General features: G+C 73.4%; 48 protein-coding genes. 29 read left to right on the top strand and 19 right to left on the bottom strand.

Annotated features, from left to right (window positions below; all coding sequences use genetic code 11):
* Window positions 1-359, bottom strand: a 359-nt coding sequence (locus tag KME80_RS33570; protein WP_219510584.1) for a hypothetical protein, incomplete at its 3' end; no start/stop codon positions are given.
* Between the two features lie 204 nt (window positions 360-563).
* Between KME80_RS33570 and KME80_RS33575 the strand changes: the two genes are divergently transcribed.
* Entirely contained in the window at window positions 564-917 is a 354-nt protein-coding gene (locus tag KME80_RS33575) for a hypothetical protein (RefSeq protein WP_219510585.1), read from the top strand.
* 60 nt (window positions 918-977) lie between these two features.
* On the opposite strand, the gene KME80_RS33580 is transcribed toward KME80_RS33575, so the two are convergent.
* Window positions 978-1,136 (bottom strand): hypothetical protein, encoded by a 159-nt coding sequence (locus KME80_RS33580; RefSeq protein WP_219510587.1) that lies wholly within the window; start codon window positions 1,134-1,136, stop codon window positions 978-980.
* 12 nt (window positions 1,137-1,148) lie between these two features.
* Complete coding sequence (locus KME80_RS33585; RefSeq protein WP_219510589.1) at window positions 1,149-1,721, bottom strand: dihydrofolate reductase family protein; 573 nt, start codon at window positions 1,719-1,721, stop codon at window positions 1,149-1,151.
* Window positions 1,722-1,793: 72 nt separating this feature from the next.
* On the opposite strand from KME80_RS33585, the gene KME80_RS33590 reads away from it, so the two are divergent.
* Entirely contained in the window at window positions 1,794-2,366 is a 573-nt protein-coding gene (locus KME80_RS33590) for a TetR/AcrR family transcriptional regulator (protein ID WP_219510591.1), read from the top strand.
* Window positions 2,367-2,416: 50 nt separating this feature from the next.
* Window positions 2,417-3,145 carry a DUF8817 family protein gene (locus KME80_RS33595; RefSeq protein WP_219510593.1) on the top strand — a complete coding sequence of 243 codons (729 nt, stop codon included), beginning with the start codon at window positions 2,417-2,419 and terminating at the stop codon, window positions 3,143-3,145.
* 13 nt (window positions 3,146-3,158) lie between these two features.
* Here the strand turns inward: KME80_RS33595 and KME80_RS33600 are convergent, their stop codons facing one another.
* The gene (locus tag KME80_RS33600; protein ID WP_372455407.1) at window positions 3,159-3,401 is read right to left on the bottom strand and encodes an iron chelate uptake ABC transporter family permease subunit; all 243 of its coding nucleotides are present in this window, start codon (window positions 3,399-3,401) and stop codon (window positions 3,159-3,161) included.
* 72 nt (window positions 3,402-3,473) lie between these two features.
* Between KME80_RS33600 and KME80_RS53375 the strand changes: the two genes are divergently transcribed.
* From KME80_RS53375 to KME80_RS33615, 3 genes are all read left to right on the top strand, one after another.
* Window positions 3,474-3,647 carry a helix-turn-helix domain-containing protein gene (locus KME80_RS53375; RefSeq protein ID WP_246646207.1) on the top strand — a complete coding sequence of 58 codons (174 nt, stop codon included), beginning with the start codon at window positions 3,474-3,476 and terminating at the stop codon, window positions 3,645-3,647.
* Window positions 3,648-3,700: 53 nt separating this feature from the next.
* On the top strand, window positions 3,701-4,510 hold the full coding sequence (locus tag KME80_RS33610) for a glutamate ABC transporter substrate-binding protein (protein WP_246646203.1): 810 nt from the start codon (window positions 3,701-3,703) through the stop codon (window positions 4,508-4,510).
* 67 nt (window positions 4,511-4,577) lie between these two features.
* Window positions 4,578-6,308, top strand: a complete 1,731-nt coding sequence (locus tag KME80_RS33615) for an L-aspartate oxidase (protein WP_219510594.1) — start codon at window positions 4,578-4,580, stop codon at window positions 6,306-6,308.
* Window positions 6,309-6,366: 58 nt separating this feature from the next.
* Here the strand turns inward: KME80_RS33615 and KME80_RS52930 are convergent, their stop codons facing one another.
* The 4 genes from KME80_RS52930 to KME80_RS33635 form a co-directional block, all read right to left on the bottom strand.
* Window positions 6,367-6,846 (bottom strand): (2Fe-2S)-binding protein, encoded by a 480-nt coding sequence (locus tag KME80_RS52930; RefSeq protein ID WP_219510595.1) that lies wholly within the window; start codon window positions 6,844-6,846, stop codon window positions 6,367-6,369.
* A gap of 12 nt (window positions 6,847-6,858) precedes the next feature.
* On the bottom strand, window positions 6,859-9,108 hold the full coding sequence (locus KME80_RS33625; protein ID WP_219510596.1) for a molybdopterin cofactor-binding domain-containing protein: 2,250 nt from the start codon (window positions 9,106-9,108) through the stop codon (window positions 6,859-6,861).
* Window positions 9,105-10,319, bottom strand: a complete 1,215-nt coding sequence (locus KME80_RS33630) for an oxygenase MpaB family protein (protein WP_219510597.1) — start codon at window positions 10,317-10,319, stop codon at window positions 9,105-9,107. Before KME80_RS33630 ends, KME80_RS33625 begins: the two co-directional genes overlap by 4 nt.
* A 61-nt stretch (window positions 10,320-10,380) precedes the next feature.
* Window positions 10,381-11,604 carry an oxygenase MpaB family protein gene (locus KME80_RS33635; RefSeq protein ID WP_219510598.1) on the bottom strand — a complete coding sequence of 408 codons (1,224 nt, stop codon included), beginning with the start codon at window positions 11,602-11,604 and terminating at the stop codon, window positions 10,381-10,383.
* Between the two features lie 169 nt (window positions 11,605-11,773).
* Between KME80_RS33635 and KME80_RS33640 the strand changes: the two genes are divergently transcribed.
* The 5 genes from KME80_RS33640 (at window position 11,774) to KME80_RS33660 (ending at window position 17,024) form a co-directional block, all read left to right on the top strand.
* The gene (locus KME80_RS33640; protein WP_219510637.1) at window positions 11,774-12,418 is read left to right on the top strand and encodes a TetR/AcrR family transcriptional regulator; all 645 of its coding nucleotides are present in this window, start codon (window positions 11,774-11,776) and stop codon (window positions 12,416-12,418) included.
* A gap of 103 nt (window positions 12,419-12,521) precedes the next feature.
* Window positions 12,522-13,547, top strand: coding sequence for a sigma-70 family RNA polymerase sigma factor (locus tag KME80_RS33645; RefSeq protein WP_219510599.1), 1,026 nt, complete (start codon window positions 12,522-12,524; stop codon window positions 13,545-13,547).
* 52 nt (window positions 13,548-13,599) lie between these two features.
* Window positions 13,600-14,997, top strand: a complete 1,398-nt coding sequence (locus KME80_RS33650; protein WP_219510600.1) for a DHA2 family efflux MFS transporter permease subunit — start codon at window positions 13,600-13,602, stop codon at window positions 14,995-14,997.
* An 18-nt stretch (window positions 14,998-15,015) separates the two neighbouring features.
* Window positions 15,016-15,783, top strand: a complete 768-nt coding sequence (locus tag KME80_RS33655) for an isocitrate lyase/PEP mutase family protein (protein ID WP_219510602.1) — start codon at window positions 15,016-15,018, stop codon at window positions 15,781-15,783.
* Window positions 15,784-15,836: 53 nt separating this feature from the next.
* The gene (locus KME80_RS33660) at window positions 15,837-17,024 is read left to right on the top strand and encodes an MFS transporter (RefSeq protein WP_219510604.1); all 1,188 of its coding nucleotides are present in this window, start codon (window positions 15,837-15,839) and stop codon (window positions 17,022-17,024) included.
* On the opposite strand, the gene KME80_RS33665 is transcribed toward KME80_RS33660, so the two are convergent.
* From KME80_RS33665 to KME80_RS33675, 3 genes are all read right to left on the bottom strand, one after another.
* Entirely contained in the window at window positions 16,990-17,436 is a 447-nt protein-coding gene (locus KME80_RS33665) for a DUF6463 family protein (protein ID WP_219510605.1), read from the bottom strand. The two genes, KME80_RS33660 and KME80_RS33665, sit on opposite strands and share 35 nt — an antisense overlap.
* A gap of 82 nt (window positions 17,437-17,518) precedes the next feature.
* Window positions 17,519-17,680: a hypothetical protein gene (locus tag KME80_RS53380; RefSeq protein ID WP_219510606.1), complete on the bottom strand. Its 162-nt coding sequence runs from the start codon at window positions 17,678-17,680 to the stop codon at window positions 17,519-17,521.
* 27 nt (window positions 17,681-17,707) lie between these two features.
* Window positions 17,708-18,103, bottom strand: coding sequence for a hypothetical protein (locus tag KME80_RS33675; RefSeq protein ID WP_219510607.1), 396 nt, complete (start codon window positions 18,101-18,103; stop codon window positions 17,708-17,710).
* Between the two features lie 82 nt (window positions 18,104-18,185).
* Between KME80_RS33675 and KME80_RS33680 the strand changes: the two genes are divergently transcribed.
* Entirely contained in the window at window positions 18,186-18,614 is a 429-nt protein-coding gene (locus KME80_RS33680; RefSeq protein WP_246646204.1) for a helix-turn-helix domain-containing protein, read from the top strand.
* A gap of 7 nt (window positions 18,615-18,621) precedes the next feature.
* Here KME80_RS33680 and KME80_RS33685 read toward each other — a convergent pair whose 3' ends face one another.
* The gene (locus tag KME80_RS33685) at window positions 18,622-19,542 is read right to left on the bottom strand and encodes a VOC family protein (RefSeq protein WP_219510608.1); all 921 of its coding nucleotides are present in this window, start codon (window positions 19,540-19,542) and stop codon (window positions 18,622-18,624) included.
* A gap of 77 nt (window positions 19,543-19,619) precedes the next feature.
* Between KME80_RS33685 and KME80_RS33690 the strand changes: the two genes are divergently transcribed.
* A complete protein-coding gene (locus KME80_RS33690; RefSeq protein WP_219510609.1) occupies window positions 19,620-20,198 on the top strand; it encodes a TetR family transcriptional regulator in 579 nt (192 codons plus the stop codon).
* A gap of 28 nt (window positions 20,199-20,226) precedes the next feature.
* Here the strand turns inward: KME80_RS33690 and KME80_RS33695 are convergent, their stop codons facing one another.
* Window positions 20,227-20,748 carry a GNAT family N-acetyltransferase gene (locus KME80_RS33695; protein ID WP_219510610.1) on the bottom strand — a complete coding sequence of 174 codons (522 nt, stop codon included), beginning with the start codon at window positions 20,746-20,748 and terminating at the stop codon, window positions 20,227-20,229.
* A gap of 117 nt (window positions 20,749-20,865) precedes the next feature.
* On the opposite strand from KME80_RS33695, the gene KME80_RS33700 reads away from it, so the two are divergent.
* Window positions 20,866-21,705: an alpha/beta fold hydrolase gene (locus KME80_RS33700; RefSeq protein ID WP_219510611.1), complete on the top strand. Its 840-nt coding sequence runs from the start codon at window positions 20,866-20,868 to the stop codon at window positions 21,703-21,705.
* A gap of 9 nt (window positions 21,706-21,714) precedes the next feature.
* Here KME80_RS33700 and KME80_RS33705 read toward each other — a convergent pair whose 3' ends face one another.
* Both KME80_RS33705 and KME80_RS52940 read right to left on the bottom strand, forming a co-directional pair.
* Window positions 21,715-22,425, bottom strand: coding sequence for a DJ-1/PfpI family protein (locus KME80_RS33705; RefSeq protein ID WP_219510612.1), 711 nt, complete (start codon window positions 22,423-22,425; stop codon window positions 21,715-21,717).
* A gap of 69 nt (window positions 22,426-22,494) precedes the next feature.
* Window positions 22,495-23,451 (bottom strand): GlxA family transcriptional regulator, encoded by a 957-nt coding sequence (locus KME80_RS52940; protein WP_219510613.1) that lies wholly within the window; start codon window positions 23,449-23,451, stop codon window positions 22,495-22,497.
* A gap of 98 nt (window positions 23,452-23,549) precedes the next feature.
* On the opposite strand from KME80_RS52940, the gene KME80_RS33715 reads away from it, so the two are divergent.
* The 3 genes from KME80_RS33715 (at window position 23,550) to KME80_RS33725 (ending at window position 26,769) form a co-directional block, all read left to right on the top strand.
* A complete protein-coding gene (locus tag KME80_RS33715; protein WP_219510614.1) occupies window positions 23,550-24,761 on the top strand; it encodes an MFS transporter in 1,212 nt (403 codons plus the stop codon).
* Between the two features lie 45 nt (window positions 24,762-24,806).
* Complete coding sequence (locus KME80_RS33720) at window positions 24,807-25,094, top strand: antibiotic biosynthesis monooxygenase (protein WP_219510615.1); 288 nt, start codon at window positions 24,807-24,809, stop codon at window positions 25,092-25,094.
* A gap of 109 nt (window positions 25,095-25,203) precedes the next feature.
* Window positions 25,204-26,769 carry a phosphodiester glycosidase family protein gene (locus KME80_RS33725; protein WP_219510616.1) on the top strand — a complete coding sequence of 522 codons (1,566 nt, stop codon included), beginning with the start codon at window positions 25,204-25,206 and terminating at the stop codon, window positions 26,767-26,769.
* Here KME80_RS33725 and KME80_RS33730 read toward each other — a convergent pair.
* The gene (locus tag KME80_RS33730) at window positions 26,752-27,597 is read right to left on the bottom strand and encodes an acyl-CoA thioester hydrolase/BAAT C-terminal domain-containing protein (RefSeq protein WP_219510617.1); all 846 of its coding nucleotides are present in this window, start codon (window positions 27,595-27,597) and stop codon (window positions 26,752-26,754) included. The genes KME80_RS33725 and KME80_RS33730 overlap by 18 nt on opposite strands.
* 88 nt (window positions 27,598-27,685) lie before the next feature.
* On the opposite strand from KME80_RS33730, the gene KME80_RS33735 reads away from it, so the two are divergent.
* From KME80_RS33735 to KME80_RS33780, 10 genes are all read left to right on the top strand, one after another.
* Window positions 27,686-28,966 (top strand): outer membrane protein assembly factor BamB family protein, encoded by a 1,281-nt coding sequence (locus tag KME80_RS33735; RefSeq protein WP_219510618.1) that lies wholly within the window; start codon window positions 27,686-27,688, stop codon window positions 28,964-28,966.
* Between the two features lie 89 nt (window positions 28,967-29,055).
* Entirely contained in the window at window positions 29,056-30,138 is a 1,083-nt protein-coding gene (locus tag KME80_RS33740; protein ID WP_219510619.1) for a sensor histidine kinase, read from the top strand.
* Complete coding sequence (locus KME80_RS33745; protein WP_219510621.1) at window positions 30,135-30,728, top strand: response regulator transcription factor; 594 nt, start codon at window positions 30,135-30,137, stop codon at window positions 30,726-30,728. Before KME80_RS33740 ends, KME80_RS33745 begins: the two co-directional genes overlap by 4 nt.
* A gap of 46 nt (window positions 30,729-30,774) precedes the next feature.
* Window positions 30,775-31,746: an AF_0692 family protein gene (locus tag KME80_RS33750; protein WP_219510623.1), complete on the top strand. Its 972-nt coding sequence runs from the start codon at window positions 30,775-30,777 to the stop codon at window positions 31,744-31,746.
* A 212-nt stretch (window positions 31,747-31,958) separates the two neighbouring features.
* Window positions 31,959-32,990 (top strand): ABC transporter substrate-binding protein, encoded by a 1,032-nt coding sequence (locus KME80_RS33755; RefSeq protein WP_219510625.1) that lies wholly within the window; start codon window positions 31,959-31,961, stop codon window positions 32,988-32,990.
* Window positions 32,991-32,999: 9 nt separating this feature from the next.
* Window positions 33,000-34,028, top strand: a complete 1,029-nt coding sequence (locus KME80_RS33760; RefSeq protein WP_219510627.1) for a FecCD family ABC transporter permease — start codon at window positions 33,000-33,002, stop codon at window positions 34,026-34,028.
* 2 nt (window positions 34,029-34,030) lie between these two features.
* Window positions 34,031-35,080 (top strand): FecCD family ABC transporter permease, encoded by a 1,050-nt coding sequence (locus KME80_RS33765; RefSeq protein ID WP_219510628.1) that lies wholly within the window; start codon window positions 34,031-34,033, stop codon window positions 35,078-35,080.
* Complete coding sequence (locus KME80_RS33770; RefSeq protein WP_219510630.1) at window positions 35,077-35,850, top strand: ABC transporter ATP-binding protein; 774 nt, start codon at window positions 35,077-35,079, stop codon at window positions 35,848-35,850. Before KME80_RS33765 ends, KME80_RS33770 begins: the two co-directional genes overlap by 4 nt.
* Window positions 35,851-35,975: 125 nt before the next feature.
* The gene (locus KME80_RS33775) at window positions 35,976-37,646 is read left to right on the top strand and encodes an ABC transporter ATP-binding protein (RefSeq protein ID WP_308126030.1); all 1,671 of its coding nucleotides are present in this window, start codon (window positions 35,976-35,978) and stop codon (window positions 37,644-37,646) included.
* Between the two features lie 10 nt (window positions 37,647-37,656).
* Entirely contained in the window at window positions 37,657-39,339 is a 1,683-nt protein-coding gene (locus KME80_RS33780; RefSeq protein ID WP_219510631.1) for an ABC transporter ATP-binding protein, read from the top strand.
* A 54-nt stretch (window positions 39,340-39,393) separates the two neighbouring features.
* Here KME80_RS33780 and KME80_RS33785 read toward each other — a convergent pair whose 3' ends face one another.
* Together KME80_RS33785 and KME80_RS33790 are read right to left on the bottom strand one after the other, a co-directional pair.
* Window positions 39,394-40,164, bottom strand: a complete 771-nt coding sequence (locus tag KME80_RS33785) for an SAM-dependent methyltransferase (RefSeq protein ID WP_308126031.1) — start codon at window positions 40,162-40,164, stop codon at window positions 39,394-39,396.
* A gap of 154 nt (window positions 40,165-40,318) precedes the next feature.
* Window positions 40,319-41,446, bottom strand: a complete 1,128-nt coding sequence (locus tag KME80_RS33790) for an alpha/beta hydrolase family protein (protein WP_219510633.1) — start codon at window positions 41,444-41,446, stop codon at window positions 40,319-40,321.
* A 165-nt stretch (window positions 41,447-41,611) separates the two neighbouring features.
* Here KME80_RS33790 and KME80_RS33795 point away from each other — a divergent pair, with 165 nt between their 5' ends.
* Window positions 41,612-43,225, top strand: a complete 1,614-nt coding sequence (locus KME80_RS33795; RefSeq protein ID WP_219510634.1) for a bifunctional aspartate transaminase/aspartate 4-decarboxylase — start codon at window positions 41,612-41,614, stop codon at window positions 43,223-43,225.
* Window positions 43,222-44,916 carry an aspartate-alanine antiporter gene (aspT, locus tag KME80_RS33800; RefSeq protein WP_219510635.1) on the top strand — a complete coding sequence of 565 codons (1,695 nt, stop codon included), beginning with the start codon at window positions 43,222-43,224 and terminating at the stop codon, window positions 44,914-44,916. The genes KME80_RS33795 and aspT overlap by 4 nt, the downstream gene beginning before the upstream one ends.
* Here aspT and KME80_RS33805 read toward each other — a convergent pair.
* Entirely contained in the window at window positions 44,906-47,152 is a 2,247-nt protein-coding gene (locus KME80_RS33805; protein WP_246646205.1) for an Orn/Lys/Arg family decarboxylase, read from the bottom strand. The two genes, aspT and KME80_RS33805, sit on opposite strands and share 11 nt — an antisense overlap.
* Window positions 47,153-47,198 lie beyond the last annotated feature (46 nt).

Consider the following 47,198-nt stretch of genomic DNA (forward strand, 5'->3'; position numbering starts at 1 on the left):
GGGCCGGGTGGGAGCTGGCCGGTAGGGGACTGGGGGGTCGGGGGGTGGGTGAGGGGGAGGCGGTTGAGGCGGACGCGTTCCCAGGCGCGTTCCCAGGCGGGGATGTGCGGTTCGGGCACCCGGCAGGCTCGCAGGAACGCCACCATCACCGCCTTCTTGGGGAAGCGCCGGCCCGCGAGCATGTCGGCGCAGGTGGCGCGCGGCAGCCGCGCCCCGCCCGCCCGGTCGGCCCGCGCCTGCAGCTCCCGCAGCGACACGTCGGCCCGGGCGAACTGCTCGGCCAGCGCCTTCACCAGGCTCTCGTGGCAGTTCACCCGCTCCAGCGCGGGCCCGGGAGCCTGCGTGAGGTCTTCGCTCATCGCATCCCCTCCTCCTCTTGACGGTCCGTGTGACGTCCAGTGTATGAACCGTGACCGAGAGTGTCCGACGAATGGTCGCCGGCCGTCCGGGTCCGGACGGCTTCGTCCGACGCCCTGTTGGACACCCCGGCGGCCCGGCTTGTCTGGGTGGCGGGGCGCGAACCGGCAGGCGGTGCGCGCATCGGCACGAAGGAGGGACGTCGCATGACGCTCATGAGCGACGAGGACAGGAAGACGGCGCTGCGGGAGCACCCGGCGGTGGCCGAGGTGCTGGCGCAGTTCGGGGACGGCGCGGACGCCGTGCTGGACGAGCTGGCGGCGGGGCTGAACGCCGAGCAGATCCAGGCGATCCCGCAGTCGCCGGCGATGCCGCCGGACGCCTCGGCGGTGGACGGCTTCAGGTGCTGGCGGGCCGGCGCCGTCTATGCCGTCTATCAGCTGTTCGGCATGGCGGTGTGCACGATCGTCGGAGGTTACACGGGCGGGCTGGCCGCCATCGCATGCCGGATGATCAAGGCCGCTGCGGGCAAGGCGATCGACTGGAACAGCCTCTGCTAGATCCTCGTCGGGCCTGCCTCCGGGAGTCTCCGGAGGCCGGCCCGACGGGCGTGGGCGCGGTCAGTAGCCGGTACGGCGTGGGGCGGCGGACTGGCGGCGGGGGAGCGGAGGGCGAGGGGCGGGCTTGAGGTCGCGCGCCGGGTGCCCGTGCCGGTACGGCGTGCGGGCCCGGTCGCCGGTCCGGTCGCCGGTGATGGAGTCGGGAAGGCGGATGTGCATGCGTGCTCCTGTCTAGGCTCGGGTGAGCCAGGTGACCTGGGTGCCGTTGTCGAAGGACTTGCGCTGCGCGGGCGTGAACAGGGTGGGCCGGAACGCGCCGGAGAACATCGGGACGCCCGCGCCCGCCACCACGGGATAGCTCTTGAGGATGATCTCGTCGATCTCCGGGAGCAGGGTGGCGGCGAGCTTGCCGCCTCCGCACAGGTAGACGTCCATGCCGGTGTCCTCGGCCTTGAGCCGCTTGACGAGCTCGACGGGGTCGCCGGTCTCCACCGTCACCGTCGGGTCGTCGATCTTCAGCGTGCTGGAGACCACGTACTGGCGCAGGTGGGAGTAGGGGCTGGTGGTGGGGACCTCCAGCGCGGGCTCGTACGTGCCGCGGCCCATCACGAGCGTGTCGAACACCTGGTTGGGCGCGTTCTCCAGGCCGACGAGCTTGCGGATGTGGGTGGGCAGCGTCTCCGGGTAGCGCTCGTTGATCCAGGCGATCATCTGGTCGGACACGGGATAGAAGTCGAACTCGGCGTTGGGGCCGGCGATGTAGCCGTCAAGGGAGACGCCGATGTAGTAGACAAGCTTTCGCATACCGCTCAACTCCGGATGTAGTACTATGTTTGAAGTGGTTTCACCGTAGTACTACAAGTGGAGTGGTGTCAAGTGCGTACGAATCCCGAACGCCGGCTGGCGCTGATCGACGCGGCCATCGAGGTGCTGGCCAGGGAGGGCGCAAGAGGGCTGACGTTCCGGGCCGTCGACGCCGAGGCCGGGGTGCCCGTCGGCACCGCCTCCAACTACTTCCCCACCCGCGATGATCTGTTCACCCAGGTCGGCGGCCGGATCTACGAGCGCCTGCTGCCCGACGCGGCGACCGTCGCCCGCGCCCAGGAGGGCGTCCAGGACCAGGCCCGCTACGCCGCGCTCATGCACGAGCTGGTGGACCGGATCTCCGCCTTCAACACCGGCTACCTGGCCCTGCTGGAGCTGCGGCTGGAGTCGACCCGGCGTCCCGAGCTGCGCGCCGTGCTGACCGAGCGCATCCGCCAGGACATCGACGCCAACGTCGCCTACCACGCCGCCTCCGGGCTGCCCGGCGACCCGACCTCGGTGCTGCTGCTCTACCTGGCGCTCAACTGGCTCATCGTGGAGAAGCTGACGCTGCCGGACATCTTCACCGACGAGCAGGTCCACGACCTGATCGACGCCGCCGTGCGCAGATCGCTGCACCCCTGAGCCGGAACGGTCCATGTGCGAGCCCCGCCGAACGGTGTGAGCATCGGAGGATGAGCGAGCCCGAGGTCAGGCCGAACGAGACGACCGTGCCGCTGATGCCGTGCGCGTCGATGGAGGACACCCTGGCGTTCTACGAGACGCTGGGGTTCAGGGCGGTCTACAGGCAGAGCAAGCCGTACGTGTACCTGGCGCTGGAGTGGAGCGGGTTCCAGCTGCGCTTCGGACCGGCGCCCCGGGGGCTGGACCCGGCCAGGGAGGAGTCCGCCCACTGCCTGGTCCTGGTCGACGAGGTGGCGCCCTACCACGCGGCGTTCGCGGCGGCGATGCGCCGGGCGTACGGGAAGGTGCTGGACAGCGGACTGCCCAGGATCACCCGCTACCGGCCGGGCGCGTCCCGGTTCACGCTGGTCGACCCGTCCGGCAATGTGATCACCTTCGTCCGGCGTGACGAGCCGGACGAGCTGGAGTACGGCGGCTCGAAGAAGCTGACCGGCCTGGCCAAGGTGATCGACAACGCGCGGATCCTGCGCGAGTTCAAGAACGACGACCTTCAGGCGTACCGGGCGCTCAAGTCCGGGATGCGCAGGCACGGCGCGGTCGCCGGCGCGGCCGAGCGGGCCGTCGCCCTCGGGAACCTCGCCGACCTGGCCACGGCGCTCGGGGAGCCCGCCGAGCCGTGGATCGCCGAGCTGCGCGGCCTGACGCTCACCGAGGACGACCGGCGGCGCGTCGAGGCGGAGCTCGGGCATCTGGCCGCGCTCCCCGCCTGGCTGCCGTGAGCCGCGCGGCTCGTCAGCGGGCCCGCCGGACGAGCAGGCCGATCAGGTAGCAGCCGCCGATCACCGTCGTCACCACGCCCACGGGCAGCGCGACCGGCGCCAGCAGGAGTTGCGCGGCCAGGTCGGCGGCCAGCAGGAGCACCGCCCCGGCCAGCGCCGCCGGGGCGAGCGCCACCCCGGCGGCGCCCGTCAGCAGCCGCCCGATCTGCGGCGCGGCCAGCGCGACGAACACGATCGGCCCCGCCACCGCCGTCACCGTGGCCGTGCAGCCGACGCCCGCCAGGACGAGCAGCAGCCGCAGCAGCGCGACTTCGAGCGCGAGTTCGGCATGCCGTACTCGCGGGTGCGCACCAAGCTGCGGCTCAGCACGTCGCGGGTGCTGCTGGAGACGCAGCCGGTGGCCGAGGTGGCGCGGCGGGTCGGCTACTCCAGCCCGTCGGCGTTCATCAGCGCCTTCACCAAGGAGTACGGCTGCACCCCGGGCCGCTACGCCGCGACGTGACGGCCATCCGGCGTTCACCGGCACGTCACGGGCGCTGCCTACGCTGAGCCCTCATGCGGAAGATGGCCCCGGCCCTGGCCGCGGCAGCGCTGCTGTGCGGATGCGCCACCGGCCTCGACGGCGCTCCGTCGATCCTGGACAAGGACGAGCTGGTCGTCGCCGTGAAGTCGGACCAGCCCGGCCTGGCCGTGCGCACCCCGGGCGGCGCGTTCGAGGGCTTCGACGTCGACGTGGCCGCCTACGTGGCCGCCCGGCTGGGCAAGAAGGTCTCCTTCGTCGAGACCACCTCGGAGGGCCGCGAGGCCAAGCTGCGCGACGGCGTGGCCGACATGGTGGTGGCCACCTACTCCATCAGCTCCGAACGCAAGGCCCAGGTGACGTTCGCCGGGCCGTACTACGTCTCCCACCAGGACATCCTGGTCCGGGCCGGCTACCGGCGGATCCGCGGCGTCCGCGACCTCGAAGGGCGCAGGCTGTGCGAGGCGCAGGGCTCGATCTCCACCTCGCGCATCGTGGACGGCCGCCGGATCGCCGCCGAGCTGGTCCCGGCCAGGACCTACGGCGAGTGCGTCGACCTGCTCAGGGCGGGGGCCGTGGAGGCGGTCTCCACCGGCGACCTGATCCTCGCCGGGTTCGCCGCCCGCGAGCGCGGCGCGTTCGCCATCGTGAACGCGCCCTTCACCGACGAGAGGTACGGCATCGCGCTGCCGCTCGGGGACGTGGCGGCGTGCGAGCAGGTCAACCGCGCGATCACGGACATGTACCAGGACGGCACGGCGGCCCGGCTGCTGGAGAAGTGGTTCGGCGGCAGCGGGCTGCGGCTGACGCCGTACGTGCCGGAGTTCGAGGGCTGCGTGGACTGACCCTGTCACAAAACGCCCCGCTATTCAGTCGTATGTCTGGAACGGTGTCGGGCGGAAGGGAACAGCCATGTACGCGCCAGAGAAGCGGATCGCCACGTCGGTCCTGGTCATCGGCACGGGCGGGGCCGGCCTGCGGGCCGCCATCGAGCTCGCCGAACGCGGGGTCGGCGTCCTGGCCGTCGGCAAGCGGCCCAAGGCGGACGCGCACACCTCGCTCGCGGCCGGCGGCATCAACGCGGCGCTCGCCACGATGGACCCCGACGACACCTGGGAGCAGCACGCCGCCGACACCCTCAAGGAGAGCTACCTGCTCGCCAACCCCGAGACCGTGCGCATCGTCACGGAAGGCGCCGCCCGGGGCATCGAGGACCTGCAGCGTTACGGCATGCCGTTCGCCCGCGAGGCCGACGGCCGCATCTCCCAGCGCTTCTTCGGCGCCCACACCTACCGCCGCACCGCCTACGCCGGCGACTACACCGGCCTGGAGATCCAGCGCACGCTGATCGACCGCGCGGCCCGCCTCGACGTGCCCGTCCTCGACACCGTGTACGTGACCCGCATCCTGGTCCGCGACAACGCGGTCTTCGGCGCGTACGGGTTCGACCTGACCGACGGCAGCCGCTACGTCATCCACGCCGACGCGGTGATCCTGGCGGCCGGCGGCCACACCCGGATCTGGCGGCGCACCTCCTCCAGGCGCGACGAGAACACCGGCGACTCCTTCCGCCTCGCCGTGCTCGCCGGGGGCCGCATCCGCGATCCCGAGCTGGTGCAGTTCCACCCGTCCGGGCTCCTCCACCCGGAGAACGCGGCCGGCACGCTGGTGTCGGAGGCGGCGCGCGGCGAGGGCGGGATGCTGCGCAACGGGCTCGGCGAGCGGTTCATGGCCCGCTACGACGCCGAGCGGATGGAGCTGTCGACCCGCGACCGCGTCGCCCTCGCCGCCTACACCGAGATCAAGCAGGGGCGCGGCACGCCGGACGGCGGCGTCTGGCTCGACGTGTCGCACCTGCCCCGGCAGACGATCATGACGAAGCTGCCGCGCGTCTACCAGACGCTGATGGAGCTGCAGATGCTCGACATCACCAAGCAGCCGATCGAGGTCGCGCCGACCGCGCACTACTCCATGGGCGGCGTCTGGGTACGGCCCGAGGACCACGGCACCGGCGTGGACGGCCTGTACGCGATCGGCGAGGCGGCCAGCGGCCTGCACGGGGCCAACCGCCTCGGCGGCAACTCCCTCATCGAGCTGCTCGTCTTCGGCCGCATCGTCGGGCAGGCGGCGGCCGAGTACTCCGCCGGCCTCGACGCCCAGCGCCGCTCGGCCGACGCGGTCGGCGAGGCGCGGGCCGAGGCCGACGGGCTGCTCTCCGCCGACGGCCCGGAGAACGTCCGCGCGCTGCAACGCGAGCTGCGCGACATCATGACCGAGCACGCCGGCGTCGTGCGTGACGAGGCCGGGCTGCTCAAGGGGCTCGACGCGCTCGCCGCCGTCGAGGCGCGCATCGAGGACGTCGGCGTGCACCCGGACATCGCCGGGTTCCAGGACCTGGCGCACGCCTTCGACCTGAAGTCCGCGGCGCTCGCCGCCCGCGCCACGATGGAGGCCGCGCTGGAGCGGCGCGAGACCCGGGGCTGCCACAACCGCTCCGACCACCCCGGGCTGGACCCCGCCCTCCAGGTCAACCTCGTGTGGTCCGGGCCCGGCTCGATCGAGCGGGAGCCGATCCCGCCGATCCCCGCCGGGATCGCGGCGCTCATGCGCGAGGTCTCCACCGACGGCAAGCTCGTCGAGTAGCCGCCCGGCTTCCGGATGGACGCGTTCTTCCTCGACGCGCCGGCCTCCTGGGACGACCTCAGCGCATCGCCTCGGCGCCCGCCCTGATGGCGTCGCGGATGCGCGGGTAGGTGCCGCACCGGCAGATGTTGCGCAACCCGTCCAGGTCGGCGTCGGTGACGGCACGCCCCTCCTCGGCGACGCGCCGGACCAGCGCGACGGCGGCCATGATCTGGCCCGGCTGGCAGTAGCCGCACTGGGACACGTCGTGGTCGAGCCAGGCGCGCTGCATGGGATGCAGCTCCTGGCCGGACGTGGCCGCCAGCCCCTCGATGGTGGTGACCTCGTCGTCGGGCCGCAGCTCCCCCACGGGGATCGCGCACGGGCTGACGGCCTTGCCGTTGAGGTGGCTGGTGCACGCCTTGCACACGTCGATGCCGCAGCCGTACTTGGGGCCGGTGATGCCGAGCAGGTCGCGCAGCACCCACAGCAGGCGCACGTCCGGCGCCACCTCCACGGTGACCTGCTCGCCGTTGACGCGGAAAGTGTGCTCGGGCACTCGGGTCCTCCTTCAGCGGGCGTGGTCCAGGCCGTCGGCCGGGGACGGCGGGATCGGGGGCACGGTCGGCTTGGGGGTGAAGGACAGCGTCCCGTGGTTGATCGGGAACGTGGTCGGCATGGTGCCGGTCGCGCGCCCGTACGCGCAGGCGACGGCGGCCATCGAGGCGGCGACGCCCAGCTCGCCCGCGCCGCCGGGCCGGTCGGAGGTGCTGGGCATGACGATGATCCGCAGGTCGGGCGGGGTGTTCCACTGCCGGGTGTAGAAGTAGTCGTCCCAGCTCGCCTCCAGGAAGTGGCCGTCGCGCAGGTGCAGGCTGGAGGTGAGGGCCAGCGCGATCCCGTCCATGACGCCGCCCATCATCTGCGCCTCCAGGCCGCGCGGGTTGACGGCGAGCCCGGCGTCCACGGCGAAGACCGCCTTGGTGACGCGGGGACCGGTCACGCCGTCGCGGATCGGCCGCTCGACGGTCTCCGGGCGGCAGTCGATCTCGACGAGGGCGGCGCTGACGGACTTGTACTCGCTGTGGAAGGCGATGCCCTGCGCGGTGCCGGCGGGCATCGGCCTGCCCCATTCGCCCGCTTCGGCGACCGCGGCCAGCACCGCGCGGGAGCGCTCGTCGTGCAGGAAGTCGTGCCGGAACCGGCGCGGGTCCCGGCCCATGCGGGCGGCGAGCCGGTCGACGACGAGCTCGCGGGCGCAGGTGACGTCGGGCGAGTAGACGTTGCGCATGCTGCCGGTGTTGAAGCCCCGGTCCGTCTCGTTGAGCAGCCGGCCGCTGACGCCGAACTGGTAGGGCATCGTCTGACTGAGCTGGAAGAACGTCTGGGCGAAGCTGAGGTCGCCCCCGGGGAGCCGGGCGGCCAGGGCGGTGATGATCTCGCCGAGGCCGTGCCCGAGATCGGTGGAGACGCTGGTGTGCCGCTGCTGGTAGCCGAGCACGGTGCCGCCGAGGTAGGAGACGCGTACCCGTGAGATGGCCATCGGGTGGGTGCGGCCCTGGCGGGAGTCGTCGGCGCGGTGCCACAGGAGCTTGACCGGCTTGCCGACGCGCTGTGACAGCTCGGCGGCCTCCAGGGCGGCGTCGAAGAACAGCTTGCGCCCGAAGGAGCCGCCGCCTTCGGTGACGTGCACGGTGACCCGGCTCTGCGGCAGCCCGAGCCTGGCGGCGATGGCCTGCTGGGCGACGATGGGCGACTTCAGCGACGACCAGATCTCGGCGCGGTCGGCGCGTACGTCGGCAATCGCGCAGTTGGGTTCGAGCGCGCTGTTGCTGCGGAAGTGGAAGGTGAACGAGCCCTCGACGACGGGGGTGGGCGGCCGGAGGCCGAGCGGCGGTTCGGCGGCGCGCAGCTCGCGGAGCACGGACTCGTCGGACTTGCCTTCGGCGGTGCCGGGCTTCCAGGTGACGCGCAGGGCGCGTACGGCGTCGACGCACTGGCCGAACGTGGCGGCGCGGACCGCCACCCCGGTGGAGATCACGACCGCGTCGGTGACGCCCGGCATGGCGCGGACCTCGGCGAGGTTGGCGACCGAGCCGACCTTGCCGTTGATGGTGGGCGGGCGGCACACCATCGCCGGTTTCGCGTCCGGGACGTCCAGGTCCAGGGTGAACTTCTTGCGCCCGGTCACCGCGTCCAGCGCGTCGATCCGGTTGTGCGGGCGGCCGATGACGGTGAAGCTCTCGCGCGCGGCGAGCTCGACCGGCACCCGCAGCGTCCGCGTGGTGGCGGCCCTGCCGGAGAGCTCCCCGATGCCGACGCTGCGGCCCGCGCGGTTGCTGATCACGCCGTCCTTCAGCGTCAGGTCGGCGGGGGCGACGCCGAGCTCGGCGGCGGCGGCCTGCATCAGCCGGCTCCGGGCGACGGCGGCCGCCACCCGGATCGGGACGTACGTCGCGAACGTCGTGTTCGATCCGCCGGTGAGCTGGTTGAACACCAGCTCCGGGCGGGCGTCGGCGAGCGTGACCCGTACCCGCCCGACCGGTACGGACAGCTCCTCGGCGATCAGCATGGCGGTGGAGGTGGTGATGCCCTGGCCCACCTCGGCCCGGGGCAGCGCGAACGACACCGTGCCGTCGGGGCCGACCTCGACCGTGATCAGGTTCGCGGTCGGCAGCGCCGCCGCGGTCATCAGGTCGTTGAGGTCGAGCAGGTCGGTGATCTCCGGCGACGGGAGGCCGGCGTCCAGCCCGGCGGCGGTGACCAGCGTCGGGGCCGCCAGCACGTACCCGAGGAAGCGCCGCCGCCCGATGGCCGTCATGTGCCGGGACGGTTCGTCGTCGGGATTGCGATCCTGGTTTCCCGGCCCTTGGTGAGGAAGAACATGATGTACCGCCGGGCGGCCTCGTCGATCACCCAGGCGATCTCGGGCACCAGCGGCAGCGGCACGAGGCCCTCGCGGAACCGCACCAGCTTCGGCCAGGCGGACCTGACCAGCGGGTCCCACACCGGCTCGCGTTCGATGCCGTCCCAGTCGGCCACCTGGTCGCCGACCAGGTAGCGGGCCAGCGCGTTGCACAGGGGCCGGCTGACGCTGCCGGGGCTGGTCTGCTCGGCGAGCTGGTCCAGCAGGATGTCGGTCAGCGCCACGCCCTCCGGCGTCGGCCCCATGTTGCGCGGCAGCACCTGGTCCGACTGGGCCTCGGCGTCGGCCCAGGTGGCGGGGATGTACTCGTCCCTGATGCCGAGCAGGTGCGCGGTCACCTGCCACACGTGCAGGTACGCCTCCGACTCGGCGGCGCTGATCGGCACCTTCCACTCGCGCATCCTGCGCATCGCGAACGTCGGCAGCGTGTGCCAGGTGACCAGCATGTCCTCCTGGCTGATCGGGATGCCGTAGGGCCAGTGCGGCACCTGCTTGAGCAGATGCCGGACCGCCGCGTGCACCAGCCGGGTCTTGACCGACTCGACCACGCAGGAGCCGTCGGGCCGGTAGGCGTTCAGCGAGCCGACGGCGAACCCGAGGATGCTGGTCTTGGCGACGCGGTCCTCCATGTCGGCGCCGCCCTTGGAGTAGTAGACGGCCCGCGCCTCCTTGGGGATGGCGGTGCTCAGCATGCCGCCGCCGACGCCGTTGAGCAGGTTCAGGTACAGGCCCCTGGCCTTGTTGAACTCGGCGGCGGTGCCGAGCTTGCCGTGGTCGGCCCACGGCGGGAGGCGGCGGGCGCGCTCCATGAAGTCGCGCAGGTCGGCCGGCAGCCCGGCGGGCAGCGGCTGGTCGTTGCGGGTCCAGTCCCATAGCAGGCGGTTGACCTCGGGGACGGCGCCGCGGTCGAGGAGCGAGGCGACCAGCGGGTCGGCCTCCTCGTCCCACACCCAGCGCGGGTCGGCGCCCGCTCCGGAGCCGGCGACCGATCCGGCCGCCGCCCACGTCCACGGGCGGGCCTCGGCGGGGGTGGCCATCCCGAGCGCGCCGAGCGCGCCCAGGGCCCCGCCCGAGATCAACATCCTGCGCCTGCTCAGCTCCGCCATGCCGGGAACTCCTCTCCGAGCCGTGCCCCGGCCGCTCGGGCCGGGGCACGGCGTCTTCTGATCAGGACGGGCGGTTGGTGTCGGGGATCTCGATGCTGATCGGCCGCGCCTCCGACAGGAAGAGCAGGGCGGCCTTGCGGAGGAACTCGTCGAACAGCCAGTACGCCTCGGGCGCGGCAGGGAAGGGCAGCAGGCCCTCCCGTACGGCGATGAACGGCTTCCAGCTCACCCGCAGCAGCGGGTCCCAGACCAGCTCGCGGCGGATCCTGAGCCAGGAGGCGATCTCGTCGCCGAGCATGAAGCGGGTGAACGCGCCGAGGATCGGCTTGCCGAGGATGCCGCCGTCGACGCCGGAGCCGAGGTTGAGCAGGATGTCGGCCAGCTTGACGCCCTCGGGCGTCGGCGCGAGCACCGGGTCGAGGACCTGCGCGGCCTGGGAGTTCGCCTCGGCCCACGAGGCGGGGATGTACTCGTCCCTGATGCCGAGCAGGTGCGCGCACAGCTGCCACGAGTGCAGGAAGGCGTCGGACTCGGCGGCGGGGATCGGCACCTCCCACGCGGTGAGCTTCTGCATGACGGTCGTGGGCAGGCTGTGCCAGGTGACCATCATGTCCCGCTGGCTGATCGGGATCTCCTCGTCGGCGACCTGCGCCCAGTAGGGCGACTGCGGCAGCAGGTGGCGCACCGCGGCGTGCACCAGCCGGGTCTTGACGCAGGTGACGATCATCTCGCCGCGGGGGTCGTAGGCGTCGGCGGACATGATGTCGTAGCCGAGCTTGGCGGTCTTGGAGATGCGGTCCTTCATGTCCGCGCCGCCCTGGGAGTAGTAGACGGCGCGGGCCTCCTTGGGGATGACCGTGCTCATCATGCCGCTGGCCAGCCCGTACAGCAGGCCGAGGTAGAGCCCGCGCTTCTTGTTGAACTCGACGACGGGGGCGAGCCTGCCCCGGTCGGCCCAGGCGGGGAGGCGCCGGGCCCGTTCCATGAAGTCGCGCAGGTCGGCCGGGAGCCCGGCGGGCAGCGGCTGGCCGTTCTTGGTCCAGGTCCGTAACAGCTCGTTGACGCGGGGCACGTCGCCCCGGTCGAGGAGGGAGGCGACCAGCGGGCCGGCCTCCTCGTCCCACACCCAGCGGGGGTCGGCGCCCGCGCCGGCGCCTCCGACGGAGCCCGTGGGCGACCACGTCCACGGCGCCTGCGCCCGCGCGGGGGTGGCGATGCCGAGCGCGCCGAGCGCGCCCAGCGCCCCGCCGGCCTTGAGCACGTAGCGTCTGCTGACCTTGTCCACGCTTGCGTTCTCCTCCCTCGATCGAGGTCGAGAGCACCTCCTGATACGATGAAACAAAATCTGGTTCTGCGTATCATCACAGCACAGTGTCCTGGCCCTCACAAGACCCAGGTGATGGAGGCAGAATCACTCACGGGAGGTGATCGTGGAATCCGCGCTGTCCGTGCTCATGACGCCGACGGACTCCGAGTCGCTGCTGGACCGCGCCTACAGCGACGCCGTCGAACGGGTCGACGCCGTCGACGAGACCCGCGCGCGCATCCTCGACGCGGCCTACGAGCAGTTCTGCCGCATGGGGATCCGCCGCTCGACCATGGAGGACGTGGCCCGCCGCGCCGGGGTCTCGCGCATCACCGTCTACCGCCGCTTCGCCACCAAGGACGCCCTCGTCGAGCACGTCGTACGGCGCGAGTTCCGCCGCTACTTCGACCAGTTCCTCGTCGACATCGAGCACGCCCGCACCGCCGCCGACCGGGTCGTCCTCGGCTTCGTGAGCTCGCTGCGCGCCATCCGCCGCAACCCGCTCATCGGCGGCCTCATCGCCGCCGAGCCCGACCTGGTGGTCCCCTCCATGATCAGCGACGGCGGGCAGACCCTCGCCACCGTCCGGCAGTTCGTCGCGGGCCAGCTCCGCCGCGAGCAGCGCGCCGGCCACGTCTCCGCCGACCTCGACGCCGAGCTCGTGGCCGAGCTGATGGTACGGGTCTCCGCCTCCTTCCTGGCGACGCCGAGCCGGATCGTCGACCTCGACGACGACGACCAGCTCGCGGCCGTGGCCAGGCGTTTCCTCGTGCCCATGCTCACCCCGCGCTGACGTTCGCCCGGCGGCCGACCACTTTCCGGCTCCGGCGGTGTCCATCCCTTCGTCAGGCGTCACCGGGCAGTTCGGCGGGCGCCACCGGAGAGAAGGAGCCACCATGCGAGGGAGTCCGTCGGCGGCCGAGCTGCTGGCGCTGGCGCGCGGCGGCGACGGCGAGGCGTTCCGCGAGCTCGTCGAGCCGTACCGGCGCGAGCTCCAGGTGCACTGCTACCGCATCCTGGGCTCGGTGCAGGACGCCGAGGACCTGGTCCAGGAGACGCTGCTGGCGGCCTGGCGCGGGATGGACGGCTACGAGCAGCGCGCCTCGGTGCGCACCTGGCTCTACCGCATCGCGACCAACCGCTGCCTCAACGCCCTGCGGGCCGGATCGCGGCGTCCGCAGGACCGGCGGGCCTACCGCGTGGAGGTCACGTTGCCCGAGCCGTCGCACCGCCGGGACGAGCCGAGCTGGCTGGAGCCCTATCCTGACGCGCTGCTCGACGAGCTCGCCGACCGGATGCCCGGCCCGGAGGCCCGCTACGAGCTGCGCGAGTCGGTGTCGCTGGCGTTCCTGGCGGCGCTGCAACGGCTGCCGCCCAGGCAGCGGGCCGTGCTCGTGCTGCGCGACGTGCTGGGCTTCCGGGCCGGCGAGGTGGCGGGCATGATCGGCGCCACCGAGAACGCCGTCGCGATGGCGCTGAAGCGGGCCAGGGCCACCCTCGCGGGTGAGCTGCCCGGGCGGGAGAGCGCCCCGCTGCCCGGCTCGGCGCGCGAGCGGCGGCTGGTCGACGCGTTCGCGCGGGCGTTCCAGGCCGGCGACGTGGACGCCGTCGTGGCGCTGCTGACCGACGACGCGTGGCTGACCATGCCGCCGCTGCCGCTGGAGTATCAGGGCCCGGAGGTCATCCGTCATTTCCTGGCCACCGTCGCGATGTGCGGAGGCCGCGAGTACGTGTTGATCCCGACGCGGGCCAACGGGCAGCCGGCGTTCGGCTGCTACCAGCGCGACCCGCGCACGCCGATCCTGCACGCGCACGGCGTGCTCGTGCTGACGCTGACCGGCGACCGGATCGCCGTGGTGACGCGCTTCCTGGACAACGCGCTGCTGGCGTCCTTCGGGCTGCCCCGGTCGCTGCGCGACTGACGGCCACACTTTTACCGACATAGGGGGATACGTGCGTGTCGACGGAGGGCGGATGACGCCCGGACAGGCATGGGTGCTGGGCCTGGCCTCGCTGGCGTCGTTCATGATGGCCCTGGACAGCCTGGTCGTGACCACCGCGCTGGGCACGATCCGGCAGGATCTGGCGGCCTCGATCGAGTCGCTCGAATGGACCGTCAACGCCTACAGCCTGACGTTCGCCGTCCTGCTGCTGACGGGGGCGGCGCTGGGGGACCGGTTCGGGCGGCGGCGGGTGTTCGTCACCGGGCTGGCCGTGTTCACGGCGGCGTCGGCGGCGTGCGCGCTGTCGCCGGACATCGGCACGCTGATCGCGGCGCGGGCGCTCCAGGGGGCGGGCGGCGCGATGGTGCTGCCGCTGTCGCTCACGCTGATCACCGTGGCGTTCCCGCCGGAGCGGCGGGGCCGGGCGATGGGGCTGTACCTCGGCCTCACCGGCCTGGCCACGTTCAGCGGGCCGTTCGTCGGCGGGGTCGTCGCCGAAGGGCTCGCCTGGCAGTGGATCTTCTGGCTGAACCTGCCGATCGGGCTGGCCGCGATCGCGCTCACCGTCCGCCGCGTCGAGGAGAGCGCGGGCCCGCGCAACCGGCTCGACCTGGGCGGCGTCGCGCTGGTGACGCTCGGCGCGCTCGGCGTCGTGTGGGGGCTGGTGCGCGGGAACGCGGCGGGCTGGGGGAGCACCGAGGTGCTGGGCACGCTGCTGCTCGGCGTCGCGCTGCTGATCGCCTTCGTGGCCTGGGAACGGCGTGCGGAGGCGCCGATGCTGCCCATGCGGTTCTTCCGGCTGCGCGCGTTCGCCACCGCCGCCTCGGCCAACTTCCTGGTCTTCGCCTCGCTCTACGGCACGATGTTCTTCCTCGCCCAGTACTTCCAGATCGTGCACGGCGACGGGCCGCTCGGCGCGGGGCTGCGGCTCATGCCGTGGACGGCGACGCTCATGGTGTGCGCGCCGATCGCCGGGCGGCTGGCCGACAGGGTGGGCGAGCGGACGTTCGTGGCCGGCGGGCTGCTGCTGCAGAGCGTGAGCATGGGCTGGATCGCCCTCGCCGCCGGGCCCGGCGCAGGCTATCTCGAACTGCTGCCCGCGCTGATCACCAGCGGGGCCGGGCTGACCATGGCCATGCCCGCCGCGCAGAAGGCGGCGGTCGGCGCGGTCCTGCCGCACGAGATCGGCCAGGCGTCCGGCGCGTTCATGACATTGCGGATCTTTGGCGGGGTGCTCGGCGTCGCCGTCTCGGTCGCGGTCTTCGCCGCGACCGGCGGCTACGCCTCGCCCGCGGAGTTCGGCGCCGGGTTCGCGGCGGCGATGGGCGCGGTCACCGCGCTCGCCCTCGCCGGGCTGCTCACCGCCCTCGGCATGCCGCGCGGGCGGACCGTCCTGACCTCCGTGTCCAGGCCGGAGACCGTTCGATGACGACCCCGGAGGAACCCCGTGAACCGTGACGCTTCGACACTCCGCGCGCTGCACGTGCCCGGCGCGCCGCTGGTGCTGCCCAATGCCTGGGACGCGGCCTCGGCCCGGCTGGCGGTGGCGGCCGGGTTCCCGGCCGTGGCCACCAGCAGCGCCGCCACCGCCGCGGTGCTCGGCTACGACGACGGCGAGGCGGCCCCCGTCGGCGAGGTGCTGGCCGCCGCCGCGCGGATCGTCCGGGCGGTGGACGCGCCGGTGACCGTCGACTTCGAGCGCGGCTACGGGCTCGACCCCGCCGAGCTGGCCGAGCGGTTCGCCGCAACCGGCGCGGCCGGGCTGAACCTGGAGGACTCCGACCCCGCCACCGGCGAGCTCGCCGACGCCGCCGAGCAGGCCCGCTTCCTGGCCGCGGTCCGCCAGGCGGCGGCGTCGATCGGCGCGGACCTGGTCGTCAACGCGCGCATCGACGTGTTCCTGCGCCGGTCCGGGCCGCCGGAGGCGCAGCTCGCCGCCGCGCTCGACCGGGCCGCCCGCTACCTGGAGGCCGGGGCCGACTGCGTCTACCCGATCGGCGCCGGCGACCCCGAGGTGATCCGGGCGCTGACGAAGGGCATCCCCGGGCCGGTGAACGTCGCCTACGGGGGCGGCGCGCTTTCACCGGCGGAGCTGGCCGGGCTCGGCGTCGCGCGGGTGACGTTCGGCCCGGCCCTGCAACGGCACCTGTACGACACGTACGGGAGCGCGCTGTTCGCGGCTGTCGCGTCGGGCGGGAACCCGTTCGCCCGCTGACCGGGGGCCCCGGCGGCGGGCGCGGGGCGGTGATCCGGCAGGATCGGCAGCCGATGAACCTCTTCCGCAACCGCAACTTCAACATCTTCCTGGCGGTCCAGGCGCTGTCGGTGGCCGGCGACTCGTTCTCGACGGTGGCCATCCCGCTGCTGGTCCTGCACGCGACCGGCTCCGTCGTGCAGATGGGCCTGCTGACCGGGCTGTCCGGCGCGGCCTCACTGGTGACGGGGGTGTTCGCCGGCCACCTGGTCGACCGGGTGGACCGCCGCCGCCTGCTGATCGGCTGCGACCTGGCCCGCGCCGCCCTCTACGCCGCCATCCCGCTCGTGTGGATGGCCGGCCCGCAGATCTGGCTCCTGTACGTGATCGTCCCGCTCGGGGCGGCGCTGGGCATGGTCTTCCAGGTCGCCTACGTGGCCGTGGTGCCCAGCCTGGTCGAACCCGACCAGATCACCCAGGCCAACGGCCGCCTGTACGCCATCTACGCGGTGGGTGGCATCGGCGGCCCGGCGCTGGTCGGGGTGATCTCCCAGGCGTTCGGGCCGGTGGTCGCGATCGGCATGGACGCCGTGACGTTCGTGGTGTCCGCGCTCGGCCTCATGCTGATCCGGCTGCGCCCGGCGGCGGCGGCGCCGGCGGACCGGGGCGGCCTGCTCGAAGGCGCCAGGTTCCTGTGGCGGCACCCGGTGATGCGCTCGCTGACGATCCTGCTGACGTTCTTCATCTTCCTGACGGCGGGCGTGGACGACGTGCTCATCTACCACCTCAAGCACGACCTCGGCCAGAACGACGACGCCGTCGGCCTGGTCCTGGCCTGCGCGGCCGTCGGCGCCATCGTGGGCGCGCCGCTCATCGGCCGCATCCGCAAGGCGATCGGGTTCGGCAACACCTGGGTGAGCGCCACCACGCTGTCCGGGCTGGCGATGGGCGGCGTCGGGCTGGCCACGGGCGTGCCCGCGGTGGCGGTGCTGATGGCGCTGTTCGTGCTCGGCACGGCCGTGGCCGGGATCTGCTCGCAGTCGTTCCGCCAGGAGGTGACGCCCAGCCACCTGCTGGGCCGGGTCACCGCAGCCTTCTGGACGGTCCACTACGTGCTGGGCCCGGCCGGCGCCGCGCTCCTCACGCTCGGCGCGGCGGAGTACGGCGTCGCCACCGTGACCGTGGTCGCCGGCGCGGGCTGCGTGCTGGTGTCGCTGTCGGGCCTGCTCACGCCGATGCGCCGCCCGCTCCCGCCCTCCTGAGCCCGGGGCGGGCGGCCCGCCTGGCGATCACGTCGGCCGCTATCAGCAGCCCGGCGGGAACGACCGCCGTCAGGAAGCCGCTCGGCCCGAGCAGCGCGACGGCGAACGCCCCCCAGGCCAGGACGGCCCAGCCGACGTACGCGGGCACAGTGTGCCCCTGCCGCCCGGCCCGCGCCACCAGGAGCCCCAGCAGCACGAGCACCACGACGAAGCCGCCGGGCAGCGCCCAGAACGTGACCAGGGACTCGCTCCCGGCGGAACGGTCGCGCAGCTCCCCGGCGAACCAGCTCGACCAGGGGGCGAGCGGGGCGAACATCAGAGTGTGCGCGGCGGCGATCAGGATCATCGCCCGGCCGGCCCACACGGTGAGCCGGGCGGGCGCGGACGGGCGGGACGCGGATGTGAGGCTCATGGCAGCCATCGTGTCCGCGCCGCCCCCGGCCCGCCTCCCCCCGTGAGAGGAGGCGGCTCCCCCGTGGAGGTGAGGGTGGCCTTCAGCGCCGCCATCCGCTCCGCACCCACCAGCCCGGGAGCGGCGCGGACGTCCAGATGGACGCGGTTCTTGAGGTCGACAGCGCCTTCGGGTCGTGGGCGTCGAAGGTGACCTGGAAGTGGCGGCTCATCGTGGCGCTCCGTTCGTCTCGCTCACCGCTCACTGTGCCACCCCGGGTTCGGGGCGCGGCTCACTCGGTCATCACCCGCCACAGGGCAGCCCGATCGAGGGTGTCGACCTGCCAGGTGCGGGAGTCCAGCGTGCCCCGGTGGCGGTAGTCGCGCATGATCCGCACGTGCTCCGGGACCCGGACGAATGCCCGGAGATCCTCCTCGCTGCGCCACACCGACAGGGAGCCGACACGGCGGCTGGGCACGTCGGCCCAGAGCCACATGCCGACCGCGCCCGTCAGGCCCGGCCACAGGCGGCTCAGCGACCGGGCGCGGCGGGCGATGCCGGGCAGGTCGAGCAGCCGCTGCGCCCGGTAGTCGGTCAGGGCCGCCACCAGCGGCCCGGTGCTGCCGCTCGCCGGGCCGGTGATCCAGCGGGACCTGAAGTGCGGCGCCCGCCTGTCGTCGTTCGTCATGCGGCTCAAACTATATTAACGACCGATCGGTTGCGTAGTTGGCCACTTGACTCCGGGCATGGCTCTGCAAGTTAATGTGAACATGAAGTCGAGTGAGTGGATGCAGATCGGGGAGCTGGCCGAGCGGTTCGACCTCGCTCCCCACGTCCTGCGGCACTGGGAGGCGATGGGGCTGATCGCGCCCGCCGCCCGGGTCAACGGGCGGCGCCGCTACACCCAGGACCACCTGATCCACGTGATGACGATCATCCGGGCGAAGGCGGCGGGCATGAGCCTGGAGCAGATCCGGGAAATCCTCGGCGTCACCGGCCAGGCGGAACGCCACGCCCTCCTCCAGCGGCACCACGCCGAGCTCGAACGGCGGCTCCAGGAGATCTCGGCGTCCAAGGCGCTGATCGAGCACCTGATGCGGTGCACGGCCGACGACTTCACCCAGTGCCCGACTTATCGGCGGATAGCGGAGAGTGCGGTCGTGCTTCCGGATCCGCACCACGACGGCTGCGTGGTCTGAGGGCGCGTCAGCCGGCCTCCTGCCGGAAGACGATCGTCGTGCCCAGGACGGGCACGGCCGCCTGCCTGCCGGTCCGGGTGAACGCGACGCCGTTGCCGCCCAGGTGCCGCACGGTGGCGTCGAGGTCGCGTACGGACACCGTGAAGCCGGCGAACCCCGGCAGGGCGGGCGGCGCCCCGCCGGACTCCGGCGCCGACGTGACGGTGACGCCCGCGCGGTCCGGCGCGGCGGCCTGAGCGCTGTCCGGCGCGGTGGCCTGTGTGGCGGGGCCGAAGTAGGTGGCGTAGCGGCGGCGGACCTCGGCCAGGTCCGGGGCGGCGACGTGCAGGAGACACCCGGTCAGGGCGGTCGCGCCGTTGGCGTGCTCGGGGTGCCGCTCGTCGTCGACCGGCGCGTTCTGGGCGAAGCCGACCCGGCCTTCCGGCACGCGGCCCGCGGGCAGGCCGGGGTGGCACAGCTCCAGGTAGCGGGCGGGCTCCATCCGGGTCCCCGTGGCGGTCTCGACGGGCCGCTGGACGGCGTGCACGCCGCCGTGGCCGACCCCGGCCGCCGTCAGCCGCGCGGCGACGGCGTCGATGTCCGGCGTGTCGGCGATCACGATGTGCAGGCCCTGGAAGCGCCGGAGGAAGGCGGCGATGTTCGCGGCCGTCGCGCGGACGGCGGCCGTCAGGCCCGGCAGCTTGTCGTCGGGCACCCGCAGCGGGATCGGTCGCGCCCCGGCGGGCACGCGACCGGCGGACACCAGCTCGACGAAGCCGCCCGGGAAGTACACGTGGGTGTTGACCACGCCGACCGGCTCGGCCATGCCCGGCAGTTCGGGGTAGGCGGGCTCGGCCACCGTGAAGCCCAGCCGCCGGTAGCGCTCCATCGCCTCGTCCATGTCACGCACGATGTGCCCCACGTGGTGCAGGCCGTTGACGTCGCCCATGTCGGGCCTCCAGATTCCGATAGTTCACTCTTGTTTGAGAGGATGCTATCATTTGGGGGCGCGGTAAAGTCGGACGCATGACTGACGGCGGGCTCCGCGAGCGCAAGAAGGCCAAGACCAGGGAGGCGATCCTGCGCGAGGCGTTCCGGCTGTTCCGCGAGCGCGGCTACGGCGCCACCACCGTCGAGCAGATCGCAGACGCCGCCGAGATCTCGCCCGCGACCTTCTTCCGCTACTTCCCGACGAAGGAGCACCTGGTCACGCTCGACCGGTTCCCGCCGCTCGTCGAGGCCCTGGCCGCGCAGCCGCCTGGCCCGCCGCTCACCGTGCTGCGCGGCGCGTTCCGCGAGGCGTTCGCCGAGCTGACCGCCGAGGAGCTCGCCGCCGGGCACGCGCGGGAGGTGTTCGCCGCCACCGTGCCCGAGCTGCTGGTGGCCAACCTGCGCAGGAGCCCCGGCCTGGTCGGCGAGGTCCGCGACCTGGTGGCCGCCAAGGCCGGCTGCGACGCCGGCGACCCGCGCGTCCGCGACGCCGTCGGCGCGGTGTTCGGCGTCGTGGCGCTGATCTGGCTGGAGTGGGCCCACGACGCCGGCATGGACGCCCCCGCCGAGGTCGACCGCGCCCTGGCCCGCCTGGAGTCCGGCCTCACCGCGTAGACGTACGCCCCGCTCGGCGGCGTCGTGCTCACGTGCGCAGCGCGAGCGCGTAGCGGACCTCGGTGAGCGGGAAGCCCCGCAGGTCGTCGGGCTTGACCGTCCCGTCGCCGCGCCAGCCGAGCGCCTCGTAGAAGCGCCTGGCACGCGCGTTGGTGTCGAGCACCCAGAGGGTGGCCAGCCCGTAGCCGGCCCCGGTCAGCGCGTCCACGGCCGTGCCCAGGAGCGCGCCGCCGATCCCGCGTCCCCACGCCTCGGGCGCCAGATAGAGGGTGGTGATCTCGGCCACGGACGCCGGGTCCTGATCCGGGTCGCGGGCCGGCCCGAAGCCGGTGAAGCCCGTGACGCCGCCGTCGTCCTCGGCCACCAGGATCCCGCTCCTCGGCCAGGCGGTCTCGCCCAGCAGGCGCCGCCACCTCGGGAGGCGGGCGGCGGGGTCCAGGCCGTCCAGGTGGTCCTGCGGCATCAGGCCCCGGTAGGCCGCCTGCCAGGAGCGTACGTGGATGCCGGCGATCGCCTCGGCGTCGGCGGGGGTGGCCTGTCGTACGGTCATGTGATCGTCATAGCATCACCGCCCGGTGTGAGCCAGGACACGCCTGGCCTGAGTCACAGACGCAGACGGGCGGTCGTCTCCCCTAACGGCACACATTCCTGACGCCGAGGAGCATCGATGCGCACTCCGCTGCTGTTCGTTCACGGTTTCTGGCACGGCACCTGGTGCTGGAGCGAGGTCCTGGCCCGCGTGGCCGAGACGGGCCGCCCGGCCCTGGCGGTCGACCTGCCGGGGCACGGGCTGCGCGCCCGGCGGCCCCGGTCGGTGACCGGCCGCCCGTTCGACCCCGCCCATCTGGCGACGGAGCCGTCGCCGGTGGCGGGGGTGACCCTGGACGAGGCGGGCGACCACCTGGTCGCGCAGCTCAAGCGGCTGGGGCGCGGCGGCCCGGTGACGGTCGTGGCGCACAGCATGGGCGGCACGGTGCTCACCAGGGCCGCCGAGCAGGCCCCCGAGCTGGTGGCGCACGCGGTGTACCTGGCCGCGTTCATGCCCGCCTCCGGGGTGCCCGCGTTCGACTACGCCCTGATGCCGGAGAACGAGGGCGAGCTCATCGGGCCGTCGGTGCGGGCCGACCCGGCGGCGGTCGGGGCGCTGCGGCTGGACGTGGCCTCCTCCGACGACGCCTACCGGCAGCAGCTCCGCGAGACGTTCTACGGCGACATCGACCCGGAGGCCGCCGACGCGGCGATCGCGCTGATGACGCCCGACGCCCCGGCCGGGATCGCGCTCGGCACCACGACGCTGACCCGGCAGGGCTGGGGCTCGGTGCCGCGCACGTACGTCGGCTGCGCGCGCGACATGACGATCAGGCCGCCGTTGCAGCACAAGTTCGTGGCGGAGGCGGACACCGCGTTCCCGGACAACCCGACCGCCACGGTGTGGCTCGACGCCTCGCACTCGCCGTTCCTGTCGCAGCCGGGCCGGGTCGCCGAGATCGTCGGCGGGATCGGCTGAGCCGGGGGCTCAGCCGCCGTCGCCCAGGCGCGCGATCAGCCGGTCGGCGAGCGGGGTCTCGCCGAGCGCGTCGCGCACCCACTTGCGGGTGACGAAGGAGTAGGCCGCGCGGGGCGCCTGGTCCCAGTCCAGCGTGCCTTGCGGCGGCTCCGGGTCGTACTCGATGGCGAACTGCACGGCCCGCGCCGTCTCCGGGCCGGCCAGCTCGCCGGCCAGGTGCAGCGCCATGTCGATGCCGGCCGAGACGCCGGCGGCCGTGAGCACGGGCCCGTCGGCCACCCACCGCTCGCGGGTCGGCACGGCGCCGAACTCCGCCAGCGCGTCCACCATCGACCAGTGCGAGGTGGCCCGCCGCCCGTCGAGCAGCCCGGCCGCGCCGAGGATGAACGAGCCGGTGCACACCGAGACCACCGGCCGGGCGGTCGCGGCGGCGGCGCGCACGTAGGCGAGCAGGGTCTCGTCGGCGGTGGCGCGCATAGTCGCCTCCTCGCCGCCGGGCAGCACGAGCACGTCCGGCGCGGGCACCTGCTCGAACGTGTGCCCGGCGCGTACCTGGAGCGGGGTGTCGGTCTCGACGGTGTCCAGCCGTTCGGCGACCACGACCACCCGGAACTCCGGGCGGATCGCCGCGAGCGTGGAGAGCACCTGGAGCGGGCCCACCAGGTCGAGGATGGTGCAGCCGGGGTAGAGCACGAACGCGATCGTCTTCTCGGTAGCCATACCCGCATCCTGACCCCCGGCGCGCCGTCCGTCGCCGTCCCTGGCCGGATTTCCGCGATACGCGTCCCGTCAGCGCCCGGCGGCCTGCCGCCCGCGCGCGGGGCTGGTCCCGTACCGGTCGCGGAAGGCCTCGCGCAGCGTCTCGGTCGAGCCGAACCCGCAGCGCCGGGCGATCGTGTCCAGCGGCAGGTCGCTGGAGGCCAGCAACTGCGCGACCGCCTCGGTGCGCGCCGCGCGCACGTACCGGCCGGGCGTGGTGCCGAGCTGCCCGGTGAACAGCCTGCGCAGGTGCCGCACGCTGATCCCGGCGCGGGCGGCGAGCGTCGCCGCCGACAGGTCGGCGTCCAGGTTCCCGGTGATGTACGCGACCAGGTCCCGCACCACCCGGTTGCCGGGCGGCGAGGTGGACAGGAACATGCTGATCTGCGCCTGGTCGCCCGGCCGGTGCAGGTACGTGACCAGCGTCTGGGCGACCTTCCTGGCCAGCGTCGGGCCGTGGTCGTCGGCGATGAGGCTGAGGCTGAGGTCGAGCCCGCTGGTCACCCCGGCCGAGGTGTGCAGCCGGCCGTCGGAGATGTACAGCGGCACCGGGTCGAAGGTGACGGCCGGGAAGCGCGCGGCGATCTCGGCGGCGTGCCGCCAGTGGGTGGCCACCCGCCTGCCGTCGAGGAGCCCGGCGGCGGCGAGCACCGAGACGCCGGTGCAGATCGACACGACGCGCCTGCTGCCGCGCGCGATCCTGCGGACCTCGTCCACCAGGCGCGGGTCCTCGCGGGCGGCCACGTGCCCGTGCCCGCCGGCGACGATCAGCGTGTCGACCGGGCCGGTGACCCGCTCCAGCTCCCGCTGCGCGACCAGCGTGATCCCGCACGAGCTGCGGATGGTGGCCGCCGCGACGGTGGCGAGCTCGACCGTGTACGGGGGCCGCGCGCCCGCCCGGTTGGCCGAGGCGAACGCGTCGCCGGGCGAGGCCACGTCGAGCAGTTCGACGTCGGGATAGCCGACGATGACGACACGGCGGTTCACGCTTCTCCTCTGCCCGGCGTCCCTTTACCGGACCTAACGCCCAGGATTGAGGACATATGCCGCCATCGCCGGGCGGTGGCGCGCCCAGAATGTGCCGCATGTCAGGGGCAGAGACACCACGGGCCGGATACCCGCTGCTGGCGGCGCTCTACACCACGCAGTTCCTCGGCACCGCCTTCTTCGGCACCGCCCTCGCCTCGATCCTGCGCGAGCGCGGCGCCGGCCTGGAGGCGCTGGGGCTGCTGCAGGCCGTGTGGATGCTGACCGCGCTGCGGATGCTGTGGGCGCCGCTGGTGGACCGGTTCGGCTCCGCCCGCCGGGGGCACTACCGGTCCTGGCTGCTGGTGCTCCAGCCGGCGCTGGCCTTGACCCTGCTGACGCTGGTCGCCCTCGACCCGGTCGACGACCTCGGCCTCGTCCTGTTCGCCGCCGCTGCCGCCGGGGTGCTCTCGGCCACCCAGGACATCGCCGTCGACGCGCTGGTGGTCCGGCTGCTGCGCCCCGGGCAGCGCGGGATCGCGAACGGCATCCAGGTCGCCGGCGGCTACGTCGGCAGCCTCGTCGGCGGCGGCGTCTCCCTGCTCGTCTACGCCGAGTTCGGCTGGGCCTGGGCGCTGCTCACGCTGGCGGCGCTGACCGTGCTGCCGGCCGTGCAGATCCTGCGGCTGACCGAGGGGCCGCCGCCCGCCGCGGGCCCCGGCCTGCGGGAACGGTACGCGGCTCTGCTCGGCGTGTTCGCCGACCGCCGCAGGGCGCGGTGGACGCTGCTCGTGCAGCCGTGCTTCCTGGCCGGGATCTTCGCCGCGTACGCCCTGGTCAGCCCCATGCTGGTGGACGCGGGCTGGTCGCTGTCGTCGATCGGCCTGGTCACGAGCCTGCTCGGCGACACGGTGGCGATCGCGGGCGCGCTGCTGGCCGGAAGCCTGGTCGCGCGGTTCGGCACGCGCGCCTGCCTGGCCGGGTCGGGTGCGGCCCTGCTGGTGAGCGTGGTGGCGCTGCTGCCGGTGGCTCGCGGGGCGGGCTGGCCGGTGCTGACCGGGGGCGCGATCCTGCTGTTCAAGGTGGCCTACGCGGCGGCGGCCACGGTGGTCTCGGCCGAGACGATGCGGCTGTCCCGCCCGGCGACGGCGGGCGCGGACTACAGCGCCATGTCGAGCGCGGGGTCCGTGGTGGCGTTCGGCGTGGGGGCGGTGACGCTGACGGTGGCCGCCGCCGTGGGCTACCCGGCCACGCTGGCGGGGGCCGCGGTGCTCGTCGGCGCAGGCATGGTCGCCTGTATAGTCACCAATCTTGACTATCAGAAAGAGTGACTATATGGTCCTCTTCGTACCGGTCGAATCCAGGAGGACACCCCCATGAGCATCACCGTCGAACTCACCCGTTTCAAGGTGTCGTCCGACCGGGAGGAGGAGATGCTGGCCGCGCGGCCCGCGATGCTGGCCGACTTCCGCGCCGACCGGGACGGCTTCCTCGGCGCCCGCCTGATCCGCCTGCCCGGCGGCGAATGGCTGGACGTCGTCGACTGGCGCTCCCCCGAGGACCACGCCGCCTCCCGCACCAAGGGCGCCAACCTGCCGGGCATCGCGGCGTTCTTCGCCACCATCGCCGAGCTGGTCAGCGCCGAGGAGGGCACCGTGGCGTAGCCGCGTTGTTCACCTGGGCGCTGCGCCGCGAGCGCCCGGCGTTCGGTCCCGGGTCACGGGCGGGCCGTTGACTGCCCGGGCACCATCTTGTTCCGGACCGAGGACGTACATGCACCGCAACACTCTCTCCGCCGTGGCCGCCGCCGCGATCATGCTGACCGCGAGCGCGCCCGCCCTGGCGGACACCCGGCCCGACTCCTTCTTCGGCGGACGGCTCCCGCTGAGCGCGCAGCCGGTGACCACCACCGTGGCGCCCGGCGTGACGCTCACGTCGATGTCGCTCGGGGCCAAGGACGAGGACGACTTCTGGACCGTGCACGTCTACTTGCCGCACACCGCCGACGGGCCGCTCGACAAGGCGGCCACCGCCCTGGGTCCGCGCGAGATCGCCGACCGGGTCGCCGCCGCCGTGCGCGGCAAGGGGTACGAGCCGCGCGTCGAGGAGGTCGTCACGCCCGCGTACGCCGACCGCCCCGCGGGCACGCTCGGCTGGACCGTCCGCGTCGGCCGCCACGCCACGAGCGCGGAGGCGGCGGCGGAGCTCGCCCGGCTCCGCGCGGCCGGGTTCGCCGGCGGCACCCGCTACACCGCGCAGGACGGCGCCGACCCCGGCGCGCCGCAGAAGGTGCACGTGCTCCGCGTCGACTTCCGCGCCTTCGGCGGCACGGTCGGCACCGACTTCGGCCCGTCGCTGAACGGCACCGAGAAGCTGACCGACCTCGCCGCCGCCGCGGGCGCGGTGGCAGGGATCAACGCGCAGTGGTTCTACAACAGCGCGCCCGGCGGCATGTACGTCAAGGACGGCAAGCTCATCGGCTCCGCCACCCAGGGCCGGGGCGGCATCAAGATCACCCGGGGCGGCCGCTCGGTCGACGTGGACGCCTACACGGCCCGCGTCACCCTGCGCGCCGGACGTACGAGTGCCGAGATCGACGGCGTCAACCGAGTGCCGGGCGAGATCTGGAACTGCGGCGGCGTGGGCGGCGACCAGCCGACCGAGAAGCCGCAGCACGACCTGAAGTGCACTGACGACAGCGAACTGGTCCTGTTCACGCCCGAATGGGGCGCCCCGCCCACCGGCGCCGGCGCCGAGGCCGTCCTCGACGCGCGCGGCACCGTCACCGCCGTCAACGCCTCCCGAGGCGCTGCCGTCCCCGCCGGCGGATCCACCGTCCAGGCCATCGGCGACAGCGCCGCCTGGCTGCTCGCCCACGTCAAGCCGGGCGAGCGGCTGCGGGTGAGCGAGCGGGTCGAGGACAGCCGGGGCCGTCGGGTCCCGCTCACCCGCGACACCACGATCCTCCAGGTCGGCCCCACGCTCGTCCGCGACGGCCGCGTCTCCGTGAACGCCGCCGCCGACGGCCTCGTCCGCGAGGGCGCCGACCAGACCTTCACCTACAACTGGACCGTACGCGCCAACCCCCGATCCATGATCGGCATGGACGATCGGGGCCGGCTCATGCTCGTGGTCGTCGACGGACGCCAGGAGGGCTACAGCGAAGGACTCGGGATCGCGCAGACGGCCGAGCTGATGAAGCTGCTCGGCGCCCGCGAGGCGATGAACCTCGACGGGGGCGGCTCCAGCGTCATGGTCACCCCCGGCGGCATCGTCAACCGGCCCTCCGACGCAGCCGGCCAGCGCTCCCTCGGCAACGTCCTACTGGTCCGCCCGTAACCGACCGGCCGACACCCCGAGCAGGGCGAGGAGGTGCGGCCAGGCGCGGGCGCCCAGGGCGGCGTCCGCTTCGGGGGTTCCGCCGTAGGCGTAGGCGGGTGAGGCGGGGGCGGGGGGCTCGCCGGGGAACCTGGGCCGGTGCCCCGCGTCCGGGTGGGTGATCACCACGGCCGGTCGCCGGGCGGCCAGCTCGCGGGCGAAGCGGAGGGACGGCCACATCCGGTCGTCGCCGCCCGCCACCAGCAGCAGCCGCGCCCTGGCCTCCTCCACCCTGATGGCCGCCTCCGCGTAGCCCTCGCGGCTGCCGCCGTAGAGGCCGGCGAACGCCACCGGCTCCGCGGGCTCGGGCCAGAGGCTGGCGTCGTAGGTCACGTACGGCACCGGCTCGCCCTTCCAGGTCCACGAGGACCGGTACGGCTCCGTGACGCCGTCCGGCCCCGGCCCGACGTTCGCCCACGCGACCGAGGTCGGAGAGACGGCGATCACGGCGTCGAGCCGGGGTTCGACGACGGACAGCAGCAGCGCCGCCTCCGCCCCCTTGGAGACGCCCAGGACGCCGATCCGCCGCGTCCCCGCCTCCGCGAGCAGGTCGACGGCGGCCGTGAAGGTCTCCAGCGGTATCTCGCAGATGCCGGGCGGCTGCCCCGGCCCGCCGAACCATCGGACGGACAGCGCCCTGAGGCCGTGCGCGGCGAGCAGCCGGCACCGCTCGGTCTCCACGCGCCCGCTGGACCCGGCCAGCACCAGGACCCCGGCGGTCGCGCCCGGCGCGGGTTCGGCCAGGAAGCCGGTCCAGGGCGCGGTGAGCTCGCGCTCGACGATCTCCACGGCACCACGTTCTCACGCCTGCTGCTCTGGTGTGGATCTTGGGGAAGCGGTTGCCTTGGCCGGGGATCGACACGAGAATCTCGGACTCATGATTTCCATCCGGATCACGGGCGCCGTCGCGGTGCTCTGTCTTGCGCTCTCGTCGGGCTGCGGGGTGCTGCCCGGATCGCCGAAGGAGTCCGGCCCGGCCGAGGGGCCGCGCCGGGTGACGGTCGAGGCTCCGGCCGGCGCCGATGACGGGGGAGGGGGCGCCTCGCACCACTGGGTGGGGCTGAACCCGGTGTGGAAGGTCGAGCAGATCGACGAGACGCCCCAGCATCACGGCCTGGTGTCCGACGGGACGCGCGTGGTGGCGCTGCGCAAGGAGATCAAGGGCGGCGCGGCGGGCGAGCTGACCGGCTACGACGGCGCGTCGGGCAAGCGGTTGTGGCGGCGGGAGCTGGGCTGGAGCGGTGCGAGCGCGCCGGTGGCCGAGGACGGCACGGTGGTGGTCCCGCTGGGCGCCGAGGTGGACAACCGGGTGGAGCGGCCGGGGCAGTTCGTGGCGCTGGACACCGCGACGGGGGAGGAGCGGTGGCGGGTCAGGGTGCGGCAGCGGGCGTTCATGACGTCGCACCTCTACCTGCCGGCCCCGGCGCAGGGGGCGATCCTGGACGGCGTCTTCTACTACGCCGACGGGCCGCACCTGTACGGGCGCGATCTGGTCTCGGGCAAGGTGGTGCACCGGCGGACGAGCAGGTCGCACCTGGCCGTGGCGGGGCCGGTGCGGGCGCGGCAGGGGCTGGTGGTGCTGGTCAGGCCGGACCCGTTCAAGCACGTCGAGGGCGTGGACGGCACCGTTCGCAGCCTGGCGGTGCTGAGCCCGGAGCTCACCCCCGTGCACCAGGCGGACCTGCCGAAGGGCACCGAGGCCACCGAGGTGATCACCGGTGGCGCGATCGCGGTCGTGAGCGAGGGCGGCGGTACGAATCCGCACATGTGGGGCTTCGACACCCGGACGGGCAAGCGGCTGTGGAGCCGGCCGCTGGGGAAGTCGCAGTACGTGGGCCCGCCGGTGCGCGGTGTGGTGCCGGTCCTGGACGGCTCGCGCAACCATGAGCAGCGGTTCGTCGGCCATGACCTGCGCACCGGGGAGCGGCTGTGGACGCTGGAGCCCCGCAAGGCCGAGGTGCGGATCGACCGGGCGCGGACGATGGGCGTGGCGGACGGCACGCTGTTCGGGCTGGGGCACGGGGTGGAGATCGTGGATCCGGCGACCGGGAAGGTCACGTTCGCCCACCAGTTCACGCCGCGCGGCGGTGGCCGGGTGGTGGCGGCGGCGGGGCGCATCGTGATCTACAACCATGACGGCCTGATGGGCTTCGACTGAGCCGCCCCCGAGGCTGAGCCAGGTCGGCCGCCGCTTGTGTGACATTCGTCAGGGGTGGGCGGGAGGCCGGGGTGGATAGTGTGAAACGCATGAAGGGCCGGCTCTGGACCTCCGTCTACCTCGTCGTCCTGGTGTGGCCGCTGCCCGGGTTCCTGGCGGCCTCCCCGCCGGGGCTCACGATCGGGCTGGTGGCCGCCGGGCTGGCGGGCTTCGTGGCGCTCTACCTGCGGGTCGTGTGGACCGCACTGGACCGGCCGCACCGCAACGCCACCCCGTACGCGCTGATCCTCCTCTACGTGGTCGCCGCGGCGATGACCGTGGCGCTGGGCGAGATGTGGGTGTTCGCGGCGTCGTACTTCCTCATCACCGCGGTCGCCGCGGCGCTGCCCGCGCGGGCGCTGCCGGTGGCGGCCGGGGCCACGGTCGCGGCCGTCACGCTCGCCCTGCCGCTGCTGGGCAGGTCGCTGGCCGAATACTGGTGGCTGCCGCTCCAGGCCGTGGTGTTCACCGCCGCCATCCGCGCCTTCCTGCAGCTCAACGCAGCCAACCGGGCGTTGAGCAAGGCCGGGGCCGAGGTCGAGCGGCTGGCCGTGGACAACGAGCGGCTGCGCTTCGCCCGCGACATGCACGACCTCCTCGGCCACAGCCTGGCCGTGATGACGGTGAAGAGCCAGCTCGCGGCCAGGATCGCCACCGCCGACCCGGACCGGGCCAGGACCGAGATGGAGCAGGTCGAGGAGCTGTCCCGGCAGGCGCTGTCGGAGGTGCGCGAGGCGATCGCGGGCTACCGGGAGCTGTCGCTGCCCGGCGAGCTGGACGGCGCGCGCCGGGCGCTCGACACCGCGGGCGTGCGGCTGGAGGTGGCCGCCGATCCGCTGCCGGCCGACGCCGAGCCGGTGCTCGCCTGGGTCGTCCGGGAGGCCACCACGAACGTCGTCCGCCACAGCGGCGCCCGCCGCTGCCGCATCCGCCTCGGCGTGACCGGCGGCGAGGCGTACGCGGAGGTCCGCGACGACGGCCGCGGCCCCGCCGATCACACGGGCACGCACGGCAACGGCCTGCGCGGCCTCGCCGAGCGCGTCCACGTCGCGGGCGGCACCCTGTACGGCGGCGCCGCCGAGGGCGGCGGCTTCCTGGTGAGCGCCCGCGTCCCCGTGGCGGAGCGGGCGTGATCCGCGTCCTGCTGGCCGACGACCAGCATCTCGTACGCGAGGCGCTGGCGGCGCTGCTCGGCCTGGAGCCCGACATCGAGGTCGCCGGGCAGGTGGGCCGGGGCGACGAGGTGGCCGGAGCGGTCGCCCGGCTCGATCCGGACGTCGTGCTGCTCGACATCGAGATGCCCGGCTGCGACGGCCTCACCGCGGCGGCCGGGCTCACCGGCGTGCGCGTGATCATCCTGACGACGTTCGGCCGCCCCGGCTACCTGCGCCGGGCGATGGACGCCGGGGTCGACGGCTACGTGGTCAAGGACGCCAGGGCCGGGGAGCTGGCCGACGCGGTGCGGCGGGTGCACGCGGGGGAGCGGGTGTTCGACCGCAAGCTCTCCGCCGCCAGCCTCTCCGCCGGCGCGAACCCGCTCACCGGCCGCGAACGCGACGTGCTGCGCGCCGCGACCGAGGGCGGCACCATCGCCGACATCGCCCGCCGCCTCCACCTGTCCGACGGCACCGTGCGCAACTACCTGTCGTCGGCCATCGGCAAGCTCGGCGCCCGCAACCGGGCCGAGGCGGCGCGCGCCGCGGAGTCCAAGGGCTGGCTCTGACGAACGTCACTACCGGCCGCACCACGCCTCTCGCGAGGCTGGAGGCATGGTGAAACGCATCGCGCCCGCGCTCGGGCTGTTCTTCCTGTCGCCGCTGATCGGCGAGTTCCTGCTGGGCAACCTGCCGGTGACCATGCTGGTCGCGTTGATCACGCTGGCCCCGCTGTACGGGGGCGGCGCGCTGCTCGTCCGCGAGCTGGCCCGGCGCCGGGGGGCGGGCTGGCCGGGCATCGTCCTGCTCGCCGTCGCCTACGGGCTCGTGGAGGAGGGGCTGGTCACCCGGTCCCTGTTCAACCCCGGTTACGCCGGCATGGACCTCGCCTCGTACGCGTGGATCCCAGGTCTGGAGGTGAGCGCCTGGTGGGTGACGTTCGTGCTGGGCGGCGTGCACGCCGTGGGCAGCATCTGCGTGCCGATCGCGGTGATGGATGCCCTGGTGCCCGCCAGGGCCTCGGAGCCGTGGCTGCGGCTGCCGGGCCTGGCGACGGCGGGGGTGCTGTTCCTGCTGGGGGCGGCGGCCAGCGCGCTGTTCGACCCGGCCCCGTACCAGCCGTCCGTGGCCCGGCTCGCGGGCGTGGTGGCGCTGGCCGGGCTGCTGGTCGTGCTCGGCCTGCGCCGCCGGGGCCCGGCCGCCGCGTCGCCGGGGCGGGCGCCGGGGCCGTGGCCGGTGCTCGGCTTCTCGCTGGTGGCGGGGGCGGTGTTCTGGGGTGCGGCGATGGCCGCCTGGACGGTCGCCGCGTGGCTGCTCGTGGCCGTCAACGTCGCCGTCTACGCCGTGGTCTGCGCCCAGGTGGCGCGCTGGTCCAGGAGGGAGGGCTGGGGCCGCGCCCAGGTGTTCGCGCTGGCCGCGGGCGGTGTGCTCACCTACGCCTGGCACGGCTTCCCGCAGCCGCCGGCCGTGCCCGCCGATCCGGCCGTCGACCTCGCAGGGAACATCGCCTTCGCGCTGGCCGCGCTCGCGCTCCTCGCCGTGGCCGCGGCCCGCCTACGCTCCCGGGAGCCCGCCGACCCGGCCTGATCGGGCCCGGAACCCTCGCCGAAGGGTGCGAAGTGGATGCGTCCGGCCACGCCCCACCCGCTCGCCTCGCTGTTCCAGCCGCTCCGCCTCACGGGCTCCCCGGTACGGCCCCCGCGCCGGGTGAGTCCGATCACAACCGGGTAGCCAGATGGGCAGACTATGGTTAGCCTTGCCTAACTGTTGAATCCCGGCACGAGAATGGAAGCACCACCATGCGCGCATGGCGTCCGATCCTGGCATTCGCCGCTTTAAGCGTCGTGCTCGCAGGTTGCGGTTCCGCGGAGACCGGCGGCAACGCCGCGGGCACCGGCACGGCGGCGGCCTCCGCCGCGCCCGCCGGTCCCTGGCAGTTCACCGACGGGTCCGGCAAGGTCGTCAAGGCCGACAAGACCCCGACGCGGATCATCGCGCACGCCGGCGAGGCGGCCGCGCTGATGTCGTTCGGCCTCAAGCCCGTCGGCATCTACGCCGACGAATCGGTCAAGACCGACGCGAACCTCAAGGACCTCGACCTGACCGGCATCGAGATCCTCGGCGAGGAATGGGGCAAGATCGACGTCGAGAAGGCCGCGGCCCTGCGCCCCGACCTCATCGTCGGCGACTGGTGGCCCGCCGAGAAGGCCTACAGTGGCCTGGAGGAAGGCGCCGACGAGAAGAGCAAGAAGCTCACCGAGCTCGCCCCCATCGTCGGCGTCGCCCAGGGCAAGTCGATCGTCGCCCTGGCCAAGGGCTACGAGGACCTGGCCAAGAGCCTCGGCGCCAAGGTCGACGCCCCGGAGATCGTCGCGCACAAGAAGCGCTTCGAGGAGGCGGTGACCGCCTTCAAGGAGGCCGTCGCCGCCAAGCCCGGCCTCACCGCGGCCGCCATGCTTCCCGCCGACGACAAGCTGTACGTGGCCAACCCCGAGTACGCGCCCGAGCTGCTGGACTTCCAGAACTGGGGCCTGAAGGTGATCAACCCCGACAGCCCCGACCCCGGCTTCCCCTACTGGGAGAACCTGAGCTGGGAGAACGCCGACAAGTACCAGCCCGACCTCGTCCTGTACGACGGCCGCAGCTACAAGCCGACCTCCAACGACGAGTGGGGCAAGAAGCAGCCCACCTGGTTCAAGGTCAAGGCGGCCAAGGCGGGCGCCGTCGTGTCGTGGCCGGCGTACTGGCTGCACACGTACGAGGACTTCGCCACCGAGCTGGAGAGCCTGACCGCGGCCGTGAAGGCCGCGGACGAGAACATCGGCGACTGACCGCCGACGATGAGCAGCTCGACCTCTCTCGGACGACGAGCCTCGGCCCTCGGGCCGGGGCTCGCCCTGCTGTGCGTGCTCCTGGCCCTGATCGCCTTCCTCAGCGTCACGCTCGGCTCACGCTCGATCGGCCTGCCCGAGGTGCTGAGCGCGCTGGGCAGCATGGACGCCGACGCGTCGTTCAACAGCACGGTGACGCTGGAGCTGCGCGTGCCCCGCACGCTGATCGGCATCCTGGCGGGCGCCGCGCTCGGCGTGGCCGGCGCCATCCTCCAGGGCGTCACCCGCAACCCGCTGGCCGACACCGGGATCATGGGCATCAACTCCGGCGCGGCCGTCTGCGTGGTCTTCGCCATCACGGTGCTCGGCGTGCGCGGCGCCGGCGTCTACGTGTGGTTCGCCTTCGCCGGGGCGATCGCCGCCCTCGTGCTCGTGTACGCGATCGCGTCGCTCGGCAGGGAGGGCGCCACCCCGGTCAAGCTCGCCCTGGCCGGGGCCGCCGTCACCGCGGGCCTGGCCTCGGTCACCACCGGGGTCGTGATGACCAACGTGGACGCGCTCAACGAGCTGCGCTTCTGGCAGGTGGGCTCGCTCGCCGGCCGCTACGCGCCGATCCTCGCCGGGGTCGCGCCGTTCCTCATCCTCGGCCTGATCGCGTCGCTGGCGTTCGGGCGCACGCTCAACGGGCTCGCGCTCGGCGAGGACCTGGCCCGCGGCCTCGGCCAGCACGTCACCCGGACCCGGGTGGCGGCGTTCGTCGTGGTCGCCGTGCTGGCCGGAGCCGCCACGGCGGCCTGCGGGCCGATCGTCTTCGTCGGGCTGGTCGTCCCGCACGTCGCCCGGTTCCTGTGCGGCCCTGACTACCGGTGGATCCTGCCGTACTCCATGCTGCTCTCGCCCATCGTGCTGCTGCTGGCCGACGTGCTCGGCCGGGTGGTGGTGGCGCCCGACGAGCTGCAGGTCGGCGTGGTCCTGGGCGTGCTCGGGGCGCCGGCGTTCGTGGCCATCGTCCGCTACGGCCGGATGTCGGAGGCGTGAGCATGACCGCGACCACGACCGTCTCGACCACCGGCGCGTTCCGCGCCATCCGCCGCCGCAGGAACGCCCGCGCTCTCGTGGTGACGTGCGCGCTGACCCTGGCCGTCGGCGCGCTGTTCGTGCTCACGATGATGGTGGGCAGCTTCCAGCTCACCGCGGGCGAGGTCATCGCCTCGGTGCTGCACCTGCGCGAGGACCCGAGCGTCGACTTCGTCGTGCGGGGGCTGCGGCTGCCCACGGCGGCGGCGGCGCTGGCCGTCGGCCTCGCCCTCGGCGCCGCCGGGACGATCTTCCAGCAGTTGCTGCGCAACCCGCTCGCCTCGCCCGACTTCGTCGGCATCAACTCGGGCGCCGGGCTCGCCGCCATCACCGGGATCGTGCTGCTCCAGGCCGGCGGCCTGGCCGTGAGCGCACTCGCGCTCGCCGGCGCGATCGTCGCCGCCCTGCTCATGTACGTGCTCGCCTGGCGCGACGGCGTGGCCGGCTACCGGTTCATCCTCATCGGCATCGGCGCCGCGCTCTTCTTCGACGGGCTGATCGGCTACATGCTGACCCGGGCCCGGCTCAACGACGCCCAGCAGGCGATGCACTGGCTGACCGGCTCCGTGGGCCAGGCCGACGCCGCCGAGCTGCGGCTCCTGCTCGCCGCCGTGGCGGTGCTGCTGCCTGTCGCGCTGCTGCTCCAGCGGCAGTTGCGCGGGCTCGAACTCGGCGACGACGCCGCCCGCGCGCTCGGCGTCCGCACCGAGCTCAGCCGCGCCGGGCTGCTCGCCACCGCGGTGGTGCTGACGGCGCTGGCCGTCGCCGTGGCCGGGCCGATGATCTTCGTCGCGCTCGTCGCCGGGCCGATCGCCAACCGGCTGCTCGGCCCGGCCACCGGCGGGATCGTGCCCGCCGCGCTGGTCGGTGCGACGCTGGTGCTCGTCGCCGACCTCGTCGCCGTCCACCTGTTGCCGACGCCGCTGCCCACCGGCGTGGTGACCGGCGCGGTCGGCGCGCCCTACCTGCTGTGGCTGCTGGCCACCACCAACCGGCAAGGAGCGGGTGGATGACCCGACTGCACGCCGAGGGCGTGACCCTCGGATACGACGACCAGCCGATCGTGACCGGCCTCGACGTCCGGATCCCCGACGGCAAGGTCACCGCGATCGTGGGGGCCAACGCGTGCGGCAAGTCCACGCTGCTGCGCGGCCTGGCCCGGCTGCTCAAGCCCCGGGCGGGCGCCGTCTTCCTCGACGGCAAGGCGATGAGCGAGCTGGGCACGCACGAGGTCGCCAAGACGCTCGGGCTGCTGCCGCAGACGCCCGTCGCCCCCGACGGCATCACCGTCGCCGACCTGGTCTCGCGCGGACGCTACCCGCACCAGGGCTGGTTCCGCCGCTGGACCGACGGCGACGACGACGCGGTCACCCGCGCCCTGGAGGCCACCGGCACCGCCGCCCTGGTCGACCGGCCGATCCGGCAGTTGTCCGGCGGGCAGCGGCAGCGCGTGTGGGTGGCGATGGCGCTCGCCCAGGACACCGACCTGCTGCTCCTCGACGAGCCCACCACCTACCTGGACATCAACCACCAGGTGGAGCTGCTGCGGCTGCTGCGCAAGCTGAACGCCGAGTCCGGCAAGACGATCGTGGTCGTCCTGCACGACCTCAACCTCGCCTGCCGCTTCTGCGACCACGTGATCGCGATGGCCGACGGGTCCGTCGTCGCCGAGGGCGAGCCCACCGCGGTGATCACCGCCGAGCTGGTCGAGAAGGTCTTCGGCCTGTCCTGCGTCGTGGTGCCCGACCCGGTCGCCGGCACGCCGATGGTGGTGCCGTCCTGACCACGACGACGACGGCGGGACCGGCGACCGCCCCCGCGGCCGCGCTGCGCACGGCGACCGGCCGGGAGGCCACCCGCTGGGTCGCCGCGCACTGCCGCCGCTCGCCCTGGCTCGCGGCCGGGGCCGTGCTCAGCACCGTGGCCGGGGCCGGGCTCGCCGTCCTCCCGGTGCTCCTGCTCGGGCAGGTGGTCGACGGCGTCGTCGGGGGAGAGCCGCAGTCGATCCTGGTCACGATCGGCGCGCTCATGGTGGCCGCCGCGTTGCTGGGCGCCGCCGCCACGGCCGCGTCCACGTACCTGATCGGCAGGCTCGGCGCGGACCTGCTGGCCGGGCTGCGGGAGGCCGCCGTACGGGCCGTGCTGGGGATGCCGAGCGCGCGGGTCGAGCAGGTCGGCCGCGGCGACGTGCTGTCCAGGGTCGGCGACGACGTGGCCGTGCTGTCCAAGGGCATCCGCACGGCCGTGCCCACCGTGTTCTCCGCCGGGGTGCTGGTCGTCATCGCCACCGCCGGCATGTTCGGGCTGGACTGGCGGCTCGGCCTCGCCGGCGCGGGCGCGCTGCCCGCCTACGCGCTGGCGCTGCGCTGGTATCTGCCCCGGTCCGCCCCGCTCTACAAGCGGCAGCGCGAAGCCCAGGCCGACCGCGCGCAGGCGCTGATCAGCGGCCTCAACGGCATCGACACCGTACGCGCCTACCGCCTGGAGGAGGCCTTCCGCGAGCAGGTCACGCGTGAGTCGTGGCGGGTGCGCGACCTCGGCATCGAGGTGTTCCGCTTCTTCGGCAGGTTCGTCGGCCGGGAGAACCGCGCCGAGTTCATCGGCCTCACCCTGATCATCGTGGTCGGCTACGCCCTGCTGGAGGCCGACGCCGCCACGCTCGGCGAGGTGTCGGCCGCGCCGCTGCTGTTCCACCGGCTGTTCAACCCGCTGGGCTCCATCATGTTCACCTTCGACGAGGCGCAGAAGTCCGGCGCGAGCCTGACGCGGCTCGTCGGCGTGCTGGGCGAGGCGGCCGAGGACCGGCTCGTGGGCAGCGCCGCCCCCGCATCGGCGGACGTCACCCCGTACCCGGTGACGGTCGAGGGGCTGACGTTCGGCTATCCCGGCGCGAGCGAGCCGGTGCTGCGGGACGTGAGCCTGACGATCCCGGCGGGCGGGTCGCTCGCGCTGGTGGGCGCGACGGGCGCGGGCAAGACCACGCTCGCCGCGCTCGTCGCGGGCATCGGGACCCCGCAGGCCGGGTCGGTGCGCGTCGGTACGGCCGACCTCGCGGACCTGGACGAGGCCGGGGCGCGGGCCCTGGTGAGCATCCTGACGCAGGAGACGCACGTGTTCTCCGGCCCGCTCGCCGAGGACCTGCGGCTGGCCGCGCCCGGCGCGACCGACGAGGAGCTGATGGCCGCGCTGCGGGTCGCCGGCGCCGACGGCTGGGCCGAGGCGCTGCCCGACGGGCTCGCCACCAAGGTCGGCGAGGGCGGCGAGCGTCTGGACGGCACCACGGTCGCCCGGATCGCGCTGGCCCGGCTGGTGCTGGCCCGCTCGCCGGTCGTGGTGCTGGACGAGTCGACCGCGGAGGCGGGCAGCGAAGGCGCGGCCGAGCTGGAGCGGGCCGTGCGGGCCGCCTGCCGGGGCCGCACCACGCTGCTCGTGGCGCACCGGCTGACCCAGGCCATGACCGCTGACCGGATCGCCGTCCTGGACGCCGGGCGCGTGGTCGAGCAGGGCACGCACGAGGAGCTGGTGGCCCTGGGCGGACGCTACGCGCGGCTGTGGCGGGCCTGGCGTGCGGGAAGTTAGGAGCGAGCGCATGTCGTCCCTCACGGGGTCCGTCATCCTGCGGACCGCGCTGCGGCGCAACCTCGGCGCCATGACCGGGGGCACCGTTCTCATGGGCCTCTACCAGGCGGGCGAGACCGCGTTCCCCATCGCGCTCGGCCTGATCGTCGAGCACACCATGCGGGACCGCACGCTCGGCTCGCTCGGCCTGTCGATCGCCGCGCTGCTCGTGATCATCACGACCGTGTCGCTGTCGTGGCGCTTCGGGATGCGCATCCTGCAGAAGGCGAACGTCACCGAGGCGCACCGCTGGCGGGTGGAGGTCGCCGCCTGCGGGCTGCAGCCGGTCGCCAGGGACGCCGACCTCAGGTCCGGCGAGGTGCTGACCATCGCCACCGAGGACGCCGACCAGACCGCCGACATCATCGAGGTGGTGCCGCTGCTGGTCAGCTCCCTTGTTGCGGTGCTGATCAGCGCCGTGGCGCTCGGGCTGGCCAGCGTGTGGCTCGGCCTGCTGGTGATCGTCGGGACCGTCGCGATCCTGACGACCCTCAGCGTCCTGTCGCGCCGGATCGGCGCCGGCACCCGCGAGCAGCAGGCCCGGGTCGCGCGGGCGGGCGCGAAGGTCGCCGACCTGATCACCGGCCTGCGCCCGCTGCACGGCTTCGGCGGCAACGCCGCGGCCTTCCTGTCCTACCGGAAGGTCAGCGGGGAGGCCCGCCACCAGTCGATCGTCGTCGCCCGCGCCAACGGCGCGTACGCGGGCGCCGCGCTGGGGCTCAACGCGATCCTCGCCGCCGTCGTCACCCTCGCCGCCGGCTGGCTCGCCTTCCAGGGGCAGATCACGATCGGGCAGCTCGTCATGGCCGTGGGGCTGGCCCAGTTCATCATCGAACCGCTCAAGCTGTTCTCGGAGATGCCCAAGTACGTGATGGTCGCCCGCGCGTCGGCCGATCGGATGGCGCTCGTCCTGGCCGCGCCGCCGGTCATGACGCCCGGCCGGGACCGCCCCGCGCCGGGTGGGGACCTGGAGGTCGACTGCGTCCGCCACGGGGCGCTGCGCAAGCTGAAGTTCCGGGTGGCGCCCGGCGAGTTCGTCGCGATCGCCGCCTACGAGCCGCGCGCCGCCGCCGACCTGGCCGCGGTGCTCTCCCTCCGCGTCCCGCCCGGCGCGTACGAGGGCGTGGTGCGGATCGGCGGGCGCGCGGTGGCGGACCTGTCGGTCGAGGCGGTCCGCGAGCACCTGCTCGTGAACCCGTACGACGGGGAGATCTTCGCCGGGACCCTGCGCAGCAACATCGACCCGTCGGGACGCGGCCGCCTGGTGCCCGAGGCCGTCGCGGCGTCGATGCTGACCGACGTCGTCGCCCTGCACGCCGAGGGCCTCGACCACGGCGTGCGCGACCGGGGCGCGAACCTGTCGGGCGGGCAGCGCCAGCGGCTCTCGCTGGCCCGCGCCCTGGCCGCCGACACCGACGTGCTCGTCCTGCACGACCCGACGACGGCGGTCGACGCGGTCACCGAGCAGCTCATCGCCCGCGGCATCGCGGACCTGCGGCGGGGCCGCACCACCGTGGTGATCACCAGCAGCCCGGCGTTCCTGGACGCGGCCGACCGGGTGCTCGTCCTCGACGGCGGCATGGTCACCGCCGAGGGCGCCCACCGCGACCTGCTGGCCGCCGACGAGCACTACCGCCAGGCCGTGGCGCGGTGACCCGCGGCCGGGCTACGGCCCCGCAACTCGGCCCGCGTTCACCCGGGGGCCGCGTTACGGCTTGCGGGCCAGGCCGCCGACGATCACCCACGGCAGGGCGGGCAGGCCGTTCAGCGGGGACCGCCAGCTCCGCACGTCGGTGAGACCGGGCTCGACCAGCTCGAAATCGCCGAAGAAGTCGCCGATCCGGGCGCGGCTGCGCGGCGTCAGCGCCGTGCCCGCCATCCGGAAGCCCTGCTTGGCCGTCGCCATGACGTGCTCCGGCGACTCGTCGGCGGTGTGCGAGACGAGCAGGTGGCTGCCGGGCGCCAGCGCCCGCCGGTACTCGGCGACGATGCCGGCCGCGTTCTCCTCGTCGGAGACGAAGTGCAGGATCGCGGCCATGAGCACCGCGACCGGCTGCCCGAAGTCGATCAGCTCACGGGTGAGCGGGTGGCCGAGCACGTCGCCCGGGCTGCGCAGGTCGGCCTCGACCACCGCGACGTCGTCGTCGGTGGCCAGCAGCGCCCTGGCGTGGATCGCCACCGTGGGGTCGGAGTCGACGTAGACGACGCGGGTGCCGGGGGCGCCGGAGCGGGCCACCTCGTGCACGTTCTGCTGGGTGGGCAGGCCGGCGCCGATGTCGACGAACTGGCGGATGCCGGCCTCCTCGACCAGGTAGCGGACCGCGCGGCCGAGGAAGGCCCGGTTGTCGCGGGCGGTCTGCGACGCCTGCGGGTTCTGGGCCAGCATGGCCTCGGCGGCCTGGCGGTCCGCCGCGAAGTTGTCCTTGCCGCCCAGCAGGTAGTCGTAGATGCGCGCCCCGTTGGGGATGCTGGTGTCCACCCCAGGCACAGCCGAGCGTCCGTCTTCTCGCACTGAGTCCCCCAGCCATTTCATGATTCTTCAGGAAATGCTGCCATATATCGGCGTCGCGCGACCGATCAAGCCGCCAAGTGGCGCGACTACGGCAGTCGGAGATCTGCTGGTCCCCGGCGGCCTACCAGAACCTCACCTCGGGATAATCGGCCGACGGCCGGTCCAGCAGGGGCCGGTGCCGCCCCTTGAGGTGCGTGTCGAGGAACGCCGTGACGTACGCCCGGGTGATCGCGATCCCCCGCTCGCCGTCGATCGGGAACTCCGGCAGCCCGAGCTGCGGCAGCAGCACCCCGTAGTCGACGAAGCTCATGTGCTCGGCGCCGGTCACGGTCAGCCAGCGCTTCCAGTCGCTCTTCACGTGCGGCCAGAACTGGTCCCAGGAGCCGTCCCGGCCGCCGGAGTCCGGCTGGTGCCGGGGGTTGCCGATCATCATGAACGGCTTGTCCAGCGGCTCGGCCGGCGTCTTCGGGTTGTAGGTGCCGTCCAGGTTGACCGCCGCCCGGACCCGGCGCGACCCGGACAGCAGGTGCGCGGCGCTCTGGCCGCCGACCGAGTGGCCCACCATCGCGATCCGCTTCTCGTCGATCAGCCGGTTCCAGCGCTTGTCGGCTTCGAGCCGCCGCAGCACGAACTCGGTGTCGGCCGCCCGCACCCGGGCCACCTTCCGGCCGGTCTCCTCCGTCTGACCGGCCTTCCCGGCCTCGAACGTGGTGGTGCGGCCGTCGGGGAACGTGGTCGCCAGCGACTCGTACGTGTGCTCGATCCCCGCCACCAGGTAGCCGCGGCTGGCGAACTCCTCGGCCAGCGAGGTCAGCGTCGCGCGGGGCATCGTCATCCCGGGCGACATCACCACCAGCGGCCAGCCGCCCTTCCGCTTCAGCGCGGGCGCCCCGGTCCGGGAATGGGTGGGGGTTTTGGCCAGCGTGCCGGGCGGCACGTCCTTGAGCCGGGGCTCGCTCCTGATGAGCAGCTCCGACTCCTTCGGCGTCAGGTAGCGGGACGGCTTTCCGCCGCCCGCGCGTGCCGGGTACCACAGCGACACCATCAGCTCCCGCGCCTTCGCGGTCGGCACCCAGGGGTCGGGCCGGGAGGTGTCGACCAGGTGCAGGTCCTGCTTGCCCACCCGGTGGTCGCCGGTCGGCGCGGGCAGCGAGGTCACCGGCGCGGCGGCTGCGGCCGGGGGAGCGATCAGCGGGGTCGTCAGGGAAGCGGAGAGCGCGAGGACGCTCGCGGCGACGGTCTTCTTCATGGGATCAACCGTGCCGCGTGACCGCCCCGGGGCGTCCCCGGCGAAAGTCCTCGCCTGCCCACGACTTTCGTAGGGGGTGCCGTGCCGCGCTCTCTGCCGGTTTCACCCGTTTCCCGCCAGGGCAGACACCTCACGATCCCCCACCGCACGCGAAGGGGGAGCGTCATGACCGGCCGCGACGAGGAACGACGCTGGGAGTCGCTGAGCCCGTTCGAGCTGAAGGACGAGCTCATCGCCCTGGCAGGCGAGAGCCAGCGCGAGAACGCCGTCACGATGCTGAACGCCGGCCGAGGCAACCCCAACTGGATCGCCACCGAGCCGCGCGAGGCGTTCTTCCTGCTGGGCCAGTTCGCCGTCACCGAGTCCAGGCGCACCTGGTCGGAGTTCCCCGGCCTGGGCGGCCTGCCGGGCCGCGAGGGCATCGCCGGCCGGCTCACCGCCTTCCTCGGCGAGCACGCCGACCGGCCGGGCGCGAGCCTGCTGCGCGACAGCGTCGAGTACGGGACCGGGCGGCTCGGCTTCGACGCCGACGCGTTCGTGTGGGAGCTGACCGACGCCGTCACCGGCGACCACTACCCCGAGCCCCCCCGCATGCTGCGGCACGCCGAGCAGGTCGTGCACGCCTACCTGGTCCAGGAGATGTGCGGCGGCCGGACCCCGCGGCGGCCGTACGACCTGTTCGCCGTCGAGGGTGGCACCGCCGCGATGTGCTACGTCTTCGACACCTGCGTCATCAACGGCCTGCTGCGCCCCGAGGACACGATCGCGCTGATGACGCCGATCTTCTCGCCCTACCTGGAGATCCCGCACCTGGAGCGCTACCGGTTCAAGACCGTCGAGATCCAGGCGGCCAAGACCAACCGCGCCGGCCTGCACACCTGGCAGTACGACCGGTCCGAGCTGGACAAGCTCGCCGATCCGTCGGTGAAGGCGCTGTTCCTCGTCAACCCGTCCAACCCGCCCTCGGTGATGCTGGCCGAGGAGTCGCTGGAGCGCATCGCGGAGATCGTCCGTACCTCCAACCCGGAGCTGGCGATCATCACCGACGACGTCTACGGCACGTTCGTGCCCGGGTTCCGGTCGCTGATGTCGGCGGTGCCGCGCAACACGATCGGCGTCTACTCCTTCAGCAAGTACTTCGGCGCCACCGGCTGGAGGCTCGGCGTCATCGCCGTCAACCAGGACAACGTCTTCGACGAACGGCTCGCCCGGCTGCCCCGGCCGGACCTGGACCGGCTGGCCGACCGCTACGGCACCATCAGCCTGCGGCCCGGCGACATCAGGTTCATCGACCGGCTGGTGGCCGACTCCCGCCAGGTGGCGCTCAACCACACCGCCGGCCTGTCCACGCCGCAGCAGACGATGATGACGCTGTTCGCGCTGTCGTCGCTGCTCGACGCCGGCGGCTCGTACCGGGACACCTGCCGCGCGGTCATCGCCCGCCGGCTGGACGCGCTCACCGAGGGGATGGGCGTGCCGATCCCCGACGACCCGCTCGCCGCCCACTACTACGTCGAGCTGGACATCCTCAGCTTCGTCCGGCGCACGTACGGCAACGAGTTCGCCGACTGGCTGCAGCTCACGTACGAGCCGGTCGACCCGGTCTTCCGCCTGGCCGAGAAGGGCTCGGTGGTGCTGCTGAACGGCGGCGGCTTCGACGGCCCGCAGTGGAGCGTCCGGGTGAGCCTGGCCAACCTGGACCACGACGCCTACCTGAAGATCGGCGGCTGGCTCAAGGAGATCGTCGACGGCTACAAGGCCGAGTTCGACGCGTCATGACCTGGCTGAAGGAGCTGCTGCGCGGCACGCCGGAGATGGCGCTGTTCGTGTCGCTGGCGCTCGGGTACGCGATCGGCAAGGTCAGAGTGGGCGGGCTCTCGCTGGGCGGCATCGCCGGCACGCTCATCGTGGCCATCTTCGTCGGCATGTTCAGCGGCGTCACGCTGAGCGACCAGGTGAAGAACATCGCCTTCGCCCTGTTCATCTTCACGCTCGGCTACATGAGCGGCCCGTCGTTCTTCGCCAGCCTCAACCGCCGGAGCCTGCGCTACGGCTGGTTCACGCTGATCGAGGTCGTCGCCGTGCTGACGGTGACGACGCTGGCGATCCTGCTGCTGCGCCTGGACGTCGGCACCGCCGCCGGGCTGATGGCGGGCGGCGCCACCGAGTCGGCCGTGGTCGGCACGGCCACCGACGCGATCTCGCGGCTGCCGCTCCCCGCTGCCGAGATCCGGGCGCTCCAGGCCAACGTCGGCACCGCCTACTCCATCTCCTACATCTGCGGCCTGATCACGATCGTGCTGCTGACCAGCCAGATCGCCCCCGCCGTGCTGCGGTTCAGCCTCATGGACGAGGCGGACAAGCTGTGGCGGCGCATCAGCGGCGGGCAACCAGGCGAGGACGCCACGACGGCGCTGCCCGGCGTCGTCGGCCGCGCCCAGCGGGTGACCGCCGCCGCGGGCAGCACCGTCGCCGAGGTGGAGACCGCGCTCGGCGGCAGCGCCACCGTGGAGCGCGTGCGGCGCGGTGACCGGAGCATCGACCTGCGGCCCGGCACCGTGCTCGCCGGCGGGGACGTGCTCGTGCTGTTCGGGCGGCGCGAGGACCTGGTGCGCGCCGACGACGTGGTCGGCCCGGAGGTGTCCGGCACCGGCACCCTCGACCTGGAGCTCGACCAGGCCGACGTGCTGCTGACGCGCAAGGACTTCGCCGCCGCCCCGCTCGGCGACCTGCGGCGCGAGATCCCGGCCGAGCAGCGGCACGGCGTCTACGTCACCGGCATCACCCGCATGGAGCAGGGGCTGCCGGTGCAGCCGGGCACCACGATCAACCCCGGCGACGTCATCCGCGTCACGGGGGCCGCCAAGGACGTGCGCGCGTTCGCCGGGCGTTTCGGCGTCCGGCTCGACCAGAGCGTCAAGGCCGACTTCATCTTCATCGCGCTCGGCGTCATCCTCGGCATGCTCATCGGGAAGATCACGGTGCCGCTGGGCGGCATCCCGCTGTCGCTCGGCACCGGCGGCGGCTGCCTGCTGTCGGGGCTGCTGTTCGGCTGGATCCGCGCCAGACGGCCCACCATCGGCCAGTTCGACTCCGCCGCCGCCACGGTGATCAAGAACCTGGGGCTGGCCACGTTCATCTGCGCGGTCGGCCTGTCGTCGGGGCCCGCGGCCGTCGCGCTCGTCGGCAAGTACGGCATCTCGCTGCCGATCGCGGGCGTGCTCGTCACGCTCGTCCCGGCGACGGTGTCGCTGCTGGTGGCGTTCAAGGTGATGAAGCTGGCGCCGCCGCTCGCCCTGGGCGCCGTCGCCGGTCAGCAGTGCTCCACCCCGGCGATCACCGCCGTGCAGGCGCAGGCCGGCAACAGCACGCCGCTGATGTCGTACACGATCGTCTACGCGCTGTCGAACGTCGTGCTGCCCCTGCTCGGCCCCATCGTGGTGGCCCTGGCCCACGCCATCACCGGCTAGCGGCCCTGACGACCTGGACGCGGTAGTGGCCGTCGGCGTCGCGGTGGGCGCCGTGGATGTCCGTGGCCAGGGCGGGGAAGGCGCGGTCGAAGTCCTCCAGGGCGCGCAGGTACGTCATCAGCGGGCCGTCGGCGGGGCCGGTCGCCTCGCCGGGCATCAGCATCGGGATGCCCGGCGGCGTCACCACCACCGTGGCCGCCGCGATCCGGCCCGGCAGCTCGGCCAGCGTCACCGCCTCGGTGCGGGACCGGATCATCGCCTGGTAGCAGTCGGCCGGCGTCATCACCTGCTGGGGCAGCCTGGTGAACACCTCGTCCAGCAGCTTGCCCACCCCGGAGTCGCGCAGCTTCTCGTGGACCAGCGTGCAGAACTTCTGCAGCGACACCGTCGCGGGCCCGAGGCCCGGCAGCACCTCCGCCAGCGGCAGGTCGTCGTCGTAGGCGTTCTTGAAGTCGGTGAGCGCGTCGATGAGCGTGCCCCACTTGCCCTTGGTGATCCCCATGGAGAACAGCACCAGCAGCGTGTGGTCGCCGGTCTTCTCCACCACGATGCCGCGCCGCGCCAGGTAGGCGGCGACGATCCGGGCCGGGATGCCCCAGTCGAGCGTGCCGGTGACGGCGTCGGCGCCCGGGCAGGTGATCGTCACCTTGACCGGGTCGAGCAGGCAGTAGCCCGCCGACATGCCGTCGAACCCGTGCCACGCCGCCCCCGCCTCCATCGTCCAGCAGGACGGCTCGGCGCACAGCAGCGCCGGATCGGCGTCGGCGAAGGAGTGCACCTGGCCGGTGCGCGGGTCGGTGACGGCGGAGGGCTGCCAGACGCCGAAGAACCAGTCGGAGCGCTGCCCGTCCTCGCGGATGCGGTCGGCCAGCCGCACCATCGCCTGCCGGAACCGGACCGCCTCGACGATCGCCTCCCCGGTGAGGAACGGCCCCGCCGGGCCGTCCATCATCGCCGCGGCCACGTCCAGCGAGGCGATCAGCGGGTAGAGCGGCGAGGTGGAGGCGTGCATGAGGTACGTCTCGTTGAACGCGTCGTAGTCGACCGGGGCGCGCTCCGACGGGCGCACGTGCACCATCGCCGCCTGCGACAGCGCGGCCAGCAGCTTGTGCGTCGACTGGGTGGCGAACACGGTGGGCCGGCCGGGTCCGGGCAGCGTGCGCTCGTCGATCGCCATGCCGTAGCGGCCGGCGTAGAGCGGGTGGAACCGGGCGTAGGCGAACCACGCCTCGTCGAAGTGCAGCCGGGGCACGCCGGCGCCGAGCAGTTCGCCGACGCGGACCGCGTCGTAGCAGACCCCGTCGTACGTCGAGTTCGTGATCACCGCGTAGGCCGGGTCGCCGTCGGCGAGCGGGTGGGCGGTGATCCGGGCGCGGATCGCGGGCGGCTCCAGCGCGGCGGGCGGGATCGGGCCGGCCAGCCCGAGGCCGTTGCGCTCGGGCACGAGGTAGACCGGGCGGGCGCCGCTGATGGCGAGCGCGTGCTGGACCGACTTGTGGCAGTTGCGGTCGATCAGGACGGTGTCGTCGCGGGCCATCGCGTGGTGGCCGACGACGCGGTTGGCGGTGGAGTTGCCGTTGACCACGAAGAACGTGCGGTCGGCGCCGAAGACGCGGGCGGCGTTGCGCTCCGCCTCGCCGATGGGGCCGGTGTGGTCGAGCGGTGAGCCCAGCTCGCCCACGGAGATCGACAGGTCGGTGCGCAGCAGCCGTTCGCCGTAGAAGTCGAAGAACGCCCGTCCCACGGGCGACTTGAGGAAGGCGACGCCGCCGGCGTGGGCGGGGGTGTGCCAGGAGTAGCGGTGGTGGTCCTCCAGCCGGCGCAGGGCGGCGAAGAACGGCGGCAGGATCTTCTCGGAGTATTCCTCGGCCGCGTGGGCGATGCGCCCGGCGATGAACTGCGGCGTGTCCTCCAGCGGGAACACGTAGCCCTGGATGACCTCGTACACCCACAGGGGGAGCTCCCGCTCGTGCGTCATCAGGAACACTGGCAGGCCGCGGAAGCGCCTGCCCACCGCGCCGAGCAGCTCCTCCGCGCCGGGCGCGTCCCAGGCGGCGAGCACCGCCGTCAGCGACGCGTCCGAGCTGACGACCGCCAGGGCGTCGGCGGCCCGGTGGGTCCAGCGCACCTGGAGGCCCTCCTCGGCCATGGCGGCGCACACGCGGCGCAGCTGCTCGGCGAGCGCCGAGTCGGCGTCGGGGCGTTCGGTGACGGCGGCGAGGACGGTTCGCTCCATGTGGCACTCCCAGGGGGCTCGGACGGCGGGTCCCGGCCGCCGGGCG

It is taken from the genome of Nonomuraea ceibae (assembly GCF_019396325.1).
Taxonomy (GTDB): domain Bacteria; phylum Actinomycetota; class Actinomycetes; order Streptosporangiales; family Streptosporangiaceae; genus Nonomuraea; species Nonomuraea ceibae.

Coding starts and splice junctions, on each gene's coding strand:
- KME80_RS33615 (WP_219510594.1), top strand. CDS start 4,578: ATGTACGCGCCAGAGAAGCGGATCGCCACGTCGGTCCTGGTCATCGGC.
- KME80_RS33660 (WP_219510604.1), top strand. CDS start 15,837: ATGAACCTCTTCCGCAACCGCAACTTCAACATCTTCCTGGCGGTCCAG.
- KME80_RS33715 (WP_219510614.1), top strand. CDS start 23,550: ATGTCAGGGGCAGAGACACCACGGGCCGGATACCCGCTGCTGGCGGCG.
- KME80_RS33630 (WP_219510597.1), bottom strand. CDS start 10,319: ATGGCGGAGCTGAGCAGGCGCAGGATGTTGATCTCGGGCGGGGCCCTG.
- KME80_RS53375 (WP_246646207.1), top strand. CDS start 3,474: ATGCCGTACTCGCGGGTGCGCACCAAGCTGCGGCTCAGCACGTCGCGG.
- KME80_RS33765 (WP_219510628.1), top strand. CDS start 34,031: ATGACCGCGACCACGACCGTCTCGACCACCGGCGCGTTCCGCGCCATC.
- KME80_RS33595 (WP_219510593.1), top strand. CDS start 2,417: ATGAGCGAGCCCGAGGTCAGGCCGAACGAGACGACCGTGCCGCTGATG.
- KME80_RS33625 (WP_219510596.1), bottom strand. CDS start 9,108: ATGACGGCCATCGGGCGGCGGCGCTTCCTCGGGTACGTGCTGGCGGCC.
- KME80_RS33720 (WP_219510615.1), top strand. CDS start 24,807: ATGAGCATCACCGTCGAACTCACCCGTTTCAAGGTGTCGTCCGACCGG.
- KME80_RS33680 (WP_246646204.1), top strand. CDS start 18,186: ATGAAGTCGAGTGAGTGGATGCAGATCGGGGAGCTGGCCGAGCGGTTC.
- KME80_RS33695 (WP_219510610.1), bottom strand. CDS start 20,748: ATGACCGTACGACAGGCCACCCCCGCCGACGCCGAGGCGATCGCCGGC.
- KME80_RS33770 (WP_219510630.1), top strand. CDS start 35,077: ATGACCCGACTGCACGCCGAGGGCGTGACCCTCGGATACGACGACCAG.
- KME80_RS33755 (WP_219510625.1), top strand. CDS start 31,959: ATGCGCGCATGGCGTCCGATCCTGGCATTCGCCGCTTTAAGCGTCGTG.
- KME80_RS33750 (WP_219510623.1), top strand. CDS start 30,775: ATGGTGAAACGCATCGCGCCCGCGCTCGGGCTGTTCTTCCTGTCGCCG.
- KME80_RS33795 (WP_219510634.1), top strand. CDS start 41,612: ATGACCGGCCGCGACGAGGAACGACGCTGGGAGTCGCTGAGCCCGTTC.
- KME80_RS33575 (WP_219510585.1), top strand. CDS start 564: ATGACGCTCATGAGCGACGAGGACAGGAAGACGGCGCTGCGGGAGCAC.
- KME80_RS33760 (WP_219510627.1), top strand. CDS start 33,000: ATGAGCAGCTCGACCTCTCTCGGACGACGAGCCTCGGCCCTCGGGCCG.
- KME80_RS33700 (WP_219510611.1), top strand. CDS start 20,866: ATGCGCACTCCGCTGCTGTTCGTTCACGGTTTCTGGCACGGCACCTGG.
- KME80_RS33790 (WP_219510633.1), bottom strand. CDS start 41,446: ATGAAGAAGACCGTCGCCGCGAGCGTCCTCGCGCTCTCCGCTTCCCTG.
- KME80_RS33640 (WP_219510637.1), top strand. CDS start 11,774: ATGACGCCGACGGACTCCGAGTCGCTGCTGGACCGCGCCTACAGCGAC.
- KME80_RS33665 (WP_219510605.1), bottom strand. CDS start 17,436: ATGAGCCTCACATCCGCGTCCCGCCCGTCCGCGCCCGCCCGGCTCACC.
- KME80_RS33740 (WP_219510619.1), top strand. CDS start 29,056: ATGAAGGGCCGGCTCTGGACCTCCGTCTACCTCGTCGTCCTGGTGTGG.
- KME80_RS33580 (WP_219510587.1), bottom strand. CDS start 1,136: ATGCACATCCGCCTTCCCGACTCCATCACCGGCGACCGGACCGGCGAC.
- KME80_RS33685 (WP_219510608.1), bottom strand. CDS start 19,542: ATGGGCGACGTCAACGGCCTGCACCACGTGGGGCACATCGTGCGTGAC.
- KME80_RS33610 (WP_246646203.1), top strand. CDS start 3,701: ATGCGGAAGATGGCCCCGGCCCTGGCCGCGGCAGCGCTGCTGTGCGGA.
- KME80_RS33735 (WP_219510618.1), top strand. CDS start 27,686: ATGATTTCCATCCGGATCACGGGCGCCGTCGCGGTGCTCTGTCTTGCG.
- KME80_RS33650 (WP_219510600.1), top strand. CDS start 13,600: ATGACGCCCGGACAGGCATGGGTGCTGGGCCTGGCCTCGCTGGCGTCG.
- aspT (WP_219510635.1), top strand. CDS start 43,222: ATGACCTGGCTGAAGGAGCTGCTGCGCGGCACGCCGGAGATGGCGCTG.
- KME80_RS33705 (WP_219510612.1), bottom strand. CDS start 22,425: ATGGCTACCGAGAAGACGATCGCGTTCGTGCTCTACCCCGGCTGCACC.
- KME80_RS33645 (WP_219510599.1), top strand. CDS start 12,522: ATGCGAGGGAGTCCGTCGGCGGCCGAGCTGCTGGCGCTGGCGCGCGGC.
- KME80_RS33675 (WP_219510607.1), bottom strand. CDS start 18,103: ATGACGAACGACGACAGGCGGGCGCCGCACTTCAGGTCCCGCTGGATC.
- KME80_RS33780 (WP_219510631.1), top strand. CDS start 37,657: ATGTCGTCCCTCACGGGGTCCGTCATCCTGCGGACCGCGCTGCGGCGC.
- KME80_RS33805 (WP_246646205.1), bottom strand. CDS start 47,152: ATGGAGCGAACCGTCCTCGCCGCCGTCACCGAACGCCCCGACGCCGAC.
- KME80_RS33725 (WP_219510616.1), top strand. CDS start 25,204: ATGCACCGCAACACTCTCTCCGCCGTGGCCGCCGCCGCGATCATGCTG.
- KME80_RS33690 (WP_219510609.1), top strand. CDS start 19,620: ATGACTGACGGCGGGCTCCGCGAGCGCAAGAAGGCCAAGACCAGGGAG.
- KME80_RS33585 (WP_219510589.1), bottom strand. CDS start 1,721: ATGCGAAAGCTTGTCTACTACATCGGCGTCTCCCTTGACGGCTACATC.